The 56,635-nt window shown below is 71.3% G+C and carries 51 protein-coding genes and 1 riboswitch (1 of these 52 cut by a window edge); of the genes, 28 read left to right on the top strand and 23 right to left on the bottom strand.

Annotated elements, in window-relative coordinates:
- Together cbiE and cobM are read left to right on the top strand one after the other, a co-directional pair.
- Window positions 1–1,112 carry the 3' portion of a precorrin-6y C5,15-methyltransferase (decarboxylating) subunit CbiE gene (gene cbiE, locus IQ251_RS02650; RefSeq protein WP_193926794.1) on the top strand. 91 nt of this gene lie to the left of the window's left edge, so only the last 1,112 of its 1,203 coding nucleotides appear in the window; its start codon lies off the left edge, out of view; the stop codon is at window positions 1,110–1,112.
- Window positions 1,109–1,852 carry a precorrin-4 C(11)-methyltransferase gene (cobM, locus tag IQ251_RS02645; RefSeq protein WP_193926793.1) on the top strand — a complete coding sequence of 248 codons (744 nt, stop codon included), beginning with the start codon at window positions 1,109–1,111 and terminating at the stop codon, window positions 1,850–1,852. Before cbiE ends, cobM begins: the two co-directional genes overlap by 4 nt.
- On the opposite strand, the gene IQ251_RS02640 is transcribed toward cobM, so the two are convergent.
- Window positions 1,853–2,923: a cobalt-precorrin-5B (C(1))-methyltransferase gene (locus tag IQ251_RS02640; protein WP_193926792.1), complete on the bottom strand. Its 1,071-nt coding sequence runs from the start codon at window positions 2,921–2,923 to the stop codon at window positions 1,853–1,855.
- Window positions 2,924–2,946: 23 nt separating this feature from the next.
- Here IQ251_RS02640 and IQ251_RS02635 point away from each other — a divergent pair, with 23 nt between their 5' ends.
- A complete protein-coding gene (locus IQ251_RS02635) occupies window positions 2,947–3,684 on the top strand; it encodes a cobalt-precorrin-6A reductase (protein ID WP_370591179.1) in 738 nt (245 codons plus the stop codon).
- Here IQ251_RS02635 and IQ251_RS02630 read toward each other — a convergent pair.
- The 3 genes from IQ251_RS02630 to IQ251_RS02620 are packed head-to-tail and all read right to left on the bottom strand — an operon-like array spanning window position 3,672 to window position 7,080.
- Entirely contained in the window at window positions 3,672–5,213 is a 1,542-nt protein-coding gene (locus tag IQ251_RS02630) for a precorrin-2 C(20)-methyltransferase (RefSeq protein ID WP_193926790.1), read from the bottom strand. The two genes, IQ251_RS02635 and IQ251_RS02630, sit on opposite strands and share 13 nt — an antisense overlap.
- On the bottom strand, window positions 5,210–5,836 hold the full coding sequence (locus tag IQ251_RS02625) for a precorrin-8X methylmutase (protein ID WP_193926789.1): 627 nt from the start codon (window positions 5,834–5,836) through the stop codon (window positions 5,210–5,212). The genes IQ251_RS02630 and IQ251_RS02625 overlap by 4 nt, the downstream gene beginning before the upstream one ends.
- Window positions 5,833–7,080, bottom strand: coding sequence for a ferredoxin-like domain-containing protein (locus IQ251_RS02620; protein WP_193926788.1), 1,248 nt, complete (start codon window positions 7,078–7,080; stop codon window positions 5,833–5,835). Before IQ251_RS02620 ends, IQ251_RS02625 begins: the two co-directional genes overlap by 4 nt.
- 33 nt (window positions 7,081–7,113) lie before the next feature.
- Window positions 7,114–7,293, top strand: a riboswitch (cobalamin riboswitch).
- Between the two features lie 123 nt (window positions 7,294–7,416).
- Between IQ251_RS02620 and cobN the strand changes: the two genes are divergently transcribed.
- Both cobN and IQ251_RS02610 read left to right on the top strand, forming a co-directional pair.
- Window positions 7,417–11,034, top strand: a complete 3,618-nt coding sequence (gene cobN / locus IQ251_RS02615) for a cobaltochelatase subunit CobN (protein WP_193926787.1) — start codon at window positions 7,417–7,419, stop codon at window positions 11,032–11,034.
- A gap of 151 nt (window positions 11,035–11,185) precedes the next feature.
- Window positions 11,186–11,854 (top strand): TetR/AcrR family transcriptional regulator, encoded by a 669-nt coding sequence (locus IQ251_RS02610; protein WP_193926786.1) that lies wholly within the window; start codon window positions 11,186–11,188, stop codon window positions 11,852–11,854.
- A 33-nt stretch (window positions 11,855–11,887) separates the two neighbouring features.
- On the opposite strand, the gene IQ251_RS02605 is transcribed toward IQ251_RS02610, so the two are convergent.
- Entirely contained in the window at window positions 11,888–12,928 is a 1,041-nt protein-coding gene (locus IQ251_RS02605) for a methyltransferase (protein ID WP_193926785.1), read from the bottom strand.
- A 403-nt stretch (window positions 12,929–13,331) separates the two neighbouring features.
- On the opposite strand from IQ251_RS02605, the gene IQ251_RS02600 reads away from it, so the two are divergent.
- Entirely contained in the window at window positions 13,332–14,357 is a 1,026-nt protein-coding gene (locus tag IQ251_RS02600; protein ID WP_193926784.1) for an esterase/lipase family protein, read from the top strand.
- A 220-nt stretch (window positions 14,358–14,577) separates the two neighbouring features.
- On the opposite strand, the gene IQ251_RS02595 is transcribed toward IQ251_RS02600, so the two are convergent.
- Entirely contained in the window at window positions 14,578–15,582 is a 1,005-nt protein-coding gene (locus tag IQ251_RS02595) for a glucosyl-3-phosphoglycerate synthase (protein ID WP_370591164.1), read from the bottom strand.
- Between the two features lie 267 nt (window positions 15,583–15,849).
- On the opposite strand from IQ251_RS02595, the gene IQ251_RS20200 reads away from it, so the two are divergent.
- Window positions 15,850–17,055: a cytochrome P450 gene (locus IQ251_RS20200; RefSeq protein WP_193926782.1), complete on the top strand. Its 1,206-nt coding sequence runs from the start codon at window positions 15,850–15,852 to the stop codon at window positions 17,053–17,055.
- A gap of 52 nt (window positions 17,056–17,107) precedes the next feature.
- Here the strand turns inward: IQ251_RS20200 and IQ251_RS02585 are convergent, their stop codons facing one another.
- A complete protein-coding gene (locus IQ251_RS02585) occupies window positions 17,108–17,734 on the bottom strand; it encodes a TetR/AcrR family transcriptional regulator (RefSeq protein ID WP_193926781.1) in 627 nt (208 codons plus the stop codon).
- A gap of 328 nt (window positions 17,735–18,062) precedes the next feature.
- Between IQ251_RS02585 and IQ251_RS02580 the strand changes: the two genes are divergently transcribed.
- From IQ251_RS02580 to IQ251_RS02525, 12 genes are read left to right on the top strand one after another with little or no spacing between them, the layout of a single operon-like run.
- Window positions 18,063–18,896, top strand: coding sequence for an MlaE family ABC transporter permease (locus IQ251_RS02580; protein WP_193926780.1), 834 nt, complete (start codon window positions 18,063–18,065; stop codon window positions 18,894–18,896).
- Between the two features lie 6 nt (window positions 18,897–18,902).
- Window positions 18,903–20,087, top strand: coding sequence for an MCE family protein (locus IQ251_RS02575; protein WP_193926779.1), 1,185 nt, complete (start codon window positions 18,903–18,905; stop codon window positions 20,085–20,087).
- Window positions 20,084–21,091: an MCE family protein gene (locus IQ251_RS02570; protein WP_193926778.1), complete on the top strand. Its 1,008-nt coding sequence runs from the start codon at window positions 20,084–20,086 to the stop codon at window positions 21,089–21,091. Before IQ251_RS02575 ends, IQ251_RS02570 begins: the two co-directional genes overlap by 4 nt.
- A gap of 2 nt (window positions 21,092–21,093) precedes the next feature.
- Window positions 21,094–22,092, top strand: coding sequence for an MCE family protein (locus IQ251_RS02565; protein ID WP_193926777.1), 999 nt, complete (start codon window positions 21,094–21,096; stop codon window positions 22,090–22,092).
- On the top strand, window positions 22,089–23,099 hold the full coding sequence (locus tag IQ251_RS02560) for an MCE family protein (protein ID WP_193926776.1): 1,011 nt from the start codon (window positions 22,089–22,091) through the stop codon (window positions 23,097–23,099). The genes IQ251_RS02565 and IQ251_RS02560 overlap by 4 nt, the downstream gene beginning before the upstream one ends.
- Entirely contained in the window at window positions 23,071–24,099 is a 1,029-nt protein-coding gene (locus IQ251_RS02555) for an MCE family protein (protein ID WP_193926775.1), read from the top strand. Before IQ251_RS02560 ends, IQ251_RS02555 begins: the two co-directional genes overlap by 29 nt.
- Entirely contained in the window at window positions 24,099–25,616 is a 1,518-nt protein-coding gene (locus tag IQ251_RS02550; protein WP_193926774.1) for an MCE family protein, read from the top strand. The genes IQ251_RS02555 and IQ251_RS02550 overlap by 1 nt, the downstream gene beginning before the upstream one ends.
- A gap of 40 nt (window positions 25,617–25,656) precedes the next feature.
- A complete protein-coding gene (locus tag IQ251_RS02545) occupies window positions 25,657–26,253 on the top strand; it encodes an Rv1363c family protein (RefSeq protein ID WP_193926773.1) in 597 nt (198 codons plus the stop codon).
- A 15-nt stretch (window positions 26,254–26,268) separates the two neighbouring features.
- Window positions 26,269–27,042, top strand: a complete 774-nt coding sequence (locus IQ251_RS02540) for an MlaE family ABC transporter permease (protein ID WP_370591163.1) — start codon at window positions 26,269–26,271, stop codon at window positions 27,040–27,042.
- Window positions 27,043–27,055: 13 nt separating this feature from the next.
- The gene (locus IQ251_RS02535; RefSeq protein ID WP_193926772.1) at window positions 27,056–27,604 is read left to right on the top strand and encodes a hypothetical protein; all 549 of its coding nucleotides are present in this window, start codon (window positions 27,056–27,058) and stop codon (window positions 27,602–27,604) included.
- A 33-nt stretch (window positions 27,605–27,637) separates the two neighbouring features.
- Entirely contained in the window at window positions 27,638–28,201 is a 564-nt protein-coding gene (locus IQ251_RS02530; RefSeq protein WP_193926771.1) for an Rv1363c family protein, read from the top strand.
- A 25-nt stretch (window positions 28,202–28,226) separates the two neighbouring features.
- A complete protein-coding gene (locus IQ251_RS02525) occupies window positions 28,227–28,802 on the top strand; it encodes a hypothetical protein (protein ID WP_193926770.1) in 576 nt (191 codons plus the stop codon).
- 51 nt (window positions 28,803–28,853) lie between these two features.
- Here the strand turns inward: IQ251_RS02525 and IQ251_RS02520 are convergent, their stop codons facing one another.
- From IQ251_RS02520 to IQ251_RS02500, 5 genes are all read right to left on the bottom strand, one after another.
- Window positions 28,854–29,690 carry a mycofactocin-coupled SDR family oxidoreductase gene (locus tag IQ251_RS02520; protein ID WP_193926769.1) on the bottom strand — a complete coding sequence of 279 codons (837 nt, stop codon included), beginning with the start codon at window positions 29,688–29,690 and terminating at the stop codon, window positions 28,854–28,856.
- A 7-nt stretch (window positions 29,691–29,697) separates the two neighbouring features.
- A complete protein-coding gene (locus tag IQ251_RS02515) occupies window positions 29,698–30,165 on the bottom strand; it encodes a (2Fe-2S)-binding protein (RefSeq protein WP_193926768.1) in 468 nt (155 codons plus the stop codon).
- A complete protein-coding gene (locus IQ251_RS02510; protein WP_193926767.1) occupies window positions 30,158–31,033 on the bottom strand; it encodes an FAD binding domain-containing protein in 876 nt (291 codons plus the stop codon). The genes IQ251_RS02515 and IQ251_RS02510 overlap by 8 nt, the downstream gene beginning before the upstream one ends.
- Entirely contained in the window at window positions 31,030–33,366 is a 2,337-nt protein-coding gene (locus IQ251_RS02505; protein ID WP_193926766.1) for a xanthine dehydrogenase family protein molybdopterin-binding subunit, read from the bottom strand. Before IQ251_RS02505 ends, IQ251_RS02510 begins: the two co-directional genes overlap by 4 nt.
- 341 nt (window positions 33,367–33,707) lie before the next feature.
- Entirely contained in the window at window positions 33,708–34,892 is a 1,185-nt protein-coding gene (locus IQ251_RS02500) for an acyl-CoA dehydrogenase family protein (protein ID WP_193926765.1), read from the bottom strand.
- A gap of 158 nt (window positions 34,893–35,050) precedes the next feature.
- Here IQ251_RS02500 and IQ251_RS02495 point away from each other — a divergent pair, with 158 nt between their 5' ends.
- From IQ251_RS02495 to IQ251_RS02485, 3 genes are all read left to right on the top strand, one after another.
- Window positions 35,051–36,175, top strand: coding sequence for an acyl-CoA dehydrogenase family protein (locus tag IQ251_RS02495; RefSeq protein WP_193926764.1), 1,125 nt, complete (start codon window positions 35,051–35,053; stop codon window positions 36,173–36,175).
- Window positions 36,176–36,201: 26 nt separating this feature from the next.
- Entirely contained in the window at window positions 36,202–36,972 is a 771-nt protein-coding gene (locus IQ251_RS02490; RefSeq protein WP_193926763.1) for an SDR family NAD(P)-dependent oxidoreductase, read from the top strand.
- A 124-nt stretch (window positions 36,973–37,096) separates the two neighbouring features.
- The gene (locus IQ251_RS02485; protein WP_193926762.1) at window positions 37,097–38,593 is read left to right on the top strand and encodes a FadR/GntR family transcriptional regulator; all 1,497 of its coding nucleotides are present in this window, start codon (window positions 37,097–37,099) and stop codon (window positions 38,591–38,593) included.
- A gap of 57 nt (window positions 38,594–38,650) precedes the next feature.
- Here the strand turns inward: IQ251_RS02485 and IQ251_RS02480 are convergent, their stop codons facing one another.
- Genes IQ251_RS02480 through IQ251_RS02440 form a run of 9 tightly spaced genes read right to left on the bottom strand, consistent with a single transcriptional unit; the run spans window position 38,651 to window position 47,215 of the window.
- Window positions 38,651–39,904 carry an FAS1-like dehydratase domain-containing protein gene (locus IQ251_RS02480; RefSeq protein WP_193926761.1) on the bottom strand — a complete coding sequence of 418 codons (1,254 nt, stop codon included), beginning with the start codon at window positions 39,902–39,904 and terminating at the stop codon, window positions 38,651–38,653.
- Entirely contained in the window at window positions 39,904–41,118 is a 1,215-nt protein-coding gene (locus tag IQ251_RS02475; protein ID WP_193926760.1) for an acyl-CoA dehydrogenase family protein, read from the bottom strand. The genes IQ251_RS02480 and IQ251_RS02475 overlap by 1 nt, the downstream gene beginning before the upstream one ends.
- A complete protein-coding gene (locus tag IQ251_RS02470; RefSeq protein WP_193926759.1) occupies window positions 41,115–42,275 on the bottom strand; it encodes an acyl-CoA dehydrogenase family protein in 1,161 nt (386 codons plus the stop codon). The genes IQ251_RS02475 and IQ251_RS02470 overlap by 4 nt, the downstream gene beginning before the upstream one ends.
- Window positions 42,269–43,468 carry a cytochrome P450 gene (locus tag IQ251_RS02465; RefSeq protein WP_193926758.1) on the bottom strand — a complete coding sequence of 400 codons (1,200 nt, stop codon included), beginning with the start codon at window positions 43,466–43,468 and terminating at the stop codon, window positions 42,269–42,271. Before IQ251_RS02465 ends, IQ251_RS02470 begins: the two co-directional genes overlap by 7 nt.
- A gap of 44 nt (window positions 43,469–43,512) precedes the next feature.
- A complete protein-coding gene (locus tag IQ251_RS02460) occupies window positions 43,513–44,784 on the bottom strand; it encodes a CaiB/BaiF CoA transferase family protein (protein WP_370591162.1) in 1,272 nt (423 codons plus the stop codon).
- A complete protein-coding gene (locus IQ251_RS02455) occupies window positions 44,781–44,990 on the bottom strand; it encodes a ferredoxin (RefSeq protein WP_193926757.1) in 210 nt (69 codons plus the stop codon). Before IQ251_RS02455 ends, IQ251_RS02460 begins: the two co-directional genes overlap by 4 nt.
- Window positions 44,987–45,868, bottom strand: coding sequence for an NAD(P)-dependent oxidoreductase (locus IQ251_RS02450; RefSeq protein ID WP_228046016.1), 882 nt, complete (start codon window positions 45,866–45,868; stop codon window positions 44,987–44,989). The genes IQ251_RS02455 and IQ251_RS02450 overlap by 4 nt, the downstream gene beginning before the upstream one ends.
- On the bottom strand, window positions 45,849–46,073 hold the full coding sequence (locus tag IQ251_RS02445; protein WP_193926756.1) for a hypothetical protein: 225 nt from the start codon (window positions 46,071–46,073) through the stop codon (window positions 45,849–45,851). The genes IQ251_RS02450 and IQ251_RS02445 overlap by 20 nt, the downstream gene beginning before the upstream one ends.
- Window positions 46,070–47,215, bottom strand: coding sequence for an amidohydrolase family protein (locus tag IQ251_RS02440; protein ID WP_193926755.1), 1,146 nt, complete (start codon window positions 47,213–47,215; stop codon window positions 46,070–46,072). Before IQ251_RS02440 ends, IQ251_RS02445 begins: the two co-directional genes overlap by 4 nt.
- A 279-nt stretch (window positions 47,216–47,494) precedes the next feature.
- On the opposite strand from IQ251_RS02440, the gene IQ251_RS02435 reads away from it, so the two are divergent.
- Window positions 47,495–49,150 carry a thiolase C-terminal domain-containing protein gene (locus IQ251_RS02435; protein WP_193926754.1) on the top strand — a complete coding sequence of 552 codons (1,656 nt, stop codon included), beginning with the start codon at window positions 47,495–47,497 and terminating at the stop codon, window positions 49,148–49,150.
- An 85-nt stretch (window positions 49,151–49,235) separates the two neighbouring features.
- Here the strand turns inward: IQ251_RS02435 and IQ251_RS02430 are convergent, their stop codons facing one another.
- Together IQ251_RS02430 and IQ251_RS02425 are read right to left on the bottom strand one after the other, a co-directional pair.
- Window positions 49,236–49,973, bottom strand: coding sequence for a hypothetical protein (locus IQ251_RS02430; protein ID WP_370591161.1), 738 nt, complete (start codon window positions 49,971–49,973; stop codon window positions 49,236–49,238).
- A 30-nt stretch (window positions 49,974–50,003) separates the two neighbouring features.
- Entirely contained in the window at window positions 50,004–51,617 is a 1,614-nt protein-coding gene (locus IQ251_RS02425) for an FAD-dependent oxidoreductase (protein WP_193926753.1), read from the bottom strand.
- A 322-nt stretch (window positions 51,618–51,939) separates the two neighbouring features.
- Between IQ251_RS02425 and IQ251_RS02420 the strand changes: the two genes are divergently transcribed.
- Genes IQ251_RS02420 through IQ251_RS02400 form a run of 5 tightly spaced genes read left to right on the top strand, consistent with a single transcriptional unit; the run spans window position 51,940 to window position 56,476 of the window.
- A complete protein-coding gene (locus IQ251_RS02420; RefSeq protein WP_193926752.1) occupies window positions 51,940–52,938 on the top strand; it encodes a VOC family protein in 999 nt (332 codons plus the stop codon).
- Window positions 52,935–53,837: an alpha/beta fold hydrolase gene (locus IQ251_RS02415; protein ID WP_370591160.1), complete on the top strand. Its 903-nt coding sequence runs from the start codon at window positions 52,935–52,937 to the stop codon at window positions 53,835–53,837. Before IQ251_RS02420 ends, IQ251_RS02415 begins: the two co-directional genes overlap by 4 nt.
- On the top strand, window positions 53,834–55,015 hold the full coding sequence (locus tag IQ251_RS02410; protein ID WP_193926751.1) for an acyl-CoA dehydrogenase family protein: 1,182 nt from the start codon (window positions 53,834–53,836) through the stop codon (window positions 55,013–55,015). Before IQ251_RS02415 ends, IQ251_RS02410 begins: the two co-directional genes overlap by 4 nt.
- Before the next feature lie 32 nt (window positions 55,016–55,047).
- On the top strand, window positions 55,048–55,569 hold the full coding sequence (locus IQ251_RS02405) for a flavin reductase family protein (RefSeq protein WP_193926750.1): 522 nt from the start codon (window positions 55,048–55,050) through the stop codon (window positions 55,567–55,569).
- 49 nt (window positions 55,570–55,618) lie between these two features.
- Window positions 55,619–56,476 carry a mycofactocin-coupled SDR family oxidoreductase gene (locus IQ251_RS02400; RefSeq protein WP_193926749.1) on the top strand — a complete coding sequence of 286 codons (858 nt, stop codon included), beginning with the start codon at window positions 55,619–55,621 and terminating at the stop codon, window positions 56,474–56,476.
- Window positions 56,477–56,635: the final 159 nt, after the last annotated feature.

Here is a 56,635-nt window from a genome sequence, read left to right as displayed (position 1 = left end):
GCAGCACCCGCCAGCTCGCCCAACTGCGGGACGTCGCGGCCGAGCGCGTGCCGTGGCCGTCACCGATGCTGCCTGCCCTGCAGTCGCTGCTCGACGAACACGCCGGACGCGCGGTGTGCGTGCTGGCCAGCGGCGATCCGATGTTCTTCGGAGTGGGCAGCACGCTGGTGCGCATGCTGGGCGCCGGGCAGGTGCGGGTGTTCCCGCAAGCCTCGTCCCTGTCGCTGGCGTGCGCGCGGATGGGCTGGGCGCTGGACCGCGTCGAGGTGGTGAGCCTGGTGGGGCGCCCGGTCGAGCAGCTGCACCCGGCGCTGCAGCCGGACCAGCGGGTCCTCGTGCTCAGCGCCGACGGCAGCACTCCCGCGGCGATCGCGGAGCTGCTGACGGCCCGCGGCTACCCGGACAGCAGGATGACCGTGCTGGAGCGGTTGGGCGCGACCGAGGAACGCGAGCGCACCGGAAAGGCCCGCGAATGGGCCGGTTCCGCCGCGGACGCGCTGAACATCGTGGCGATCGAGGTGCGGGCGGACGAGCAGGCGCCGCTGCTGCCGCGCACCCCCGGCCTACCGGACGAGGCCTTCGAGCACGACGGCCAGCTCACCAAGCGCGAAGTCCGCGCGATCACCCTCGCCCACCTCGCGCCGGTGCCCGGGCAACTGCTGTGGGACGTCGGTTCGGGCGCGGCGAGCGTGGCCATCGAATGGATGCGCGCGCATCCGTCCTGCCGGGCGGTCGCGTTCGAGCAGCGCGCGGACCGCGCGGACCGCTCGCAGCGCAACGCCGGCGCGTTGGGCGTCCCCGCGCTGGAAGTGGTGCGCGGCAGCGCCCCGGAAGCGCTGCAGGAGCGGCCGGAGCACCCGGCCGCGGTTTTCGTCGGCGGCGGCGTGACCCGGCCGGGGGTGCTCGACGCCTGCTGGGACGCGCTGGCCCCCGGCGGCCGGCTCGTCGCCAATGCCGTGACGGTCGAAGCGGAGGCGGTGCTGGCCCAGTGGCAGGGCCGGCTCGGCGGCGACCTGGTGCGCACCCAGATCTCCCGCGGGTCGCCGGTGGGCTCGTTCACCGGGTGGCGCGCGATGATGCCAGTGACGACGTGGAAGGTGACCAAGCCATGACCGTGCACTTCATCGGGGCGGGCCCCGGTGCCGCCGACCTCATCACGGTGCGGGGCCGCGAGCTCATCGAGCGGTCCCCGGTGTGCCTGTACGCGGGGGCGCTGGTGCCGCCGGAGATGCTGGACAACTGCCCGCCCGGGGCCCGCCGGATCGACACGGCGAAGATGACGCTCGACGAGATCCTCGACGAGCTGGTCGCGGCGCACCGCGACGGGCGGGACGTCGCGCGGTTGCACTCCGGGGATCCCTCGGTGATGAGCGCGATGGCCGAGCAGATGCGCCGGCTGGACGAGCTCGGCGTGCCTTACGACGTCGTCCCCGGAGTACCGGCCTTCGCGGCGGCGGCGGCTTCGCTGAACCGGGAACTCACGGTCCCGGGCGTGGGCCAGACGGTGATCCTCACCCGCACGGCCGCACGGGCCACGCCGATGCCGGAGGGCGAGGACCTGGCCACGCTCGGCCGGTCGGGGTCGACGATGGTCCTGCACCTGTCCACGCAACGGGTCGACGAGCTGGTCGAGGAGCTGACGCCGAACTACGGCGCCGACTGCCCGGTGGCCGTGGTCGCCCGGGCCAGTCGCGCGGACGAGGTGGTGCTGCGCGGAACGCTGGGCGACATCGCCGAGCAGGTGCACGCCGCCGGGATCAAGCGCACCGCGGTGTTCGTGGTCGGCGAGGTGCTCACCGCGACGCAGTTCCCGGACAGCGCCCTGTATTCGCCGCAGCGGCAGCGGGACTGATCAGTGGGCGCGGCCGACGATCGTGCCGCCGCGGTCGATGACGACGACGTCCACGGCGACCGCTGCGTCGCGCAGGACTTCCCCGGCGGTGCGCCGGGACTGCTCGGCGATGACATCACCCAGCGGCACGTCCCGGTCCCGGCAGTGCCCGAGCGCTTCCAGCGCGGTGTTGGAGCCGCCGACCAGTTCGGCGAGCTCGTCGCCGGCTCCGGCCCGGCGAGCCATGTCCGCCAGCGCGCTGAAATCGACCTGGCTGCGCCCGGAGTGCAGGTCGAGGTGACCGGTGGCGAGCTTGGCCAGCTTGCCGATGCCACCGCCGATCGTCAGCCGTGGAACCGGGTGCTGCCGCAGGTATTTGAGCACCGCGCCCGCGAAATCGCCCATGTCCAGCAGCGCGTCCTCGGCCAGCCCGTGCAGCTCGGTGACCACGCGCTCGGAGGTGCTGCCGGTGCAGCCCGCGACGTGCCGGTGCCCGATGGAGCGGGCGACGTCGACACCGCGGCGGATACTGGCGATCCACGCCGAGCAGGAGTACGGCACCACGACGCCGGTAGTGCCCAGGATGGACAGTCCCCCGACGATGCCCAGCCGCGGATTCCAGGTCTGGCGGGCGATTTCGGCGCCGTTCTCCACGGAGACCTCGACGACGACGTCAGCGGTGCCGCCGTGCTCAGCGGCGACCTCGGCGACCACGCCGGTCATGAGCTCGCGCGGGACCGGGTTGATCGCGGGTTCGCCGACCGGCAGCGGCAACCCGGGTTTGCTGATCGTGCCCACGCCGGGGCCCGCGCGGAACGTCACGCCCGAACCCGGTTCTCCCGCGGACACCGTGACGCTGATCAGCGCACCGTGCGTGACGTCGGGATCATCGCCTGCATCCTTGACCACGGCGGCGGTGGCCCGGTCGGCGCGCAGCTCCTCGTGCGCCAGGGCGAAGGCGGGTTCGTGCCCCTTGGGCAGCGTGATGGACACCGGATCCGGGAAGTCGCCGGTGAGCAGGGCGGTGCAGGCGGCTTTGGTGGCCGCCGTGGCGCACGCCCCGGTGGTCCAGCCGTAGCGCAGCTCGCTCATCGCGGATCCCGGGACGCGCCGTGATCTCGGTGCTGGTGCTGGGCGGAACCGGCGAGGCGCGCGAACTCGCGGGACTGCTGGCGGCTCATCCGCGGTTCGAAGCCGTGTCCTCGCTGGCCGGGCGAGTCAGCGAGGTCCGGGTGCCGGACGGCGAGGTGCGCATCGGCGGCTTCGGCGGTCCGGCGGGGCTGGCGCGCTGGATGCGCGAACGCGGCACCGACGTGCTCGTGGACGCCACGCACCCGTTCGCGCAGCGCATGAGTACCTCGGCGGCCGAGGCGGCTCGGATGACCGGCGTGCCGCTGCTGATGTTGCGCCGCCCCGGCTGGCGTGCGGGCCCCGGCGACGACTGGCGCCGGGTGCCCTCGATGCCCGCAGCGGTCGAAGCGCTGCGCGGCCTCGGCCCGCGGGTGTTCCTCACCACGGGACGCCAGGACGCGTCGGCGTTCGCCGAACTGGACGATCATCGATTCCTTCTGCGCTGCGTCGATCCTCCGGAACCACCGCTGCCCCGGCACCTGCGGGTGCTGCTCGACCGCGGGCCCTTCACCGTCGACGGCGAGCTGGAGCTGCTGCGCGGCCACGATATCGACGTGCTGGTGACCAAGGACAGCGGCGGGGAGATGACCGCGGCGAAGCTGCGCGCAGCCCGCCACCTCGGGATACCGGTGGTCGTGGTGTCCCGGCCCGAGCCGCCCGAGGGCCCGGTCGTGCGGACACCTCGGGCGGCGGTCGCGTGGCTGGAGAATCACTCCGGGTAGCGGCGCGGGGTGTACACGGCGGTGTCCTCGCCGCGCTGCACCACCCGGGTGGTCGAGGAACCGATGATGAGCAGGCAGCGCATGTCCACCTGCTCCGGATCGAGGTCGGCCAGCCGCGCGGTGCTGATCCGCTCGTCGGGACGTCCGACGTCGCGCGCGATGATCACCGGGGTGTCCGGGGAGCGGTGCTCGAGCAGCAGATCGCGGGCCGCTTCGACCTGCCAGCGGCGGCTACGCGAGGCCGGGTTGTAGACGGCGATGGCCAGATCGGCGGCCGCGGCGGCGGTCAGGCGCTGCGCGATCGCCTCCCAGGGCTTGAGCCGGTCGGACAGCGACAGCACGCAGTAGTCGTGCCCGAGCGGCGCACCGGCGCGGCTGGCCGCGGCATGGGCTGCGCTGAGGCCCGGCAGCACCCGCACCGGAACGTCCGCGTACTGCGGATCGCTCGCGATCTCCAGCACGGCGGTGGCCATCCCGAACACCCCCGGGTCGCCGGAGGACACGACAGCGACCCGCGAACCGGCCCGGGCCAACTGCAGCGCGTGCTCGGCGCGCTGGGACTCCACCTGGTTGTCCGAGGCGTGCCGGACCTGCCGCGGGTTGTGCGGGACGCGGTCCAGGTAGGGGCCGTAGCCCACCAGTTCGTCCGCGGTGGCCAACGCGTCCTGCACCTCTGGGGTCTGCCACGGCCGACCGGCCGGGCCGAGGCCGACGACGACCACCTCGCCGCCCCGCACCGCGATGTGCCCCGCGCCGTCCTCGGCGGCGGGTTCCGGAGTGGGCAGCGAGACCTTGCTGGGCAGCAGCGCCAGCGAGAAGTACGGCACCGTGCTCGGGTCGACATCACCGAGCGGCTGGATGCGTTCGCGGTCGGTGGTGGCCCGTTCGACGTACCACGCCTCGTCGAGGCGCCCGACCGATTCCAGCGCGTCCCGCACGTGCCCGAAGGTGCGGCCCAGTTTGAGCACCGCGGCGGAGTCCGTCTGGGCCAGCCGTCGGGCCAGCTCCTCCTGCGGCAGCGTTCCCGGCAACATGGTCAGCGTCTCGTCCCGTTCGACCAGCGGGCGCCCGAGCATCGCCGAGGCAGCGCTCACCGAGGTCACCGCGGGCACGACCTCGGTCGGGTAGCGGTGCGCCAGGCGTTTGTGCATGTGCATGTAGGAGCCGTAGAACAGCGGATCACCCTCGGCGAGCACCACCACGTCCCGCCCCGCGTCCAGGTGCTTGGCCAGCCGCTCGGCGGACTCGGCGTAGAACTCGTCGATCGCGCCCTGGTAGCCACCGGGGTGGTCGGTGGTCTCGGTGGTCACCGGGTAGATCAGCGGCTCCTCGACCTGCTCCCCGGAGAGGTAGCCGGACGCCAGGGCGTAGGCGACGCTGCGACCGTGCCGCGCGCTGTGGTACGCGATCACGTCTGCCTCGCCGAGGATGCGGGCGGCCTTGACGGTCATCAGCTCCGGATCACCCGGCCCGAGGCCCACACCCCGCAACCGGCCGACGGGGCGTTCGCTGCTTGCCTGGTTGCTCATTCTTCCTCACTCGCAATCGCGTTGATCGCCGCCGCCGTGAGCGCGCTGCCGCCGCGACGACCGTGCACGACCAGGTGTTCCACACCGTGCGGGCTGTCCACCAAAGCCTGCTTGGACTCGACCGCACCGATGAACCCGACCGGGATGCCCAGCACCGCCGCCGGACGACCGGCCCCTTCGGCGATCAGCTCCAGCAGCCGGTACAGCGCGGTGGGGGCGTTGCCGATCGCGACGACCGCCCCGTCGAGGTGGGCGCGCCAGTGCTCCATGGCCGCTGCGCTGCGCGTGGTGCCCAGCTGCGCGGCCAGGCCGGCGACATCGGGCTCGTCCAGGGTGCACAGCACGCGGTTGTCGGCGGGCAGCCTGCGCCGGGTCACGCCCGCGGCGACCATCTTCGCGTCGCACAGGATCGGGGCGCCGCGGTCGAGGGCGCCGCGGGCGGCCGCGACCACGCCCGGCGAGTAGCCGAGGTCCTCGACGAGGTCGACCATCCCGCAGGAGTGGATCATCCGGACCGCGACCCGACCGAGGTCGCCGGGGAGCCCGGACAGGTCGGCCTCCGCCCGGATCGTGGCGAAGGACTGGCGGTAGATCTCCGCTCCGTCCCGGACGTACTCGTTCACTCTTCCCTCCGCAAAGCCGCGATCGCGGCCGTCGTACCCGTCCCGTCGGCGACGGTGCGGGCGTCCTCGTTGCCGGTACCCCTGCTCACCTCGTAGCCGTGCTCGCCGGCGACGACGTCGACCACCTCCCCGCGCGGCCTGCCGCAGCGGCGCGCGCAGCCGGAGAAGTGCACCGCTGCGCCGGCGGGCAGCAGGGGCAGCGCGCGGCGCGCGTCACCGCGCACGTCCGTCAAGGATTTCGCGCAGCCGGGACGTCCCGCGCAGGCCGTGACCCCGTTCCACGGGGAGGCCGCGTCGACGACCATGCCCGCACCGTCCAACCAGGACTGTGCTGCGTCCGGATCGGCGACCTGCGGCAGCACGACGCCGCGCCACGGGGTGAGCCGGACCGAACCCGACATGGCACCCGCGACCGCCGCCAGCTGCTCGCCGGTGAGCCGGCCGAACGGCGCCGCGGCGGACAGCGTCGCACACCCCCGGCCGTCCGGGAGGACCCCGATCGGACCGCGCTGACGGGGCGGCGGGACCGGCACGGGCTCGCCGAGCTCGGCCGGAACCGCGGCCCGCAGGAGCCGCGTGATCTCGGACACCGCGCCCGGCAGTTCGGCGATCCGCCACGCAGCGGAACCCGCGTCGGCTTGCACCACCTGGAACGCGCGCGCAGCACCCAGCAACGCCTCCACCGCCGACGCGACCGGCACGCGCAGCCCGCTGTCGACCCCGCCCAGCAGCAGCGCGACCGAGTCGGCCGAAACCGGCAGGGCCGTCACGTCCCCGCCCAGCCCGGCCACGTCACCGCGGCCGTCGTCGAGCACGAACAGGAACCGCCCGGACAGCCCGGCCAGCCCGGGATCGGCGCACAGGGCGCGGTCCACCGCGCGCACCTGGTCGGCGACGTCGAGCACGCTGCCCGCATCACAACCGCTCAGCGGCGAAGCGATGATGTTGCGCACCTTCTCGTGCTCGCCCGAGGGAAGCAGGCCGACGTCGGACAACCGGACCGCGAGCTCCGGGAGAGCGTCCTCGTCCAGGCCGCGCAGCTGGACGTTGCCCCGCGACGTGAGGTCCAGGAATCCGGCCCCGAATTCGACGGCGACCTGCGACAACACCTGGAACTGCCGCGCATCGAGCAGCCCGCCGGGCACCCGGATCCGCACCAGGCCGCCGTCCGCAGCGGGATGCGGCCGCAGCACGCCCGGGCAGGCGTCCCCGCGTCGGCGGGCGCGGTCAGCGGAGGAGGACATGCGTGCGCATCGTAGTTGCCGGGTTTTTGTTTCAGCTCGAACTGTCGGTAGGGTCACCACGAACGGAGGCAGGGGGAGGAAGCCGGTTCGAGTCCGGCGCGGTCCCGCCACTGTCACCGGGTACACCCTCCGCGCCGGGCCGTGACCACCGCGTCACCGGCAGCTCGCGGAACCGCCCGGCAGCCAGACACTCGCCCTGCCGCTCCCACGGACCACACCGGGGCGAGGACCCCGAGAGAGGTTGCCTCTGATGCGATCCGCCGCGGCGGCGCTCGTCATGACCCGCCATCGACCGTCCCTGCCGAGCTCGACGACCCGGGCGGGGAGGCGGTCCGCATGATCCTCCTGCTCTCCACTTCGGACACCGACCTGCTCAGCGCCCGTTCCAGCGGCGTCGACTACCGCCTCGCCAACCCCGCCCGGGTCAACGCGGGCGAGGAACTCGACGAGCTGCTCGCGGGCACCGACCTCGTGGTCGTGCGCATCCTCGGCGGGCGCCGGGCCTGGGAAGAAGGCCTCGACCAGCTGCTGGCCGGACCGCGGCCCGTCGTGGTCCTGGGCGGCGAGCAGCAGCCCGATGCCGAACTCATGCAGCACTCCACGGTTCCCGGCGGCGTCTGCGCCGAGGCGCACGCCTACCTGGCGCACGGCGGTCCGGACAACCTGGCGCAGCTGCACAACTTCCTCAGCGACACGCTGCTGCTGACCGGCCACGGTTTCGCCGCACCGGCACCGGCACCGGAATGGGGCCGGCTGCAGCGCGAACGTCGCCGCGAGGAGGGTCCCGTCGTGGCGGTGCTCTACTACCGCGCGCACCACATGGCGGGCAACACGCACTTCGTGGACACCCTGTGCTCGGCCATCGAAGACGCGGGCGGCGTGCCCGATCCGCTGTTCTCCGGCTCGCTGCGCAGCCCCTCCCCCGACCTGCTGGAAGCGCTGGAAGGCGCCGACGCGCTGGTGGTGACCATGCTCGCCGCGGGCGGTTCGCGCCCGGCGAGCGCTGCGGCCGGCGGTGACGACGAGGCCTGGGACATCGGCAAGCTCGCCGAGCTGGACGTGCCGATCCTGCAGGGCCTGTGCCTGACCAGCAGCCGCGAGCAGTGGCTGGACAACGACGACGGCCTGTCCCCGATGGACGCCGCCACGCAGATCGCGGTCCCGGAGTTCGACGGCCGGCTGATCACCGTGCCGTTCTCGTTCAAGGAGAACGACTCCGAAGGCCTGCCGGTCTACGTGCCGGACGCCGAGCGCGCGGCCCGGGTGGCCGGAATCGCGGTGAGCCACGCCCGCCTCGGGCACACCCCGGTCGAGCAGCGGCGGCTGGTGCTGATGCTGTCCGCGTACCCCACCAAGCACTCCCGGGTCGGCAACGCGGTCGGCCTGGACACCCCGGCCAGCGCGGTGCGGCTGCTGCAGCGGCTGCGCGAGCAGGGCTACGACGTCGGCCCCGAGCAGGGCGAGGACGCGCTGCCGGGCGTGGCCGAGCAGGACGGCGACGCGCTCATCCACGCGCTGATCGCCGCCGGCGGTCAGGATCCCGAGTGGCTCACCGAGGAGCAGCTGTCCGGCAACCCGGTCCGCGTGCCCGCCAGCCGCTACCGCGAGTGGTTCGCGACGCTGCCGCAGGAGCTGCGCGAGTCCGTCGAGCAGCACTGGGGCCCGCCTCCCGGCGAGCAGTTCGTCGACTACACGCACAGCTCCGAGGGCGAGATCGTGCTCGCCGGGCTGCGCGCCGGCAACGTCATGCTCATGGTGCAGCCGCCGCGCGGGTTCGGCGAGAACCCGATCGCGATCTACCACGATCCGGACCTGCCGCCGAGCCACCACTACCTGGCCGCCTACCGCTGGCTGGCCGAGGACTTCGGCGCGCACGCGATGGTGCACCTGGGCAAGCACGGGAACCTGGAGTGGCTGCCCGGCAAGGGAGCCGGGATGTCGGCCTCGTGCGCCCCGGACGCGGCGCTGGGCGACCTCCCGCTGATCTACCCGTTCCTGGTCAACGACCCGGGCGAGGGCACGCAGGCCAAGCGGCGGGTGCACGCCACGCTCGTCGACCACCTGGTGCCGCCGATGGCCCGTGCCGAGAGCTACGGCGACATCGCGCGCTTGGAGCAGCTGCTCGACGAGCACGCCAACATCGCCGCGATGGACCCGGCCAAGCTCCCGGCCAGCCGCAGCCAGATCTGGACGCTCATCCAGGCCGCCCAGCTCGACCACGACCTCGGTCTGGACGAGCGCCCGCACGACGCGGAGTTCGACGACTTCCTGCTGGAGGTCGACGGTTGGCTCTGCGAGGTCAAGGACGCCCAGATCCGCGACGGGCTGCACGTGTTCGGCGACCCGCCGACCGGTGAGGCCCGGGTGAACCTGGTGCTGGCGATGCTGCGCGCACGCCAGATGTGGGGCGGGCGCCAGGACGCCCTCCCCGGGCTGCGCGAGGCGCTGGGCCTGGCCGAGGACGGCTCGGCGACGCGGGAGAACACCGACGACACCGAAGCCAAGGCGCACGCGCTGGTCGAGGCCATGGAGCAGCGCGGCTGGAGCGCCGAGGCGGCCGGGGAGGTCTGCGCCGAGCTGCTGGACACCGGGGCCGACCCGGAACCGGTCCGGCAGGTGCTGGAGTTCGCCGCGCGGGAGGTCGTCCCGCGGCTGGAGTCCACCACGGACGAGATCACCGCGACGCTGCACGCGCTCGACGGCGGCTTCGTTCCCGCCGGACCGAGCGGGTCCCCGCTGCGCGGGCTGATCAACGTGCTGCCGACCGGCCGGAACTTCTACGCGGTCGACCCGAAGGCCGTGCCGAGCCGGCTGGCCTGGGAGACCGGGTGGGCGATGGCCGACTCGCTGCTGGAGCGCTACCGCGGCGACAACGGCGAGTGGCCCGCTTCGGTGGGCCTGTCGGTGTGGGGCACCTCGGCCATGCGCACCGCGGGCGACGACATCGCCGAGGTGCTCGCGCTGCTGGGCGTGCGCCCCACCTGGGACGAGCAGTCCCGGCGGGTCAACGGTCTGGAGCCGATCTCGCTGGAGGAGCTGGGCCGTCCACGCGTGGACGTGACGGTGCGCATCAGCGGGTTCTTCCGGGACGCGTTCCCGCACGTCGTCGAGATGCTCGACGACGCGGTGCGCATGGTCGCCGCGCTGGACGAGCCGCACGACCAGAACTTCGTGCGCGCGCACACCACCGACGACGTCCAGCGGCACGGCGATGACCGGCGCGCCACCATGCGCATCTTCGGTTCGAAGCCGGGTACCTACGGCGCCGGCGTCCTTCCGCTCATCGACAGCCAGGACTGGCGCGGCGATGCCGATCTCGCCGAGGTCTACACGGTCTGGGGCGGCTACGCCTACGGCCGCGAGATGGACGGCGCCCCGGCCCGGGAGGACATGGAGAACTCCTTCCGGCGGATCGCGGTGGCCGCGAAGAACACGGACACCCGCGAGCACGACATCGCCGACTCCGACGACTACTTCCAGTACCACGGCGGGATGGTCGCCACAGTCCGGGCGCTGACCGGGAAGTCCCCGGAGGCCTACATCGGGGACAGCACCCGACCGGACTCGGTGCGCACGCGGACCCTGCATGAGGAGACCTCCCGGGTCTTCCGCGCACGGGTGGTCAATCCGCGGTGGCTGTCCGCGATGCGCCGGCACGGCTACAAGGGCGCTTTCGAGCTCGCGGCCACTGTGGACTACTTGTTCGGCTACGACGCCACGACCGGGGTCGTGGCCGACTGGATGTACGAGAAGATCGCGGAGAGCTACGTGCTCGACCCGGAGAACCAGGAGTTCCTGTCCGAGTCGAACCCGTGGGCGCTGCACGGGATCACCGCGCGACTGCTGGAGGCCGCCGGGCGCGAGCTCTGGCAGGAGCCGGACCCGGAGACGATGCAGAAGCTGCAGGAGGTCTACCTGCAGGCCGAGGGCGATCTGGAAGACGGCGGCAAGTAGCGCGAACGCCGTGCGGGGCGGTCGAACCCGCTCCGCACGGCGTCTCGCGGGAACGCCCGCCCAGCGGCACCGCCGCGGCCCCGCTGGGCGGGCGTTCCCGGCCCGCGCTGCGCGGCTTCGGCACCGCGGCGGTGTTGCTAGCATTCCCCGCATGAGCGGTGGTCACGCGGAACGCGGCGCCGGGCGGCCGCTGCGCCGGGACGCCGAGCGCAACCGCCGGCGGATCCTCACCGCGGCGCGCGAGGTGTTCGCCGCGCGGGGGCTCGGCGCCACCCTCGACGACGTCGCGCAGCGCGCGGGTCTCGGGGTCGGCACGGTCTATCGGCGCTTCTCGGACAAGGCGTCCCTGGTGGATGCGTTGTTCCACGACCGGATCGACGATCTCGTCGCGCTGGCCGAGACCGCACTGTCCGAACCGGACTCGTGGCGGGGTTTCACCACGTTCATGGAACGTTCCAGCGAGCTGCTGACCGACGACATCGGTTTGCGCGATGTCGTGCTGGGTAGCACCGCCGGCGGCAAGAGCGTCGCCAACGCGCGGGAACGGCTCGACCCGGTCCTGCTGCGGTTGCTGCGCCGGGCGCAGGACGACGGGCACCTGCGCCCGGACGTGCGACCGGTGGACGTGTTGATGCTCAACCTGATGATCGGTTCGGTGGTGGACTACACCGACCACGTCCGCTCGGGGGCTTGGCGCCGCTACCTGGCCGTACTCATCGACGGCCTTCGCGCGGGCGCGCGAACGAGCCCGCTACCGGATGCGCTCGCGGATGCCGACGTCGAGGCGGCCATGCGGACCTGGAGCACGAAACGCCCCTGACCCGCACGGCCCTGCTGTCCGCGGGTGCGCTGTTCAGCGCACCGCGGCCTCGACGATGCTGAACTGCGAGGAAGTCGGGAAGACGCCCACGTGTTCGAGACCGGCCCGCTCGAACAGCGCCGCGTACTCGGCCTCGGTGCGCTCGGCGGCACCGAACGTCGCGAACATCATCATGTCGAACATCGCCTCCAGCACGGAGACCTGCCCGTTCTCCGGTAGCACCAGTTCGACGACGAGCACTCGCGCACCCGGTTTCGCGTCGCGCGCGATGGCGCGGAGCATCTGCGCGCAGCTCTCGTCGTCCCAGTTGTGCAGGATCGTGCGCAACACGTAGACATCCGCGCCCGTCGGCACCGCCATCCGGGCGTCACCTTCCACGATCTCGCAGCGGTCGGCGAGCGCACCGGATCGCAGCTCCAAGTCCACATCGGACAGAGCGTGCTCGATATCGAAAAGCCGTCCGTGCAGGTGCGGATTGGCCTGCAAGAGGTCGCGCAGCAGCGTGCCCTGCCCCCCGCCGACATCGACCAGATCGGTCGACGAACTCAAGTCCAGCGCCTCGACCACGGCACCGTTGGTCGAACCGATGTTGTTCGTCATCGCCGCGTTGAACGATTCGGCCAGCGCGGGGTCGTCCTGGTTGATGTAGTCGTAGAACGGCTTGCCCGCGGCCTTGCCGAAGGCGGACTCCCCGGACCGCAGCGCGGCGGGCAGCTGCTCCCACATCCGCGCCACCTGTTCGTTGCGGACGAATGCGTTCATCATGCTGTCCGTCGCGGACGTGGAACGCAGCGCTGCGGAACCCGGTGTGTGCGCGAAGGTGTCACTCGCCCCGGCCTGGAAGATGCCGATGGCCGACAGCATCCGCAGCAACCGGCGGACCGCCGCGGGATCGGCCCCCGCCCGCTCGGCGATCTCGGCGACCGTGCTACCCGACTCGGCGACCTGGTCCGGCAGGCCCAGCTCCACCGCGGCGTGCACGAAGTACTGGGAGTTCAGGTGGATCAGCGCCGAGGCCGCTTCGGGCCCCAGGATCCCGTCCGCTTCGGACGTCGCGCCAGCAGTGTCGGTCATGTAACGCGTCCTTTCCGATTCCCGCACCGATGTGCCCTGCCCCGCAGGTGGATGCTCCACCGAGCAGAAATCTGGAGTAGGTACCTCCGCTTCAGGCCGCACGGTAACAAACCGGAGGAGGCATCTCCAGAACGCATCCGGGAACACCTCGGAACACCGCTCCTGGAACTGCGGGAGCGCCCGCTGTCCCGTTGCCCGGACGATCGCCGCAGCACCGCCCGCGACGAGCGCACCGCGCCGGAAACGGTCTCGGTGTTTCCGCCGCTGCGGGCGCTCGCGTCACCCTGGTGAGTGTGCGGCGCCGACCTCATGTCGCGCGGGCCGCGCGTGTCCGGATTACCGTTTCCGAGAGCAGCGCCTTCGGCGGCGCCAGAGGGGCGCGGGGAAACGGGGGAACGGCAGCATGGACGGTCAGAAAACCACGGTCTGGTCCAGAGCAGTGGTTTTCGCGACGACCGTGCTGCTGGCGCTGGGCGGCGCGCCCGCATCGGCCCAGGCCACCTCGAACGACGAGCGCAGCGGGGTGACCGAGGACGATCCGCAACCGCCCGATTCGCGCACGAACAACACTGTCTACTTCGTGCACGGGTACGAGCCGTCCGGCGGCCTAGACTGCGCCGAGTACTGGGAGAACGCGCTGGAGGTGTTCAACACCACCGGCTGGCACGGTCAGCTCCGAACCGTGGGGTTCTACACCGACGACGTGAACTGCGATGTGGCGGTCGAGCGGGACGATCACGTCGCCACCGACGTTCGGATCACCCGGATCGCCGCCAACTTCGCGAACTTCGTCTACCAGAACCACACGAAGAAGGGGAAACCCGTCGATGTCGTCGCGCACTCCATGGGCGGGATCATCGCTCGGGTCGCGCTGCTGGGCTCCGCGAAGGGCTGGCCCGGATTCCCGCAGGGGAACATACGCGTGGGAAACGTCGTGACGCTGGGCACCCCGCACGGCGGTCTGCACTGCGATTTCACGCCGGAATGCGCGGACGATCAGCTCCGGGAGCAGTCGCCGGGCTCGGACCTCATCGAGATCCTGCACGCCCCGCAGAACCAGTTAGACCAGGACTGGTCGCGGGGTACCGACTGGCATCTCATCGGATCCGACGAGGACAGCATCGTCGACGGGGATTCCGGGACCTACGAGGGCTTTTACGCCGACGAGAAGTACCGCTACCTCAGCGGCGGGTCCGAACCCATGACGCACGAAGCGGTGCACACCGCGACCGAGGGCGAGTTCCGGCTGCGGTACTGGGACCCGCACACCGATGCGGTGCGCGTGCACGACAAGGCACCGACCCCGTTGGCACTGGCCTACCGCGCGGTGTCCCGGACGACGGCACCCCCGGACGCCTGGTCCTCCTTCGTCGCGCTGTTGAACCCGCTCGCCCAGAAGCCGCGGATCACCGAGGGCCAGGTCGGCTGACGGGTACCGGGCGAGTGGCGAAGCCGGGCGGGTACTGCCGCCCCGGGGCGCGGCCTGCGCCGAACCAGCCGATCAGGACCAGCTGCGCACGTCGTTGGCGCGGTGCGCCCCGCCGGCCCGGGTCGGCGACCGACCATCGACGAGCGGCCCCCGACGCGCTCCGCGGCCCGCTGTGGTGCCGCGACCGCCCGGGGACACATCGGCGGGACCGCGCCGGCCGTCAGCTGGTCGCGGGGTCGTGCTGCCCTGCCCAGCCGGGTTCGCCGCCGCGTCCGGCCGGGGATGGGTTCCGCAGCGCGCGCATCGGCGGGCGGTCGGCGCGCGGGACCCGATGTTCGCGGGGCAACCACTCGCCGCCGACCTGCACGAACTGGGTGAGCGAATCCGCGCCGTCCGTACCCGGTTCCGGACCGGCGCGGTCGAGCACCGCCGAGAGCACGTGCCCGGACATGACGCCGAGCTCGGGCAGGTCGCGGTTGCGATGCCTCCGGGCCCCGAGATTGACCTGCGCCAGGCCCGGCAATCCGTAGCGCTCGTGGGCGTCCAGCAGCAGCCCGATGTCCACGCCGTAGCCCGGCGCGAACGACGCCGACGCGAGGAACTCCCTGCGGGCGGCGTACTCGCCGCCGATCGGTTGGATGACACCGCCGAGTTCCGGTCGCAACTGCGCCAGCAAGGGACGGACGAGGATCTCGGTCACCCGTCCCCCACCGTCCCCGTCGGCCGTACCGGTATCCGGTCCCAGCGGCCGGCGGTAGAAGCCCTTCACCAGCATCGGGTCCGCCTCCGTGAGCAGCGGTCCGAGCAGGGCGGGCACGAAGTCCGCCTCGAAGCCGATCAGGTCCGCGTCGATGAAGACGACGACGTCACCGGTGGTCGCCGCCAGCGAGCGCCACAGGACCTCGCCCTTGCCGGGTCGCACGTCGACGGTCGGCAGCACGTCGTCGCGCCGGAACACCCGCGCTCCCGCCTCCGCGGCCGCCGCGCACGTCCGATCAGTGGATCCCGAGTCCATCACCACGATCTCGTCGACGAGCCGCCCGCACGCCGATGTCGTCAGCGGACGGATGGCGGTCACGATCCCGCCCACCGTCGCCGCTTCGTTCAACGCCGGGAGCACCACGCTGACCGACCTCGCCCGCTTCGCGGACACCAGCTCGGCGACCGACCACGTCGGCTGCTGCCAGGTTCGGCAGGCGAACCACCGTGCGGTCTCCGGCCTCACCGGAGGCCCCCGCGCGTTGGGAGTCCGCTGTCCGGTTCCTGCGGTCCTGCACCCATGTTCGACACACCCCCAGCGTGCCGGACCACCGGGTCGGCGTTCACCCGGCACGGGCGGTCCGCCGGGAGCGGGGCGCGAACGTTCGCCGCAGTGCATCGGCGGAGCGCTCCGGGGTTGACAGCCACCACGGCACGGTGCCAGGTTTGAGTATACTGATATCAGATCGAGGGACAGGGAGCGACGGCGCTCCCGACGAGAGGGGATCGTCCCGTGTCGGTCACCGCTACCGCCGGCGAGGTCAACTACGACCCGTACGACGTCGAGATCAACAAGGATCCGTACCCGACGTTCCGCCGCCTCCGAGAGGATGTACCGCTCTACTACAACGAGCAGCACGACTTCTACGCGTTGAGCCGGTTCGAGGACGTCCGGCACGGGCTGACCGATCGCGACACCTTCATCTCCGGGCGGGGCGCCATCCTCGAACTGATCAAGGCGGGCATCGACATCCCGCCCGGCGTGGTCATCTTCGAGGACCCGCCGATCCACACGATTCACCGCAACCTGCTGTCCCGCATGTTCACCCCCAGGAAGATCAAGAACCTCGAACCCGAGATCCGCGAGCTCTGCGTGCGCAGCCTCGACCCGCACGTCGGCACCGGTCGGTTCGACTTCGTCAACGATCTCGGCAAGCAGATGCCCATGCGGGTGATCAGCAAGCTCCTGGGAATCCCCGAAGAGGATCAGGAAGCGGTGCGCGACTCGGTCGACGCCGAGCTGCGCACCGAGGCGGGAAAACCCATGCCGAAGTACTCCGAGGACGGCGAGTTCTCCACCGGGGAGATCTTCGAGCAATACATCGACTGGCGCACCGAGAACCCGTCCGACGACATCATGACCGAACTCCTCAACGTCGATTTCGAAGACGAGACGGGCACGACGAGGAAACTCACCCGCGAGGAGCTCCTCACGTACCTCAACGTGGTCGCCGGGGCGGGAAACGAGACGACCACCCGGCTCATCGGGTGGGCCGGAAAGGTGCTCGCGGACCACCCGGAGCAGCGGCAGCAGCTTGTCGAGAACCCGGCGCTGATCCCCCAGGCGGTCGAGGAGCTGCTCCGGTTCGAGGCCCCGGCCCCGCACGTGGCCAGGTACATGACCCGCGACGTCACGTACTTCGGGCAGACGGTTCCGGAGGGCAACGTGATGATGATGCTCATCGGCTCGGCGAACCGGGACGACCGGCAGTTCCCCGACGGAGATCGCTTCGACATCCACCGCGAAGCGCGTCAGCACCTCACCTTCGGCCTGGGCGGGCACTTCTGCCTGGGGTCCGCCCTGGCACGGCTCGAAGGGCGCATCGCGCTGGAGGAAGTGCTCAAGCGGTTCCCCGAGTGGGACGTGGACACCGACAACGCCACCCTGTCGCCGACGTCCACGGTGCGCGGCTGGGAGACGCTCCCCGTGCTGACCTGAACATCCCGCGCGGCGGGCGCACGTCGAGCTGACGTTCGGCGTGCGCGGCCGCTCACCGGGTCTTGCGCGCGCGGCGCCGGGCCGCCGGTTCGGCGTCCGCGTAGCTCTCCAGCTCGTCGAGGTAGTTCTCGATGTGTTCGACCGCCTCCGCGTGCCCGGTCGACAGCTCCAGGCTGCTCTCCATCGCCATGACGCGGGCGACGGCCGTCATCCGCACGACCAGTTCCATGGGCACGCACACCTCGGGTGGGATCCGGTAGCGCCGCACGAACGCGTCCACGACTTCCAGCTGCGTGGTGCGGAACAGCTCGGAGTACCGCGCGACCTCGGCGCGAATCGCTCCGCGCCGATTGCACAACGCGCCGAACTCCAGGAAGAACGCCGTCGCGGTCGGGTCGGAGTTGAACTCCCACAACGCGCGCAGCGGTCGGTCCGAGGCGGCCAGCTCCTGCTGCTGCACCAGCCCTTCCTCCGCGCGGCGCCGGAACACCTCGAGGAACAGGTCGTCCATCGTCTGGAAGTAGTAGTGCACCAGCTGGGACTTCAATCCCGCTTCGGCCGCCACCTTCCGCGACGTCACCGCCGGATACCCCTCGTTCAGCAGGATCCGCTCCGCGGCATCGAGCAGCACCGCGCGGTTCTTCGCGTCCGGGGCACCAATCCGCCGTTCCGATGCCATCCTCGACTACCTCCTCGGCTTGTCGCACGCATCGCCGGCGCGACCGGACTCGATCCTACCGCCGGACCCCTGGACGTATTCCCGCGCGTGCAGCGGCAATTCGCACGAGGACCGAATTGAGTACACCTTGACCGGGTCCCACCCGGATGTTAAGCATGTGCTCAGCACTTTGTTGCGTACGACACATCTCCGCCGCACCGAGCCAGAGCTGTCCGCCACCGGCAACCGGAAGTGAGGCGACGATGCCCGCACCAGAGCCACCATCGCGCGATCTCGCACCGGTTCCGGACGACATCCCGGTCGCCCCAGCGGATTCCCAGTGGTCCCGATGAGCCGGGGTCGCGCCCGCCGCGCCGTGGCCGCGCTCGGCTCGGCGCTCGATGCCGTCGGGTACCAAGTCGCCTTCTACGGCAAGGCTTTCGGCTGGTCGGCGCCCGCGTTCCGCCGTTACCGCGCGGAGGTCCTGCGCCAGCTCGCCTCGGTGAGCTTCGGCCGGGGAGCGCTGGCTGTGGTCGGTGGCACCGCCATGATCGTGGCGTTCCTGACCGGGACCACGGGCATCGAGCTGGCGATCCAGGGTTACGCGCAGCTGGCGAGCATCGGCATCGACGCGTTGCTCGGCTTCGTCTCCGCCTACGTCAATACCCGCATCGCCGCACCGCTGGTGACCGGAATCGCGCTGGTCGCCACGGTCGGTGCCGGATTCACGGCCGAACTCGGGGCGATGCGCATCAGCGAGGAGATCGACGCGCTCGAAGTGATGGCGATCCCCTCGATCCCCTACCTGGTCACGACGCGGATGATCGCCGGATTCATCGCGGTGACCCCGCTTTACACGATCTCGCTGGTGATGTCCTACGGCCTGACCCGCGCGACCACGACCTTGCTCTACGGTCAGTCCCCCGGGACCTACGACCACTACTTCGACACCTTCCTGGTGCCCAGCGACATCGTGAGCTCGTTCCTCGTGGTCCTGGTGATGGCGGTCGTGGTCATTTCAGTGCACTGCTATTACGGCTACACCGCCTCCGGGGGGCCGGTCGGTGTGGGGCACGCGGTGGGCCGCGCCGTTCGGCTGTCGCTCGTGGGCGTCATGTTCGTGGCGCTCGGCATGAGCCTGATCCTGTACGGCAACTCCGACACCCTGCACATATCGAGGTGAGGTGCCGTGGTCACCCCTGCGCGCCCGCTGCGCCACAGAATTCTCGGACTCATCGGTGTCGGCCTGATCGGGCTTTCGCTGGTCGTCGTCTTCGCGAGCTACAACCGGATCTTCGTCCCGGTCGTCCCGGCGACGGTGATCGCCGATCGCAGCGGACTGCTGCTCGATCCCAAGTCGGACGTCACCTTGCACGGCGTCACCATCGGCGAGGCGCGCACGGTCGAGTCCGCGGGCGGTAAGGCCGTCATCCGGATCGCGATCGACCGCGAGCACGCCGGTTTGGTGCCCGAGGACGTCAGCGCGCGGATCGTCGCGCCCACGGTCTTCGGGACGAAGTTCATCGAGCTGGTGCCACCGCCGGCGCCGAGCCGGCAGGTGATCGCCGCGGAGAGCACGATCCGCACCGAGAACGTGGGCACGGAGACCAATTCCGTCTTCCAGGGCCTGATCGGGCTGCTGACCGCGGTCAAACCGGCGAAGATGAACGCCACGCTGGGGGCCATGGCCACCGCGTTGCGCGGCCAGGGGGAACGTCTCGGCACTCTCGTCAGCGATCTCAACACCTACCTGACCCGGTTCACGCCGACGCTGCCCGCGCTCGACGAGGATCTCCGCGCCCTGCCGGAGGTGGCCGAGACCTACGCCGACGTGGCACCGGATCTCACGCGCATCACCGGCAACACCACCACGTTGAGCCGAACCGTTCAGGACGAGGAAGTCGGTCTGGGCGCGCTGCTGCTGAGCCTGCGGCGCACCTCCGACGACGGGCGAGCGGTGCTCAACGACCACGGTCAGCAGCTGGTCGACCTGCTCGACACGATGCGCCCGACCTCGCAGCTGCTGTCGTACTACTCGCCGACGTTCCCCTGCGCGCTGGCCAACTCGAACGCGCTGCGGCTGGCCAGCGCGCAGTCCGTCGGCGGGCAGTACAACGGGATCCACGGCGTGATCACGCTCATGCCCGGGCAGGAGGGCTACCAGAAGGGGGCCGACGACCCGGTGATGGTCCCGCCCGGCGCACCACCGCGGTGCTACCCCGGCCTGGTCCCCTACGGACCGCACTACGAATTCCCCGACGGGACCACGACACCGGACTTCTACCGGCAGAAGACCGAGGTCGTCAGTCCGCTGCAGCTGGCGAAGCAGATGCTGGGACCGGCCATCGAGCCCTACGTGGACGGTGGCCGATGAGGTGGGCGGGCCTGTCGATCAAGGTAACGGCCTTCGTGACCGCGGCGGTCGTCTTGACGGGCGCGCTCGTCGTGGTATTCGGCGGTTTCCGCTTCCACCCCACCACGAGCTACCACGCGGTCTTCGACGACATCTCCGGCATGGAACCCGGCAGCGAGGTCCGGGCAGCCGGGGTCGGCGTGGGACGGGTCGAAAGCACGGAACGCCTGCCGGACAACACGATCCGCGTCACCTTCTCCCTGGACACCGCGGTCGCGATCACCACCGGCAGCAACGCGGTGATCCGGTACAAGAACCTGGTCGGCGATCGATTCCTGCAGATCGGGCCGGGCCCGGGCGACGCGCTGCCGTCCGGCGGCACGATCCCGGTGCCGCAGACCAGACCGGCGCTGGATCTCGACGAGGTCTACAACGGCTTCACGCCGCTGTTCCAGGGACTGCAGCCGGACCAGGTCAACCGCCTCTCCGCGGCGCTGATCTCGGTGTTGCAGGGCCAGGGCAGCTCGGTGGAAGCGCTGTTGTCCGATCTCGGCTCGGTCACCACGACCCTCGCCGACCGAAGCGTCCTGATCAGCGATCTCGTCGACCACCTCAACGCGGTGCTGGAGACGCTCATCCGCCGCGCGCCGGAACTCAGCGACACCATCGTCAACCTGCAGGCGCTGGTCAGCGGTCTCGCCGAGGACCGCGGGCAGATCGGCGGCTCGCTGGAGCACATCAACGGTCTCACCACCTCGATGAGCGGCCTGCTCCGCCAGGAGCGGCCCGAGATCCGGGGCACGGTGACCCAGCTGGACCGGCTCGCCCAGACCATCAACAACGACCAAGCGGCGCTGGACAACCTGATCCGGCGACTGCCCGGGTACTACGTCTCGCTCGGCAGGCTCGGCGCCAACCAGAGCGCCTTCCAGTTCTACGTGTGCGGCGTGCAGCTCCGGGTCTCCACCCCGCAGGGGAAGATCGACACCCCCTTCATCAACAGCGGAAACGTGAAGCGGTGCTAACGATGAAGACGAGATTTCGGGAGCGCGACCCGCGCTTGGTCGGCGTCATCGGTGTGCTGGTCGTCGCGGTGCTGCTCGCGACGGCACTGAGTTCCGGCTCGCTCTACCGGTCCCTGACCAGCGCGTCGTACTCGGCGGTGTTCACCGATGCGGGCGGGCTCACCCCCGGGGCGGAGGTCCGCATCGGCGGACTGGCCGTCGGCGAGGTGACCAGCGTCGATCTGGAGCGCGGCAAGGTCAGGGTCGGCTTCTCCGTGCAGGGGCCCGGCAATCTCGGCGACCTGACCAGGGCGGGGATCAGGACCGCCACTCCACTCGGCGTCAAGTTCCTGGCGGTGCAGCCCTCCGGCCGGGGGCAACTGGACTCCGGCGCCGAGATACCGCTCAGCCGGACGAGTTCGCCGTACGACCTCGCGCAGGTCCTGGGGCAGCTGACCCAGCAGAGCTCGCAGCTCGACACCCGGCAACTGGGCCAGGCATTGGACACCGTCTCGACGACCCTGCAGAACACGCCGGACGAACTGCGCACGACCCTCGACGGCCTCAACCGGCTGACCAAGACGGTGTCCGAGCAGGATCAGGCCCTGCTGGACCTGCTCGACCGGGCCAACACCGTGACGGGCGTCCTCGCGCAGCGGAACCGGGACCTGTCCCGGCTTTTCGACGACGGGAACCTGTTGTTGGCCGAGCTCAACAGCCGCCGCGAGCTCGTCGAGCAGCTCCTGGTCACGACCACCTCGATGCTCGACGAGCTCACCGGCCTCGTGCACGACAACCAGCAGCAGCTGCGGCCGGCGCTGGACCGGCTCCGCAAGGTCCTCGACATGCTCAACGCGGACAACGAGCTGCTGGGCACGACCATCCAGGGCCTGAACATCTACTCGGGCTCGCTCGGCGAGTCGGTCGGCGGTGGCCCGTGGTTCTACGGGTTCATCCCGGACCTGCCACCGACCAACATCGCACCGCTGCTCCCCGACGTGCTCAAGGCGGTCCACCCATGACCAGACCCCGGCGTCCGAAGCTGTTGATCGCGCTGGTGCTCGTGCTGGCCGCGGTCACCACCGCCGCTCTCGTGGTGCCGATCCGCGGGGAGAAGACCATCACCGCGTACTTCCCCGAAGCGCCCAGCATCTACCCCGGCGATCCGGTTCGGGTGCTCGGCGTCGACGTCGGGAAGATCGACTCGATCACCGCCGAGCCCGGCAGGGCCAAGGTCGTGCTGAGCTACCGCGCCGACGTCGAGGTCCCGGCCGACGCGACCGTGGCGATCGTCGCCCCGACGTTGGTCACCACCAGGTTCATCCAGCTCAGCCCCGCGCACGTCGACGGCGCGGTGCTCCCCGACGACGCGACCGTCCCGGAGTCCCGCACGGCCACCCCGGTCGAATGGGATGCCACGGTCGACGAGCTGACCGAACTGGCCGACGCGCTCGGGCCCCGCTCCGGGGACGTCACCGGTCCGCTGGGCCGGGTGCTGCGCACGACGCGGGAGAACATCGGCGGGCAGGGCGACCAGGTGCGCGACACCATCCGCAACGCCTCCACCGCCATGACGACGCTGGCCGCCGGTGGCGAGGACCTGTTCGGTACGGTGCGCAACCTCCAGTCGGTGGTCAGCAACCTGGAGCGCAACGACGACGCGGTGCAGGCGTTCAGCGGCCAGCTGACGCAGGCTTCCGACCTGCTGGCGAGCAACCGTGGGCAGCTGGTGGAAGCGGTCCGCACCCTCGACCAGGTCGCGGTGCTGCTGGAGGAGTTCGTCCGGGAGCACAAGGACCCGCTGCGTGCCGATCTCGAGGGCGTCGCCGGGGTCGCCCGGCAACTCGCGTCCAATCGGCAGGCGCTCGGCGACTTCCTGCAACGCGCGCCGACCGCGGTGTCCAACTTCAACAACTCCTACGACCCGACCGGCAGCCTCATGGCCGGGGCGTTCGCCATCAACAACCTCAGCGATCCGGCGACGTTCACCTGCTCGCCTCGTGCCCAACGCCGAGGTGAAGGTCGGTGACATCACCGTCGGAACGGTCACCGGCGTCGCCTTCGACGACTGGACAGCCGAGCTGACCGTCAGCCTGCGGCGTTCGGTCACCCTGCCCGCCAACGCCGAGGCCCGGGTCGCGCAGAAGAGCCTGCTGGGCGCGGAATACCTGGAGTTGGCCCCGCCCGAGCACGACCGGCCGGTCGGCACGATGCGGGCCGGCGACGACATCCCGGTGCCCCGGACCGGGCAGTACCCGGAGACGGAGGAACTCCTGGCCGCCCTCTCCGCGCTGCTCAACCAGGGCGGGCTCTCCCAGCTGAAGACCGTCACCACCGAACTCAACGACGCGCTCGCCGGCCGCGAGGGCGATGCCCGCGGCCTCGTCCGCAACGTCGAGGCCCTCGCGTCCACATTGGACCGGCGCAAGGGCGACATCGTGCGCGCGGTGGAGAACCTGGACCGGCTCAGCGCGACCCTGGCCGAGCAGGACCGGGTCATCGACGACGCCCTCCGCACGATCCCGCCCGGACTGGCCGCCCTGGAACGGCAACGCTCCAGCCTGGTCCAGACGCTGGATTCGGTGTCGTCGTTCGGCGAAGTCGCGTCGAACGTGCTCAACACCAGCCGGAACGACCTGCACGCGAACCTCACGGCACTCCAACCCGTGCTGCAGAAGCTGGCCGACTCGGGCAAGGACCTCACCGAATCGGCGGGCATGCTGCCGACCTTCCCGTTCGCGACGAACAACGCCTTCCCGGCCGTCATCAACGGCGACTACGGGAACCTCTACATCACGGTCGACCTCGACGCGAAGACGCTCAGCGACAACTTCACCCGCGGCCTCACCGTCGCCGGGATACCGCTGCTGGGCGGTTCGTCGCTCTCCGAGGGGATCCCCGGTGCCAACCCGCTCGCCAGCGGGCAGCCCGGGCTGCTCCCGCTCCCGCCGGAACCGCCGGGGGAAGCGCCACCGGAGGGCGGCCTGCTCGACCGACCGCTCGACGCGCTCGTCCCGGGAGGCACCTGATGCAGACCAGGTTCGTCCGGGGGCAACTCATCGCCTTCGCCGTGGTCACCGTGATCGGCGTGCTGATCGCGACCGTGCAGTACGTCCAGCTCCCCCGCCTGCTGGGGATCGGGACCTATTCCGTCGAGCTCGACCTGCCCAGGTCCGGCAACCTCTACGAGAACGCGGTGGTCACGCTGCGCGGCATCAAGGTCGGCAAGGTGGACCGGATGGAGCTCGAACGGGGCGGCGTGCGCGCGGTGCTCGGCATCGAGAACGGCGTGCGGATCCCGGCCGATTCCCCGGTCACGATCCGCAGCACCTCGGCGATCGGTGAGCAATACGTCAACTTCGAGCCCCGCGGCGCGTCGGACGCACTGCGCGACGGCCAGGTCATCCCGGCACGGCAGGTGGGATTCCCGACGCCGATCGGCGACATGTTGTCCTCGGTGGACCGGCTCGCCGCGACGCTGCCGCTGAACGAGCTCAACGCCACCGTCGACGAGCTCTACCGGGCCGTCAACGGGACCGGCGGCGATCTGGAGCGGTTCCTGCGCTCGGCCGCCGAGTTGCAGGGCGTGGCGGAGGCCAACCTGGACCCGACCATCAAACTCGTCAACGACCTGGTCCCGGTTCTCGGCACCCAGCGGGAGATCGGACCGCAGGTCAACTCGTTCACCGGCGACCTGGCCGCGGCCACGGAGAGCCTGCGGTCGGCCGACCCGAGCATCCGCGGCGCGATCGAGCACACCGGGCCGATGGCCGACGAGTTCGACTCCCTGCTGCGCGAGGTCCGACCGACGCTCCCCCAACTGCTCACGGACCTGAACTCGACCAGCCAGGTGCTGCGGGTCTACGAGCCCAACATCCGGCACACGCTGGTCGTGTTCCCCGCGGCGGTGGCCAGCATGACGAGCACGTCGGCGTGGGGGATCCAGGACTCCGGGGAGAACCCCGCACCGTACTCGGCGATGGGCTTCAAGCTCACCTTCAACCAGCCGGCGCCGTGCGTGACCGGGTACGACCCCGACCGGATCGCGCCGTCCGACCTGTCCAACTCCCGGCCCCCGCCCACCGACGCCTACTGCAAGGAGCCGAAGGACTCGCCGATCGCGGTCCGCGGCTACCGCAACGCGCCCTGCCCGCCGGGCAGTCCCGCGGGACCGGGGTCGACCGGCGCGACGGCCGCCGCGTGCGGGTGGAACTTCCAGCGCCCCGACGAGGCCAAGGCCGCCACCGATGCCGCGGTCCGGCACATGCTGGAGGTGGCCGCGCAGAACCCGAAGACGCGCGCCGAGAACGAGGCCTTCATCGGCGAGGACGACTTCTCCGGGCCGGAGAAGGAGCAGCCGCCGCCGGCGATCAACGGGCCCGGGAACTCTTCGCACACCGGTCCGAGCGGGCTCTTCTCCGCCGGGGGGCGGACGTTCCTCAACGGGTCCGGGCACCCGCTGCCGAAGGTCGAGACGGAGGCGGGACGACTTCCCGGGCTGGGGCAGTACCTGCTCTCGCCGCTGCTGACCCCGACCCGACCGTGACCACCGCCCGCATCGGAAGTCCAGAAGGGACGGCGATCGCATGTCCGTCAACGACAGCGCCACCGAGGCGATCCCCGAGGAGGGCCGCGCGCTCACCGGCCCCGGCGGGAGCCCGGCGCAACAGGACGACGAGGCACCGCGATGGAGCGCGCGGCACGCCAGGGGCCTCGCCGCGGTGGTCGTGGTGTGCGCGACGCTGATCGCGCTGCTCGGCACCGCGAGCGCGGGCCTGTACTACGCGCGCTGGCAGCACGACCAGCAGCAGCGCGACGACGCCATCACGGTCGCGGCGCGATCGCAGGTACTCGCCCTGCTCTCGCTCGACCCGGCCGACGTCCAGGGCTCGCTCGACCGCGTCATCGCGGGTTCGACCGGGGGCTGGCGAGACCAGTTCGCGCAGAACGCCGACCAGTTCGGGCAGGTGGTCCGCGGCGGAGAGGTCCGCTCACGGGCCAAGATCACCGCATCGGCCCTCCAGCAGGCCGACGACTCGCACGCCACCGTCCTGGTGTCGGCCAGCGCGATGATCGCCAACGCCGAGTCACCGCAGGGCTATCCCGCCGAGTACCGCACCGTGATGGAGCTGGAGAACCAGGGCGGGCGCTGGCTCGTCTCCGACCTGCAGTTCGTCGCGTGAGCGCCGGGGGTACCAGTGCCGCTCAAGCCATCGACCGCGATCAGCCTCATCGGCGGTTTCGTCGCGATGAGCCTGGACACGATCCGCGCCGTGTTCCGGCGGCCCTTCCAGCTCAGGGAGTTCCTGGAACAGACGGTCTTCCTGGCCCGGGTCACGATCCTGCCGTGCATCTTCCTGGCCGTCCCGTTCCTCGGCGTCACCATCTTCTTCGTCAACCAGCTCCTCGCGCAGATCGGCGCGATCGATCTTTCCGGGGCCGGCACCGCGCTGGCCGTCGTGCGGGAGATCGGGTCGATGGCCAGCGTGCTCGTGCTCGCCGGTGCCGGGTCGACCGCGATCTGCGCCGATCTGGCGTCCCGGACGATCCGGGACGAGATCAACGCGATGGCGGTGCTCGGCGTCGACGCGATCCACCGCCTCGTCGTGCCGAGGGTGCTCGCGACGACGCTGCTGGCGGTCGGTCTCAACGCCGTGGTGTGCGTGGTGGGGATCAGCACCGGGTACGTGTTCTCCGTCCTGCTGCAGGGCGCCAGCGCCGGCCAGTTCGTCGCCAACCTGCCGCTGCTGGTCGGGCTCGCCGACGTGGTCGTCGGGGTCATCAAGGCGGTCATCTTCGGCCTGGCGGCGGGGCTGGTCGGCTGCTACCGGGGACTGACGGTGGGGTCGGGCGCCAAGGGCGTCGGCGAGGCGGTCAACGAGACCGTCGTGCTCGTGGTCTCCATCCTCTTCGTGGTCAACACGATCATCACCTTGATCTACATGGAGTTGGGCGGCAGAAGCGGTTTCTGACCAAGGAGGTTCGATGAAGCTGATCCGTACCGGTGCACGGTTGCCCCGCAGGGCGATCGATCGCGCGGATCGCTCGCTGCCGAGCGGAAGATCGCGCTCCCTGCTGGCGGCGTTCACCGCGCTGCTCGCGGCCGGCGCGGTCGTCGCGACGAGCGCGCTCACCTTCTCCGCGGTCGACGCGGTGCGCACCGAGCGGGCGAAGCGGGAGGCCGTGCCCAGCGTCCAGGAGCTCACCCCCCGGCTGCTCAACTTCGACTTCCGCACGATCGATGCCGATCTGGACCGCGCGAAATCGGTCACCACGGGCGACTACTGGGGGCAGAACGAGCTCGGCGACACGCTCAAACCGGCTGTGCTGGCCGAGGAGGCGAGCACGCGGACGGTCGTCCGGTCGGCCGGGGTCGAGCGGGCACGACCGGACCGGGTGGTCGTGCTGGTGTACCTGAACCAGACCACCGAGGGGAAGAGCCTCTCGGCGCCGCGGGTGGACAGCCGCGTCGCGCGGGTCACCGCGGCGAAGACCGGCGACCGGTGGCTGTTGGCCGCCTTCGAGCCGCTGTGACCACCTCCGAGCGACCGTGACAGGGAGTCCGTGATGGTTCCGAAGAACTCCGCATCCGCCGAGGGCGACCGCGAGACCGAGGGCACCGCCGAAGCGCCGCCGGAGCGCACCAGGCCGATCCGGTGGGTCGTCGGGATGGGCGCTCTCGTCATCGTGCTGTCGTCCTCCCTGGTCGCGGGCGGCATGCTGCTGACATCCGTCCTCGACTACCGTGCCGCCGCCGACCGGCGCGCGGAGATCACCTCCGTCGCGCGCGACATGGCCCAGCTGTCGTACTCGCTGGACCACCAGACCTTCCCGAAGCAGGTCGACCAGCTCGCGTCGATGACCACGGGCGAATACCGCCAGGGCCTCATCGACGGCAGGGACGGGCTCCGCTACATCCTGGAGCAGGGGAAGGTGAAGTCCTCCAGCGACATCAGCGCCGTCGGCGTCGAGCGCAATGACGCCAACAGCGCCACGGTCCTGCTCTCGGTGACCACGCACATCACCAACACCGAGCTCAAGACGCCGCAGACGAGGCACTACCGGGTCGCGATCGGCCTGGTCCGACAAGGGCCCCGGTGGCTCGTCAAGTCCAACGACGTCATCGCCTGACCACCCCATCCCGAGAGGAACGACGATGCGACTTGCAGCACGAGCTCTGGCCGCGGTGGGGCGGTTACGCCGCGCCCCGGCGGCGATGCTGGCTCGCGTGGGCCGTGTTCCCGCGCGACGACGCCGGGTCGTCCTGCTCGCCACGGCCGCGCTGACCCTCGTGTCGGTGCTGGCCGCGGCGGTGCTGGTCGTCGCCGGACATCGCGCGCAGGCGATCACCGAAGCCCGGTCGGAGGCGGTCGCCCAGGCCCGGCTCCGGGTCGCCGAAGTCCTGTCCTACCGCGCCGACACCATCGACGGCGACATCGACCGGGCGCGCAAGCACACGGCGGGCTCGTTCGCGCAGTACTACGTGCCGTTCGCCCAGCGGACGATCGCGCCGGCCGTGCGCAAGCAGGGCACCTCGTCGGTCGCGGTGGTCAGCCGGGCGGCTCCGGTCAGCACCACGCCCGACTCGGTCGTCGTCCTGGTGTTCATCGACCAGCAGACCTCCAGCGAACAGGCACCGCAGGCGCGCGGCACGTCCAGCACCGCCCGGGTGACGATGACCCGGATCGCCGGCCAGTGGCTGATCAGCGAGCTGACCCCGACGTCGACATGACCCCCGGGCACGTCGACGTCGGGATCGTCGCCCGCAGCCGTCCCGGCGCGGTTACTTCAGCAGGCCGCCCGCGTCGACGGGCAGCGTCAGGCCGGTCACGTAACGGGATTCCTCCGAGGCCAGGAACAGCACCGCGTTGCTGATGTCCTCCGGCTCGACCCACGGCACCGGCAACGTGTGCATCATCTGCGAGATCGGCGCGAAGTCGTCCTGTGTCGGGTTCTCCAGGTCGGGGCGGAACATCGCGAAGGTGGCGTCGTTCATCACCATCGGGGTGTTGACCTGCGTCGGGTGCACGCTGTTGACCCGGATGTTGTCCTGCGCGAGCTCAACGGCCAGCGTGCGCATCACCCCGACGACGCCGTGCTTGGCCGCGACGTAGTGGCCGGTGAACGGGTACGCCTTGAGCCCGCCGACGGAGCTGGTGAGCACGATCGACCCGCCCCGGCCACCGGCGGTGATGTGCGGGATCGCCGCCTTCGCGGTGAGCCACACGCTCTTGAGGTTCACGTCGATCATGTCGGTCCACGTCTTGTCGTCCATGTCGGCGAGAGTGCTGCCGCCGGTGCCGATCCCGGCGTTGGCGACGGCGATGTCCAACCGGCCGAACGCATCGACGCCGCGGGACACCACCTCGTGCACCGCGTCGTAGTCGCGCACGTCGCCCTGGGCCGTGACCATGCGACGGCCTTCCTTCTCGACGAGGGCGACCGTCTCGGCCAGGTCGTCCGGTGTGGACATCGGGAACGGCACGCCGTCGAGCTGGTCGCACACGTCGATGCCGATGATGTCGGCGCCTTCCTGCGCGAGCCGCACGGCATGGCTGCGGCCCTGACCGCGCGCCGCGCCGGTGACGAAGGCGACCTTGCCTGCTACGCGTCCGGACATCGTAACCTCATTCCTGATCGGTTTCCGCCGCCGCGCGGACGGCTTTGAGAATGCCCTGGTACCCGGTGCACCGGCAGAGATTCGCGCTCAGGGCTTCCCGGATCTCCTCGTCGGTCGGATCGGGGTTGTCCCGCAGGAAAGCCGTCACCGACACCACGAACCCGGGCGTGCAGAAGCCGCACTGCACACCGTGGTGGCGGCGGAACGCCTCCTGGACCGGGGAGAGCTCACCATCGGAGGCGAAGTCCTCCACGGTCGTGATCTCGCTGCCGTCGGCCTGGATCGCGAACATCAGGCACGCGCGGACGGGCTGCCCGTCGAGCAGCACCGTGCAGGCGCCGCACACCCCGTGTTCGCAGCCCAGGTGGGTTCCGGTGAGACCGCAGCGCTCGCGCAGGAAGTCGGCGAGCGTCAACCTCGGCTCGACCGCCTCGTGGCGCGGAGTCTCATTCACCCGGATCTCGATGTCAGCCATGCGCGGCCTCCTCGCTCGCTCGGCGCCACGCGCGCGCCACCACGGCGGCTCCGACCCGCTTGCGGTAGGCCGAGGACCCGTGCAGGTCGGAAGGCACGGTTTCCAGGTCGGTCGTCGCCTGCCGCCCGATCTCCTCGGCGTCGACGTCGGTGATCCGGTTGCCGATCGCCCCGGCTTCCGCCGCCGAGGCCCGCTGCGGCGCCGGGCCGAGCCCGAACAGCCCGATGGCACAGCGCACGACGTGGTCGGTGTCGTCGAGCTCCACGGCGGCGGTGGCCCCGGCAACGGCGAAGTCGTGCTTGCGCCGGGCGAATTCCTCGACCGCGAACCCGGTTCGGCCGGACCACACCGGGAAGCGAACACCGGTGAGGACCTCGTCGTCGGCCAGCTCGGTGGTCCACACCCCGGTGAAGAACCGCCCGGCCGGGATGCTCCGCTTCCCCCGCACCGAGGCCGCTTGGAGTTCCGCGTCGAGCGCGAGCGCGACGGCGGGGTATTCGGCGGCGGCGTCGGCGTGCGCGAGGGATCCGCCGAGCGTGCCCCGGTTGCGAATCGGGACGTGGGCGATCAACGGGGTCGCGCGGGCGAGCAGCGGCACCGCCCCGGCGATGTCGGCGGAGTGCTCGATGGTGGCCTGCGTCGTGCCCGCACCGACCCACGTGCTCCCGCCCTCGCGCCGGATCCCGCGCAGTTCCGGGATGCGACCCAGATCCACCAGGTGGTCGAACACCGCGATCCGCAGCGCGAGCATGGGAACCAGGCTCTGTCCGCCGGCGATCACCTTCGCGTCGTCGCCGAACTCGGCGAGCAGCGACACCGATTCGTCCACGGTGGAGGGTCGGTGGTAGTCGAACGCGGCAGGTTTCACCGGTCCTCCTCCGACCGCTCGATGGCCTCGACCAGCGCGGCCGGGGTCAGCGGCAGGGTGGTGATCTCCACCCCGAACGGCGCGAGCGCATCGGCCACCGCGTTGATCACCGCCGGTGGAGCGCCGATCGCACCGCCCTCGCCGACGCCCTTGTAGCCGCCGGGGCCCGGGCCCGGCGTCTCGACGTGGCCGTACTCGATGTCGGGGACCTCCATGCTGCTCGGCAGCAGGTAGTCCATGAACGTCGTGGACACCGGTGTCCCCTCCTCGTCGTAGGCCAGGTGCTCGTACAGCGCTCCGCCGATCCCCTGGACCGTGCCGCCCGCGATCTGGCCCTCGACGACGTCGGGGTTGATCATCGGGCCGCAGTCCTCGCTGACGATGTGCCGCAGCAGCCGCACGGCTCCGGTCGCCACATCCACCTCGCACACGCTGACGTGGGTGGCGTTCGCCCAGATGATCGTGCTCTCACCCCGGTACCGCGCGCTGGCCTCAAGGCCGGGCGGCACTCCGGGCGGCAGGGATTCGACGCCGAAGTAGGCCGTTTCCGCGATCTCGGACAGGGCCAGGCCGCCGGCGGAGGTCCCGCGGACGAAGGCGCGGCTACCGTCGAGCACGACGTCCTCGGCGGCGGCCTCCATGCGGTGCGCGGCGATGGCGACGATGCGCTCGCGCAGCTGCGATGCCGTCGCCTCCACCGCGCCCGCGATCATCGACCCGGACCGGCTTCCCCCGGTTCCACCGCCGAACGGCGTGACGGCGGTGTCGCCCTGGATCGTGTGCACGTCGGCGATGTCCGCGCCGAGGGCGTCGGCGGTGAGCTGCACCGCGGTCGTCTCCAGGCTGTTCCCCGAGGAACCACCCGAGAGGTAGACGTTGACCGCGCCCGAGGGCTCGACCCGGATGGTCGCGCCTTCGGTGGCCTGCGGGCCCATCGCCGTGGTCGTGGGCTCCACGTAGGTGCAGGTCCCGACGCCGAGATAGCGGCCCTCGGCGCGGGCCCGCCGTTGTTCGCGCCGGAAGTCCTCGTAGTCCAGGATCTCCAGCGCGTGCTCGAAGGTCTCCAGCGGAGTGACGTCGCTGTAGGGCATGCCGTTGGGGTTGACGAACGGCAGCTCGTCGGCGCGCAGCAGGGTCCGCCGCCGCAGCTCGACGGGGTCGATGCCCATCGCGCGCGCCGCCCGGTCCAGCAGCACTTCCCGCGCCACCGACTCGAACTGCCACGGCCCCCGGTAGGCGGTGCGGCCGCTGGTGTTGGAGAACACCGACCGGCAGGCGAACGTCGCGCGGCCGACGCGGTACGGACCGGGCAGCAGCATGCCCGCCGCGACGGCGTTCTGCACCGGCCACGGCGTCGGGTAGGCCCCGACGTCCTGCGCGTAATCGACCTGCGCGGCGAGAATCTCGCCCTCGTCGTCGAACGCCATCCGCACGTCGGCGTGTTCGTGCCGGGACTGACCGGCCGAGAGCAGATTCTCCCTGCGGTCCTCGATCCACTTCACCGGAGCGGGCAGCTTGCGCGCGGCGAGCATGACGCACATGTCCTCGCGCAGCGGCATCATCTTCTGCCCGAAACCACCTCCGGTGTCCCGCACGATCACCCGCACCCGGTGTTCGGGCAGACCCAGCAGCCGGGAACAGAACAGCCGCACCTCGTGCGGCGCCTGGGTGGATGCCCAGAGGGTCAGCTCACCGTCCGGTGCCGACCACTCGGCGACGAGGCCGCGGGTCTCCATCGGCACCGGGGCGTAGGACTGCTGGTAGATCGTCGCGGACTCCACGTGCGCGGCGCCGTCGAAGACCTCCGCCAACTCCTCCGGCGGTGGCCCGGCCAGCTCGCCCGCCACGTTGCCCGGGTAGTCCGGGTGCACGAGCTCGTCGGTGTCCAGCGCGGTCAGGTAGTCGGCGATCGGCGGCAACGGGTCGTAGTCGACGGCGACCAGATCGGCGGCGTCCTCGGCCACGTACCGGTCGGTGGCCACCACCATCGCCACCGGGTCGCCCACGAACCGGACCTCGCCCTCGGCCAGCGGCGGCCGCGGGGTGTCCGGCACGTCCTTGCCGATCAGGGTGTACCACTGCTCCCGGACGTCCGGGTTGAGGTCCGCGGCGAGGAAGACGGCGCGGACGCCGTCGAGCGCGCGAGCGTCCGCCGCGTCGATCCCGGTGATGCGCGCTCTCGCGTGCGGACTGCGCACGAACGCGACGTGCAACATCCCGTTCCGCACGACGTCGTCCACAAAGGACCCGTGACCGGTGAGTAGCCGCGGATCCTCGACCCGGGGAACCCGGTTGCTGACGTAGCGGGCCGCCGCCGGGTGCAGCGCGGTCATCGGAACACCACCCGGGCGCCGCGAGCGTTCGGCAGCGCCACCCGGGGTCGTTGTCGTGGAAGAGAAGATCCGTTCAAGGCACTCACACGAATTCTCCTTTGAATCGTGCCGACACCCTGGCGATCGTGCACGAGTGCTGAGCACCCGCTTAACATTGTTGGTCACTTGCTTAGCACAGCTCGATCACCGGGACAAGGGATCATCGCGGGAGAACGATCCACACCCGGGCGGGATTCCGGCCACCCCAAAGCATCGATGGCCAGCTTCGCTTCGGGTAACTATTTCGTCCACAATGGATCCTCCTGTCCGCGCGGGATCCGATGCCGCGGCGCCCCGCGTTCTCACGACCCGCGCGGAAGTCCCAGTTCCCGTTCTGCGATCTGCGTGCGCAGCACTTCGTTCGCCCCGCCCGCGATGGTGAAGGCGCGCGAGTACAGGTCGGCGTCCTGCCACCAGCCGTCGGCCACCGCGGCGTGGTCCTCCTCGGTGAGCAGCCCGTCGGCGCCCTGCAACCGGACGCCGAACGCCGCGAGGTCGTGGTTGAGCTCGCTGAAGAAGATCTTGCCGAACGGGCCATCACCGGGCCGGTCGGTGCCGTGCGCCATGCGCGACTGCGCCATGCCGACCATCGCGGCGTTGACGTGCACCCGCGTCGCGAGCTCCCCGATCTCCTGCCGGGTCGCGGAATCCTCCAGGGCGGCCCCGCCGCCGGCGGACGCACCTTCCGCCAGGCCCAGCAGGTCGTCGAGCATCGCGAACAGCTCGACCCCCCGGGCCGCGACGCCGGACCGCTCCCGCCCGAGGCTGCTCATCGCCACCCGCCAGCCGTCGTCGACCTCGCCGATCACGTCGGCCGCCGGCACCCGGACGCCGTCGAGGAAGACCTCGTTGAAGTCGGTGGTCCCGGTGATCTCCCGCAGCGGGCGGACGTCCACGCCGGGGCTGCGCATGTCCACCGCGAACGCCGTGATGCCGCGGTGCTTGCGCGCATCGGGGTCGGTCCGGGCCAGCAGCAGGCCCATGTCCGCGTGCTGGCCGTTGGTCGTCCAGACCTTCTGGCCGTCGACGACGAACTCCTCGCCCTCGCGGCGCGCTCGGGTCCGCAACGCCGCGAGATCGCTCCCGGCGTTCGGTTCGCTGAAGAGCTGGCACCACACGTCCGCGCAGGAGCGGATCCGGGGCAGCAGCCGCGCGCGCTGCTCGGCACGACCGAACTCGATCAGCGCCGCAGCGGCCAACGCCGCGGCACCGATCGGCGGCCACGTGCGGGCCCGGGCGATCTCCTCGGCCACGACGAACGCCTCCCGGGGATCGGCGTCCGGACGCCCCCCGTACTCCTCCGGCCAGTCGATCCCGAGGAAGCCCGCGTCGAAGAGCTTCGCGGTCCATTCCCTGATCGCGGGCAGGAGATCCGCGTCCGGCGCGCGCACCCCCGCACGGGTCTTCTTCCCCGGCGCGTGCCGGGCGACGAACGCCCGCACCTCGTCCCGGAACGCCGTGAGCTCCGGCGTGGACTCCAGCCGCATCGCTTCCCCTCGTCGTCGTCGGGCGTCCCGCAGCGGATCGCGACACTCTCCGGAGCACCCCGGAGAATCGTCGGCATCTCGACCGCGGCCGAAAAAGAGTATACTTTGTTGACGTCGCGCCGTCATCGGTGCGACCGCCGGCGACGGGGTGGAGGATCGTGGACTTCGAGCTCACCGACGAGCAGGCGATGCTGCGTGCGGCATCGCGGCGACTGCTGTCCGACCACGCACCGATCGAGGCCGTCCGAGCCCGCGCGGCCTCCGACGACGACGTCGATCCGACGCTGTGGGAGCTGGCGGGCGAGTTCGGGTGGCCCGGCCTGGCCCTGCCCCCGGAGCACGGCGGCGACGGCCAGGGACTCACCGAGCTGGCACTGGTCGCCGAAGAGCTCGGCCGTGCCGCCGCGAGCGTGCCGATCCTGCCCGCCGCGCTGGCCGGGCTCGCGCTGTCCCGGCACGGGACCACGGCTCTGCGCTCGGAGGTCCTGCCCGCGCTCGCCGACGGAACCGACTGGATGACCTGGGCTTTCGCCGAACCGGGCGCGCCGTGGACTCTCGACGGCGTGCGCACCGCGGCCCGCACCGACCGCGGCTCGGTAGTCCTGGACGGAGTCAAGACCGCGGTCCAGGACGCGGGCGGAGCGCGGTGGCTGCTGGTGACGGCGCGCCACGACGACGGTCTCGCTTCGTTCGTGGTCGACCGCGACGCTCCGGGAGTCGCCCTGCGGCGCCAGCGGACGCTGGACCTGACCCGCTCGTTCTACGAAGTCCGGTTCGACGGCGTGCGGATCCCACCGGACCGCCGGCTGCACGACGGTCCCGTCGCCGTCCAGCGGCTGCTCGACGACGCGTGCGTGCTGGCCTCGGCCGAGATCCTCGGCGTGACGAGCCGGATGGTGGAGATGACCGTCGACTACATGTCGGAACGCGTGCAGTTCGGACGGCAGCTCGGCACGTTCCAGGCGGTCAAGCACACGTGCGCCACGATGGCGATGCTGGTGCACGGCACCAGGGCCGCGACCTACTACGCGGCGATGGCCGCCGACGCCGGAGCCCCCGACGCCGCGCGCGCCGCGTGCGTGGCCGCGTCGCATTCCAGCTCCGCGAGCACCGAGGTGGCGGGCGGGTCGTTGCAGCTGCACGGCGGCATCGGGTTCACCTGGGAACACGATCTGCACCTCTACCTGCGCCGCGCGAAGGCCGACAGCGCGTTGCACGGCGGGCCCGCCATCCACCGCGAACGCCTGTGCCGCTTGAGCCTGCGGCAGCCCGCGCCGACCTGATCCCGGTCACCGACGAGAGGACATCGATGGAGACGAAGGGCAAGAAGGCCGCCGTGTTCGGCGGGGCCTCCGGCATGGGCCGCGCCAGCGCCGAACTGCTCGCCGCCCGCGGCGCGGACGTGGCGGTGCTCGACCGCCCGGACTCCGACGGCGAGGTGGTGGCCACCGCGTGCGGCGGCAGTTTCCACCCGGTCGACGTCACCGATTTCGCGGGCACCGAACGGGCGCTGGCCACGGCCGCCGACGATCTCGGGGGGCTGCACATCACCGTCACCACCGCCGGTGGCGGCATCGCGCAACGCACGCTCACCAAGCGGGGGCCGCACGATCTCGACACCTTCCGCCGCGTGCTCGACCTCAACGCGGTCGCCACGTTCAACATCAGCCGGCTCGCGGCCGCGCGGATGAGCGGCAACGAACCCGAGGATCCCGAGGGCACCGGCGAACGCGGCGTCATCGTCAACACCGCGTCCATCGCCGCGTTCGAGGGCCAGGTCGGCCAAGTTGCCTACACCGCGGCGAAAGCCGCCATCGCCGGCATGTCCCTGACGATGGCGCGCGACCTGGGCTCGCTCGGCATCCGCGTGCTGGCGATCGCGCCGAGCCTGTTCGAAACGGGGGCGGTGCGCAAGCTCCCGGACGAGGCCAAGTCCGCGCTGGTCAAGGACGCCGCGTTCCCCCGGCGGATGGGCCGCCCGGAGGAGTACGCCAAGCTCGTCCTGGCGATCGTCGACAACCCGATGCTCAACGGGCAGTGCCTCCGGCTGGACGCGGGGCAGCGGTTCGCACCGCGGTGAACCGGCGGTAAACAGTGGCCCGAATCGGGCCCGACCACCACGCTGAAACAGGCATCTGTACGGTTTTGCTCCGCATGCGCGTAGACTGAGGATACGCAAACGACCGTTCAGAGGAGTTGGCCGGATGGTGACCGCCGCTGACCAGGAGCACGCGGACGCCGCGTGGCAGCCGATCGCGGACACCGACGATACCGACGTTCCCATCGCCAAGCTCGCAGCCCAGGTCGCGCACCGGATCGAGGCCGACGTCATGCGGTGGGGCTGGCCCGTCGATGAGCCCCTCGGCTCGGAGCAGGAGCTGCGCGAGCGCTACGGGATCAGCCGCGCGGTCCTGCGCGAGGCGGTGCGCCTGGTCGAGCACCACCGGGTCGCGCGGATGCGCCGCGGGCCGGGTGGCGGGCTGATCATCTGCGCACCGGACGCGGGCCCCGCCACCCGATCCCTGGTCATCTACCTGGAGTACCTCGGCACGAGCGTCACCGACCTGCTGCAGGCGCGGCTGCTGCTCGAACCGATCGCCGTGGGCCTGGCCGCCGAACGCATCACCGAGGACGGCATCGACACGTTGCGCGCCGCTCTCGACGAGGAAGAGGCGCACCGCGACGACCGGGCCAACCGGTCCTACGAGCGGCTGCACCCGCTGCTCGGCGAGCTGTCCGGCAATCCGGCGCTGCACCTGTTCATTGACGTCCTCACCCGGCTCACCGCCCGGTACTCGCACACGTCACGACGGCTGTCCAAGGCGACAGTGCGGGAGGCGAAGGAAACCGCGCACGAGGCGCACCGAGCCATCGCGGACTCCGTCATCGCGGGCGACGGGGCCCGCGCGCAGACGACGCTGGCCGGACACCTGGAGCGGGTGGCCTCGTGGATCGAGGAGCACCGGGTGCGCCGGGCGCGGGTCGCGGGCGCCGTGATCGAACCCGAGGTGGCGGACGGCTCGCGGGCCAAGCTCGCCGAGGTGGTCGCGGCCAGGATCCACGACGACATCGCCGCGCGCGGCTGGCAGATCGGGTCCGCGCTCGGCTCGGAGGCCGACCTGCTCGCCCGCTACGGCATCAGCAGGGCGGTGCTGCGCGAAGCCGTGCGGCTGCTGGAGTACCACTCGGTCGCGCGGATGCGGCGCGGCCCCGGTGGCGGGCTGATCGTCACCGAACCCGAGCCGCAAGCCAGCATCGACACGATGGCGCTCTACCTCGAGTACCAGTCGGTGACCGCGGACGACCTGCGCGTCGTGCGCGACGCCATCGAACTCGGCACCGTCGCGCGGGTGACCCAGCGGCACCTCGACGGCGACGCCGAAGTGGCCGAGCGGCTGTCCTCGGCGGTCCGCTGGCCCGGCGAGGGCCCGGCCGACCAGCCGCGCAAGGCCGACCTGTTCCACTCCGAACTGGCCGAGTTGGCGGGCAACCCGGTGCTGTCGCTGTTCCTCGACGTCATCACCGACCTGTTCCGCCGGCACGCCTCGGGCCAAGACCGAACGCTGCCGGGGGACGCGGCGGCCGAGGAGGTCCAGCACGTGCACCAGCGCATCCTGGACGCGATCACCGACGGCGACACCGGTGTGGCCCGGCACCGGATGCGCAGGCATCTGGACGCCCTCAGCCCCTGGTGGCACTGAGCGCGGTCCTCGGGCCGCCGCCGAGTTTCCGCACCTCGCCGGCCACGGCCGCGCTGATCAGCCCCCGACGTCGAACCTGGCCAGTTCGCTGGCCACCGCGCCGTCGAGGTCCGCGGCCGGCGGCTGCGGGAGCTCGACGGCCCGGTCCCGGCTCGGCAGCAGCACCACGGCCGTGCCCGGCGTGGTGACCTCACCGCGCTGGTTCTCGCAGCGCACCGCGATGTGCACCTCGTTGCGCCCCTCGGTCCGCCGCTTGTCCACGACCTCGCCGCGCACCCAGGTGGTGTCGCCGAGGTAGTTGAACCGGCGGTGTTCGCAGCGCAGCCGCCACAGCCAGCCGTCGTCGCCGATCCAGTCGGTGAGCAGGTGGCACAGCCAGGTCTCGCGCATCCCGCCGTAGTCGTAGGAGTTCGGCAGCCCCAGTTCCGTGGCGCGCGCCGGCTCCCAGTGCAGCCGCTGCACCGTGTCCGGGATGTTGCGCTCGTTGGGCGGGTAGAGCCCCGGCGCCTTGCGCCGGACGTTCGCCGCGATCTTGAACGCGCCGGGCGGGGTGAGCTGCATGCCCCACCCCAGGTGCCAGACGATCACGTCGGTGACGGTCAGCGGGCCCTTCACCTTGGGTTGCAGGACATCGCCGATCTCGACGTCCTCCCAGCGGCGCGGCTCGGCGCCGGCCCTCGTCTCGGCCGCGTAGGCCGCGTCGATCTCGGCCAACTGCTCGGGCGCGTAGGGCGGCTGTTCCAGCGTCTCCTTGGCCCGCTCCTTCGAGGCGCGCCGCTCGGCGTTGATCCAGGTGCCGCGCCGGACCGCGTGCAGCTCGCCGTGCCCGTTGGTGTAGAGGTAGTCGTTGGTGACGTGCGCGGTGCGCCCGCCGAAGGAGCTGCGCTTGGGCCGCACGCCCACCTGCGTCTGCAGCACCCGGCACCGGTCGCCCAGCCGCAGCGGCCGCCACCACTCGAACTCCATCACCGCCTGGTACGAGCCGAGCCCGGCGAACGGGTCCCCCTTGAGCAGTGCTCTGGTCTCCGCGTCCGGCTTCGGCGCGGCGTCCTCGCCCATCGTGTAGAGGAACGTCGGCGGTGCGATCAGCGCCCCCCAGCAGGTGCTCCGGCCGTGCTCGGGATCGCAGTAGAGCGGGTTGTCGTCGCCGTAGCCATAGGCGAAGTGCCGGACCCCGTCCCAGGTCACCTCGTAGTTGTGCGGCGGGTTGCGCTGCGGGACCGGCACGCCGAGGCGGCGCCGGGACTGCTCGATCGCCTCGTCGGTCAGCACCCCGAACTCCGACTCCCGCTCTCGCCCGGTCGCCGTCATCACGCACCTCCCGCTGGTCGGGGGGAACCTGCCACCGGGTCGCGGGGCAGACCCAGGATCCGTTCGGCGATCGTGTTGCGCTGCATCTCCGCGGTACCCGTGCCGATCGTCGACGCGCGGGTGCGCAGGAATCCCCACACCCACCGGCCGCGCTGCACCGCGTGCGGATCGCTGCGGCCGAGCGTCCCGTGGGCGCCGAGCAGCTCGACGGCGAACTCGTGCAGCTCCTGCTCGAAGGCGGCGACGAACAGCCGCGAGGTCGACGACGCCGGCCCCGGCTCGCCGGTGGCGATGATGTCGGCGATGACGCGCGTGGCCGTGTAGCGCATGATCCGCACCCGCGCTTCGAAGTCGGTGAGCCGGTCGCGCACCAGCGGATCGGACGTGGCGCCGCGTTCGCGGGCGAGCGCGACGAGCTCGTCGAGCACCCGGCGGTACCGAGCGGCCTGGGTCATCGCCCCGGCGGCGCGTTCGTGGCCGAGACTGGTGCGCACCAGCGGCCATCCGCCGTTCTCCGCACCGATCCGGTCGATGACCGGCACGCGCACCTCGTCGAAGAAGATCTCGCAGAAGTTCGCGTCTCCGGTCAGGTCGCGCAGCGGTCGCACGGTGATCCCGGGCGCGTTCGCGTCGACCACCAGGTAGCTGATGCCCTCGTGCCGATCCTCGGGCGTGCCGGTGCGGACCAGGGTGAACAGCACGTCGGCGATGTCGGCGGAGCTGGTCCACACCTTCTGCCCGGTGACCACGTATTCGTCGCCGTCCCGGCGGGCGGTGGTGCGCAGCGCGGCCAGGTCGGAACCGGCCTCCGGCTCGGAGTAGCCCTGCGCCCACACCACGTCACCGCGCAGCATCGGCCGCAGGAAGCGCTCCCCCTGCGCGGGCGTGCCGTGGGTGATGATGGTCGGCGCGGCGATGCCGACGCCGGTGCCCAGCGGTCCCGGCACCCGCGCGCGGGCGTGCTCCTCGTGGTAGATGACCTGCCGGGCGAATCCCAGCCCCATCCCGCCGTGTTCGCGCGGCCAGCTCGGGCCCGCGTACCCGGCGTCGAAAAGCGCGGCCAACCAACGCTTCTGCCAGGCCAGCCGTTCCGCGGGTCGCTCCGGACGGCGGCCGGGGTGGTGCTCGGTGAAGAACGCCCGCAGGCGGGCCCGGAACTCGTCGTCGGTCTCCCCGGCGTGCGCGCCGTCCTCCCGCGCGGGTGTCGATGTCACCGGTCCTCCTCGGCACCGCTCCCGATTCCGACCAGGTCGGCCAGTCGGGCGCGGTGCGTCGTGGGTGCGCCGAACAGCAGCTCGGACGACTTGGCCCGCTTGAGGTGCAGGTGCGCGTCGTGCTCCCAGGTGTATCCGACGCCGCCGTGGATCTGGATGTTCTCCTTGGCCACGTGCGTGTACGCCCGCGAGCAGTACGCCGCCGCCAGCGCCGCGGCCACCGGTCGCTCGGCCGGATCCGTCGCGACGGACGCGGCGTAGGCGACCGCCGACCGCGCGGCCTCGACCTCGACGAGCAGGTCGGCGCAGCGGTGCTTGATCGCCTGGAACGCGCCGATCGGCCGCCCGAACTGCTCGCGGACCTGCGCGTGGTCGACCGCGCTGCGCAGGCACGCCTGCGCTCCGCCGACCTGTTCGGCCGCCAGGGCCACCACCGCCAGATCGAGCACCTGCCGCAGCAGTGGTGCCGCGTCGTCGTCCGATCCGATCCGCACCGCCGGGACGCCGTCGAGATCGATCCTGGCCAGGCGCCGGGTCGGGTCGAGCGCATCGAGCCGGGTCCGCTGCACCCCGGTGTCGCCGGTGACGGCGAACAACGCAGGGCCCGTGTCGGTGCGGGCGACCACCAGCAGCAAAGCGGCCGAATCACCGTCGACGACGAACATCTTCGTGCCGGACAGGGACCAGCCGTCGCCGGACGGGCTCGCGACGGTCGCGATGTCCGCCGGCCGCCACGAGCCGCTGCCCTCCGCCACGGCGAGGGTCGCGGTCAGCGAACCGGCCGCCACGGCCGGGAGCCAGCTCGCCCCGTCCCCGGAAGCGGTCAGGGCCTGCCCGGCCAGAGCCGCGGTCGCGAAGAACGGCGAGGGCACCAACGCCCGCCCCATCTCTTCGAGCACGATCCCCAGCTCGACCGGACCGCCGCCCGCGCCGCCGAACCGCTCGGGCACCGCCACGCCCGCGAGACCGAGCTGTCCGGTCAGCTGCCGCCACAACGCCGGGTCGTGCCCCTGGGCGGAGTCCATCCAGCGGCGCACCGACCCGCTCGGCGACCGCTCGGCCAAGAACCGCCGCGTGACGGTCCGCAGCTCGGCCTGCTCGTCGGTGGACGCGCTCGCACCGGTGCTCGGCGCGGTGCCCACGGTTGCGGTCACCATTCCAGGCGCAGCGACGTGAGGCCGTACATGTTCCCGGTTTGCTCCAGGTCCTGGCCCTCGGCGATCCGGTAGTCCGGGATCCGCCGGTGCCACTCCTGCATCGCCACGTTGAGCTCCAACCGCGCGAGGTGCGAACCCAGGCAGCGGTGCGGTCCCGAGCCGAACGCGATGTGGTTGCTCGTCGTCCGGTCCAGGTCCACCTCGGTCGGGTTCGCGTACCGCTCCGGGTCGCGGTTGCTCACCACCAGCGGGAGCATCACCATCTCGTCCGCCTTCACCGGGCACCCGCCGACCTCGACGTCACGGGTGGCCTTGCGCGCCGGGACGACGAACGAGTAGACGCGCAGGATCTCCTCCACCGCCGTCGGGATCAGCGACGGGTCGGCGACGATCGCCGCGCGCTGCCCGGGATGGCTCGCGAAGTGGTACAGGGCCCAGCCGACCGCGATCGGGACGGTGTCGAGACCGGCGTTGAACATCAGCACGCAGAACGCGTGCAGGTCCCGATCGCTGATGGGTTCCCCGTCGATCTCCCAGGTCATCACCCTGGAGAGCAGGTCGTCCTTCGGAGCTGTGCGGCGCAGCGCGATCTGCTCCTGGAAGTAGTCCGACACCGCGGTGATCGCGGCCAGCTGCCTGCTGCGGTCCGGGTCCTGCTCGTAGGACAGGTGCAGGATCTCGTGCACCCACTCCAGGAACACGTCCAGTTCCTCCTCCGGCAGGCCCATCAGCCGCAGGAAGATCTGCGTCGGGAACCGCCGGGCGAACGTATCGAGCACGTCGGCCCCGCCGCTGCCGGAGAGCCGGTCGATCATCCCGGTGGCGACCGCCCGGATCTCCGCCTCCCGCGCGGCGACCGCGTTCGGCGAGAACTCGCGCCCGAGCAGCCGGCGCCACCGGCTGTGCAGCGGCGGATCGAGCATCTCCGGGATCCACAGGAACTTCGGGTCCGGATCCAGCGCCGTCACGGACTTGCTGGAGAACGCCTCCCAGTCCTGCAGGGCCCGCTGGATCTCCGGGCCGTTGGTGATCACCCAGAAGCCGTGGGAGACGCTGCTGCGGAACCCGTCGTGCGTGGCGGCCAGCTCGTCCCAGCGCCGGTGATGGCTGAGCACCGATCCGCCCGTGGTGTTGTCGTATCGGTACGAGGGCACGCCGTCGTAGTCGCCCTCCGGTTCGAGCGTCGTGCTCATCACCGTTCCTCCCGTCGATGGCTTTCGCGTCGATCCGCGACCGCTCAGGTCGCCGCCCCGTCGATCTTGAGCTGGATCAGCTCGTCGTCGTCGACGCCGGACTCGCGCAGGATCTCGTCGGTGTGCTCGGCGAACTGCGGCGCGCGGGTGAGCTCCGCCGGTGTCTGGTCGAACTGGACCGGGTTGGTGACCAGTTCGCGCCCGCGCCCGTCGGCGTCGACGACCGGCGCGATCAGGCCGTTGGCGCGCAGCGACGGGTCCTGGCCGACCTCCCACGCGTCCTGGACGGCCGACCACTGCCCCTCGCCCTGCGCCAGGATCTCGATCCATTCGGCGAACGTCCGGGAGGCGATGATCTCGGCGACGAGTTCGGCGGCGGTAGCGGCGTTCTCCATCAGCGCCTCGACGTCGCCGAAGCGCTCGTCGGTGGCGAGCTCCTCCCGTCCGGACAGCCGGCAGAACTCCGGCCAATACCGGCCGGGCTGCAGCATCGCGAGCTCCAGCCAGCGACCGTCCGCCGTCCGGTACGCGCCGACCAGCGGGTTGGTCCGCGAACCGTGCCTCGGCTGTTCCCGGACGGGCAGCGGCCCACCCACCATGAGCGCCTGGTTCACCGTGTATTGGGTGGTCCACGCGCCGACGCCGAGCAACGACACGTCGACGACCGAGGGCTCGCCGGTGACCTGCCGCGAGTACAGCGCGGCGGCGATCCCGCCCGCGATCGTCATGCCGCCCATCGAGTCCCCGTAGGCGCCCGCGGGCATCCGCATCATCCGGTCCGCCCCCGGCGGGGTCACCCCCGCCGCGCTGCCCCCGCGCGCCCAGAACGCCGTGCTGTCGTAGCCGCCCTTGTCCGATTCCGGACCGCGGGCGCCGAAACCGCTCCCCCGCACGTAGACGATGTCCGGGTTGATCGCCCTGACGTCGTCGAGATCGATGTTGAGCTTGGCCCGGGCCTCGGGCAGGAAGTTGGTGAGGAGCACGTCGCTGGCGGCCACCAACTTCTCGAACACCGCGCGCGCGGCCGGTTTCTCCAGCGCCAGACCGATGCTGCGCTTCCCGCGGTTGGGACCCTCCATGATCGGCGAGAACGTCGAATCCTCGCCCGCTGTGGGCAGTCCCAGCACGCGGGTGAGTCCGCGCTGGGCGTCGCCGCGTTCCGCGTGCTCGATCTTGATCACGTCGGCGCCCCAGTCCGCGAGCACCGCGCCCGCGGCAGGGACGAAAGTGAACTGCGCGACCTCCAGGACGCGCACACCCTCCATCGGTCGGTGCACTTCGATGACCTCCTCGATGCCGTGACCCGCGCGGGTCACGCCCCCTTCCGCCCGGATTCCTCCACCCGGATCGCCCGCTCCGGGCACGCCATCGCGCCTTCGCGGGCCTCGTCCGCGAGGGCGTCCGGGACGGCGTCGTCGATGGGCAGGGCGAACCCGCTCTCGTCGAGCTCGTACACCTCCGGCGCCGTCGCCGCGCACCGCGCGTGCCCGGAGCACGTCGCCGTGTCGATGGTGATCTTCATCGAACTGCTCCCTTCTCCAGCAGACCGGCATCGCCGAGCCCCAACGGCCCGTCGCACGCCGCGGCGAGCAGCGCCGACAGGTCGATACCGAGCGCGGCCGCGAAGTCCCGGCACGCCGCCAGGTCCTTGCGGAGGAACGGCCGGACGGCGTCGATGTAGGGCCCGGATCCACCGTGCGCGGCGATGTGGCGGGCCGCCGCACTGCCCCCGCTGCCGACCGACAGCGCTTCGAGAACCGCGCTCTCCTCGATCCCCATCGCGCGGCCCGCTTCCAGGCCGCGCAACGTGACCTGCGTGATCGCGGCGAAGATCAGGTTGTTCAGCAGCTTCACCCGCAACGCCGAGCCGAGCGCCCCCGTGGTGACCACCGGGTCGGCGTAAGCGCCGACGACCCCGGCGGCCGTCGCGACGTGCTCGGCCCGCCCACCGAGGAACACGGTGAGCCGCCCCGCCGCCACGTCGGCGGCCGTGCCGCTGAACGCCGCGTCGACGAACGCGGCGTCCCCGGCCGGGCAGCGCTCAGCCAGCCGGCTCAGCGTCTCGACCCTGCCGGTGGTGTGCGAGACCAGCACCGTCGCCGGGCCCAGGTCCGCGACGAGGCCGGGCAGCACGTCGAGCACCTGCTCGTCGCTGTAGAGGCAACTGACGACGACGTCGCAGCCGGCGAGATCCCGCGGCCGCTCGACGTTCTCGGCGCCGAGGGCGGCGAGCCGATCCCGCACCTCGGGCCGCCGCGCGTACAGGCGAACGCGGTGACCGGCGGCCAGCAGCCGCTCCACCATCCGACCGCCGATCTTTCCCGCGCCGACGAAACCGACGGTCGCGATGCCCGGTGCGCCGCCCGTTCCGGTCCGGTGGTCAGGGTTCGGACGTGCCATCGGGCACCGCCAGATCGTCGTGAACCGCGCGCAGGGCTCCCAGCCGCGCTTCCAGCAGCGCGCGCTCGGCGTCGTCGGCGGGGAGTTCGGCCAGGCGCGGTTCGATCTCGGCGATCTCCTCGCGCAGCCGCTCCGCGGCTTCGTCCCGGGTGAGCAGGTCCAGGTCCGTCCAGTCGGACCGCTCCGATTCCGGCCGCCGGTTCATGCGGGGAAGTTGTAGAGACGGCGGGTGTTGGTTTCCACGATCCGGTGGACCTCCTCGTCGGGCACCTCGGCGAGCACCTCGGCCGCGTAGGCGCGGCTCTTCGGCCAGTACGAGTCCGAATGCGGGTAGTCGCATTCCCAGGTGATGCGCTCGACCCCGATGTGGTCCCGGACCTCCACGCCGAACCGGTCGTCGATGAAGCACCCGTGGATGTGCTTGAAGAACAGCTCGGAGGGCCGCACCTCCTGGTTGACGTTCTGGTAGAAGCGGTGGCGCTCCCAGGTGAAGTCGATCCGTTCGAGCAGGTACGGCATCCAGCCGATGCCGCCTTCGGACAACCCCACCTTCAACTTGGGGTGCTTGTGGAACACCGGGGAGAACAGCAGGTCGGCCGTGGCGTACATCGAGTTGCAGCCGAACAGCGCGATGGTGACCGCGAACGGGGCTTCGGGGGCGGTCTTCGGAGCGTTGCCCGAGGTGCCGAAGTGCAGGCACAGCGGCATGTCGGTCTCCTCGGCCGCGGAGAACACCGGGTCCCAGTGGTCGGTGTGGAACGACGGCAGCCCGAGCGGCACCGGGTTCTCCGTGAACGCGATCCCCTTCGCGCCGCGGGCCGCGGTGCGGTGGATCTCGGCCACGCATTCCGCCACGTCCCACAACGGCAGGATGACCAGGGGGATCAGGCGGTCCGGGGCCGCGGCGCACCACTCGTCGAGCACGAAGTCGTTCCAGGCCCGCACGCACAGCAGCGCGAGATCGCGGTCTTCCCCCTCCAGGAACACCGTTCCCGCGAACCGCGGGAACGACGGGAAGCTCATCGCGCCCCACACGCCGTCGAGGTCCATGTCCCGGATCCGAGCCTTCGGGTCGTAGCAGCCCGGGATCATCTCGTCGAAGCGGGTCGGCTCCATGCCGAATTCCTCGGGCTTCTTGCCCGCCACCGCGTTGAGCCCGATGTAGGGGTAGATCCGGCCTTCGTAGGTCCATACCTCGGCAGGCGCGACGCCCTCGCCCCGGGACTGCTCGACGATCCGCGGTGCTTGTTCCTGGTACTTCTTCGGCAGCCGGTCCGACCACAGGCTCGGCGGTTCGATCAGGTGGTCGTCGGTCGACAACAACTTCATCCATGGCTGCAACGGCATCGTGGCGCTCCCTGGTCGCGATCGCGGCACCCGCGTTGTCCACAGCCTCGGAGCACCCCGTTGGTGCCCGGACGCGCGCACCGTCGGGGAACGGGCTGTGTTCAGCCGCGAACTCTACCCGCACCCGGATATTGTGTATACCCTTTTTCGATCGACGGCCGTTTTTCCAGCGTTCTACCGGTGCTTTTCCCCGGCGTGGACGGCCCTGTCACGTATTGAGTTCACCTAACTATCCGGGGCATCATGCTCCGGGACGACGGACGTGACGGAAGGGTTCCCATGACCAGCTCTCCGCCGGAGCGCCCCCTGCCGCAGCCCACGCTCGGCAGCGACGAGTTCTGGCAGTCCGGCGCCGACGGCGTCCTGCGGATCTCCCGGTGCACCGACTGCGGCCGCTACTTCCACCCCCCGATGCCGGTGTGCCCGTCGTGCCGTGGCCGCTCGGTGGCGCTGTCGGCGACCTCGGGCCGGGCGGTGGTCGTCGGGTTCAGCGTCAACCACCAGAGCTGGTTGCCGTCGTTCCCGCCCCCCTACGTGGTGGCCGTGGTCGCGATCGCCGAGGACGACCGGGCGCGGCTGACGACCAACATCGTCGGCTGCGAACCGGACGAGGTCCACGTCGGCATGCGGGTGCGGGTGCGCTTCGAGCGGCACGACGACCTGTTCCTGCCGCTGTTCGAGCCGGATCCGGACGACAGCACGCCGGGCCCGCTGCCCGAGCCGCGCGAGATCCTCCCCGACCTGCGTCCCGCGCCCTCCACCGAGAAGTACGAGGACCGGGTCGCGCTGACCGGTGTCGGCCGGTCCCGGATCGGCAGGCGGCTGATGGTCGATCCGGTCGCGCTCACCGTCGAAGCCTCGCTGGCCGCGGTGGCCGACGCGGGGCTGGAGCTCGACGACATCGACGGGCTAGCCACGTATCCGGGCCCGGATCCGGGCGGGCTCAGCGAGGGCGGCGTGACGGCGCTGACCGAGGCGCTGCAGTTGCGACCCACCTGGGTCAACGGCGCGCGGGAGACACCGGGGCAGATCGGCTCGATCACCTCGGCCATGCTCGCGGTCGCCGCCGGCCTGTGCAGGCACGTGCTGTGCTTCCGCACCGTGTGGGAGTCCTCGCACACCGCGCTCGTCCGGGCGGGGCGGTGGCAGCAGCCCGACAACTCCCGCGCCACGGGCATGTTCGAATGGCGCGCCCCGTTCGGCGCCGTCTCGCCCGCGCAGTGGATCGGCTGCAACGCCGCGCACTACCTGCACCGCTACGGAGTCGGGCGCGAAGCGCTCGGGGCCATCGCCGTCACCGCCAGGCAGGGCGCTGAACGCAATCCCGAAGCGCTCCACCGCGATCCGCTGACCCTCGACGAGTACTTCGACGCCCGCGTGATCACCACCCCGTTCGGGCTCTACGACTGCGACGTGCCCTGCGACGGCGCGATCGCGGTCATCGTCTCCGCGATCGAGACCGCGGCCGACCGCCCGAAACCACCGGTGCTGGTGGAGGCGGTCGGCAGCGCGATCCTGGAGCGCATCAGCTGGGACCAGGACACCCTGGCGCACACCCCGCAGTCGCGCGGCCCGTCCGCCCACGTGTGGGCGCGCACCGACCGCACCCCGTCCGACGTCGACGTGGCACTGCTCTACGACGGATTCACCTTCAACGCGCTGTCCTGGCTCGAAGGGCTCGGCTTCTGCGGTCGCGGCGAGGCGACCGATTTCATCGACGGCGGCGCGACCATCGCCCTCGGCGGTGCGCTGCCGCTCAACCCGCACGGCGGCCAGCTCTCGGCAGGCCGGCTGCACGGGTTCGGTTTCGTTCGCGAGGCGATGCTGCAGTTGCGCGACGAGGCTTCCGGCCGGCAGGTGGACGGTGCCGGGTTGGCCGCCGTCACCGCCGGCGGCGGGGTGCCGTCCGGAGCGATGCTGCTGCGCCGCGCGTAGTGCACCGGTCGGGAAACGGGCTCGCCCGGTGGGTCCCGGCGGCCCCGCACCGGGACGCCCTCGCGGGCACCGCGCGACCGGCCGCTCAGGTCGTCGTCGGTACCGCCGCGCGGTGCTGACCGGCTTCGGCCTCCTCCGCGGAGACCGCGCGCAGCAGCACGACGATCAGGATGACCTTCCAGATGAGGAACGCCACGGCGGGCACCAGCATCGCGAACATCCCGTCCCAGGCCAGGGCCCCGCCGGTGGACACGTAGACGAAGACGCCGGGAAGCAGCAGCAGCGCCAGCACGAAGTTCAGGGGCCCGAACCAGCGGGGGAACACCGGCCGATCCCGCCGGTCGACCAGCGCCGACAGACCGATCACGGCGACGTTGACCACGAAGATCGCGGCGACCCCGACGTAGGTGAGCCAGAATTGGTCGCTGAGCAGCAGCATCAGCTGCGGGTCCCGCTCCGGGCGGTACGCGGCGGTCGCGAGCACCGCGAGCGGGTAGAGCCAGCCGGTCGGGGCGACCACGGCGGTCGTCAGCTGCACCATGGACAGCAGTCCCCAGCCGCCTTCGATCCGCCGCATCTGCAGGCTCGTGACCACGGCGAACGGGTAGAACAGCGGCGCGAACACGCCCATGATCACCACGGCCCAGAGGATCCCGGTCCGGTTCTGCACCAGGAACGCCGCGATCTCCTCCGCCCCCGCCTCCGGGGGCGGCGGGGGCGTCAGCTTGCCCACGATCGTGAACGCGACGATGAACGCGACCAGCACGATCACCCCGCACCAGACCGAGAACCGGTAGAGCCGGAACTTCACCGCGTCGTCCACAACCGCCTCCTTTGGCCGATGTCCGGTCTTTCAGCCCGCGGCACCCGCGGCGTCGAGCACCGCGAGGTAGCCGAAGGCGAGGCTCGATCCGATCGGGGTCCCGGCGCCCGGGTAGGCCCGCCCCGACATCGCGGCCGCGGTGTTGCCCGTCGCGTAGAGGCCGGCGATCGGACCGCCGTCCGCGCGCAGCACCCGCGCGCGTTCGTCGATCTTCAGGCCGCCCTTCGTCCCGATGTCGGAGAGCACGATCTCCGCGACGTAGAACGGTGGGCTGTCCAACGGGAGCAGCAGCGGGTTCGGGAAGTCGGGCGTCGGGCTCGCCGGGCAGTTCATCTCGGGGCGGAACGGGAACGGGACCACGTGGTGGAAGATCTGGTCCCACGGCGTCTCGCCGCGGTGGAACCGGGTGTCGACGCCCACTTCCGCGTCGGAGTTGAACTTCTCGACCGTGGCGCGCAGCGCGTCGGGCGGCACGCCGATCAGCGTCGCCAGCTCGTCCAGCGAGTCAGCCCGGCGCAGCGCACCCGAGGAGAACCACGCCGGATCGACGGGCTGGTCCGGCGGGCCGCCGAACCCGTCTCGGTCGATCTGGCGCTGGTCGAGGATCCAGTGCGCGGGGATGTGCGGAACACCGGTCGCCACGTGCCGGGCGGCGATCTCGTGCCCGGCCTGGTCGTAGGGGCGGGCCTCGTTCACGAAGCGCTCGCCGTCGGCGTTCACCCAGATCCCGCCGCGCAGTCCGCTTTGGAACACCGGGAGCCCGTCGGGCTGCACAAGCCCGGGGACGTACCACGCCTCGTCGAGCAGGTCGGTCGTGGCCCCGGCGTCGATCCCGGCCAGCAGCGCGTCGCCGGTGTTGGCCGGGGCGCCGTTGGACCACTCGCCGGTGAGCGCGATGGGTTGGTACTTCGCGCGCAGCGCGGCATTACGCTCGAACCCGCCCGCGGCGAGGAGCACGCCCCGGGTGGCACGGATCGTGGTCTCCGCCCCGTCGTGGATCGCGGTGACCCCGGTGACCCGCCCGTCCTCGACGACCAGGCGGTGCAGCGCGGTTTCCAGCCGGAGTGCGCCGTTCCCGGTCTCCAGGAACGCCCCCAGCGCTCTGCCGATCAACGCCCGACCGCCGTGCAGCACCGGTCCCTCCGCCTGTCCCCACCGCTCCTCGGGAATGCACGGCCGCACGATCGCGGCGTGCTCGCCGAGGACGTCGGCGGCGATCTCCGGCGGGAAGATGGTGCGCCCCATCGGGCTCGAACCGGGGTTCGCCGCGAAGTAGTCGGGCACCGGATCGTGCCGGAAGGACTGGAACCACGGGTTGCGCTCCAGCTCGTCGACCAGTCGCGGTCCCGCGTCGAGGTAGGCGTCCTGCAGCCCTTCCCGGGACTCGTCGTCGACGACGCTGCGCAGGTAGGTGCGCGCGGTTTCGACGTCGTCGGGCACCCCGGCGCGCTCGATCGGGGCCGAACCCGGGAACCACAACCCGGCGCCGGAGTAGGAGGTCGTGCCGCCGACCCGGTCGGTCTTCTCGACGAGCAGCGTGCGCAGCCCGCGCGAGGCCGCGATGTACGCGCCGATCAGGCCTCCACCGCCGGAACCCACGACGACGATGTCGTAGGTGTCCTCGGCGCGTTCACCGGACGTCATCACCATCACCCCTCGCGTTCTCCACGGTCGACCCGGATGACCGGAGTGCCCATCAAGAGTGTTCTGAATTTTCGAACCGTTCGTTCTGACGTCCGGCGCGGAGTGCGCCACCAACGCTGCGTCCCTCGCTCAGGTTGGAGCATGACCTCCGGGCAAAACCCGTGTCAATGTCGTTTTCCACGTCCTGAACCGCAGACGCCGACGTCGGAGCGGAGTCCGCGATCCGCGAGACCGGCATGACCCTCGCGAATATTCGGTGTACTCTTTATCGTGGGCCGACCGGCGCGTCCGGCGCGGGACACGACTCGAGGGAGAGGCGCACATGACCCAGCCCGAATACGACCCGGGGCCGCAGATCGCCCACGCCGCCAGCATCGACCTGGGTACGCCGGACCTCGAACGCTCGATCCGGTTCTTCCGCGATCTGCTCGGGATGGAGGTCGTCGACCAGGTCGGCGGAGTGGCCTACCTGCGCGCCTACCAGGAGTTCGCGCACCACTCGCTGGTGCTGACCCAGCAGGACGAGGCCCGGGTCAACTCCTACGGCTTCCGCGTCAAGCGCAAGCAGGACGTCGAGCTCTTCCACAAGCGGTTCCAGGAGCAGGGAGTCCAGGCGGTCGAGCTGCCCGCCGGGCACGAGCTCGGCCGCGGCGAAGCCGTGCGCTTCCTGGTTCCGGGTAGCGACCACCCGTTCGAGTTCTTCCACGACATCGACAAGCCGCTCGCCGAGGAATCGATCCGGTCGAAGGTGCTGAGCAACAGCTCCCGGCGCCGCGGTCTCGGCGTGCGCCGCCTGGACCACATCAACCTGCAGACCAGCGCGGGCACCGTCAACGAGGCCGAGGCGTGGCTGCAGGACTCCCTGGGCTTCAAGCGCCGCGAGTTCGCCCGGCTGCCCGACGCACCGGACATCATCCTGGCGTCCTGGCTGTCGGTCACGCCGCAGGTGCACGACGTCGCGATCGGCGTCGCGGCCGAGGAGAAGACCGGCCAGTTCCACCACGTGGCGTTCAACGTCGAGAACTTCCACGACATCCTCACCGCCGCCGACGAGATCCGCGATCTCGACATCGCCTACGGCGCCGGGCCGGGCAAGCACGGGATCGGGCAGGCCATGTACCTCTACGTGCACGACCCTGGATCCGGCCACCGGATCGAGCTCTACTCGGGTGGCTACCTCATCTTCGACCCGACGTGGGAAGCGCTGGAGTGGAAGCTCCCCGAGCTCGCGTACGGGCAGACCTGGTACGGCGACGTCCTCGACGTCGGGCCCGGCGGCTCGTTCCTGCCCACCTCGCCGTCCGCCGGCCTCCTCCCGTGACCGGCGGCGGGGACGCGCCGGTGGTCACCCGCGCGTCGACGCACAAGACCACCGAGGTCGACGGCCTCACCGTCGCGTACCACGAGGCGGGCGCGGGCGAACCGCTGCTCATGCTGCACGGATCCGGGCCCGGCGTGTCCGCGTGGTCGAACTTCCGCGACAACCTGCCGGTGTTCGCCGAGCGGTTCCGCACGATCATGCCGGACCTGCCCGGCTTCGGCGGCAGCGACCTGCCCGAGCTCGCCGAGATCTACCCGGTGGTCGCCGCCCGCTGGACGGCCCGGTTCCTGGACCGGCTGGGCATCGAGTCGGCGGTGTTCGTCGGCAATTCGATGGGCGGAGCGGTCGCGGCCGAGCTCGCGCGGCTCGCCCCGCGGCGGGTGCGGCGGATGGCGCTGATGGGCTCCGGCGGGCTGTCGGTCGGGGCGTTCGCCCCCGAACCGAGCGAGGGATTCCTGCGGCTGTCGGAGTTCCTCGGCGAGCCGAGCCGAGACCGGATGATCGCGTGGCTCACGACGATGGTCCACGACCACGGCCGGATCACCGAGGACCTCGTCGACGAGCGCATGCGCAACGCCACGGCCGACGGCGTGCTGGACGCGACGATGGCGATCTTCGGGTCGATGGTCGACCCGGGCACCCGCGCGAAGTACACGCCGCTGTGGACCCAGGCCGCGACCGTGACGACCCCGACCCTGCTCGTCTGGGGCCGCGATGACCGCATGCTCCCCTACGACCAGGCCCACTTCGCGAACCGGTGGATGCCCGACGTCGAACTGCACACCTTCGCCCGGTGCGGGCACTGGGCCCAGATCGAGCGGAAATCCGACTTCGAGCGCGTCGTGCTCGAATTCCTCACCCGAGAAGCGGCCGACCAGGCAGGAGGCGATCCGGCATGACGCACCAGGTGGTCCGCCGAGTCCACGAACTCGGACCCGACATCGCGGCGCTCGCCGAGGAGAACGAACAGCTGGGCAGGCTCAGCGGCGAGACCGTGGCGCTGACCCGTTCGGCGGGCGTGATGCGGATGCTGCAGCCCGCGAAGTTCGGCGGTCACGCCGCGCATCCGCGCGATTTCGCCGAAGCGGTCATGGCCCTGGCCTCGTACGACAGCGCCGCGGGCTGGGTGTGCGGGGTGGCGGGGGTGCATCCGTGGGAAGTCGCGCAACTCCACCCCCGGCTCGGCGAGGAGATCTGGGGCGAGGACCAGGACACCTGGATCGCTTCGCCCTACATGCCCAACGGCGTCGCCGAACCCGTCGACGGAGGTTACTCGCTCAGCGGGCGGTGGCCGTTCTCCTCCGGCGCGGACCACTGCGAGTGGGACTTCCTGGGTGCGCTGGTCGGCGACGGCGCGGGAAGCCCGGCCGCACCGCCGACCGTGCTGCACGTGATCCTGCCCCGCTCCGACTACGAGATCATCGACGACTCCTGGGACGTGATCGGCCTGTCCGGCACCGGGAGCAAGGACGTCGTGGTCCAGGACGCGTTCGTTCCCACCTACCGGGCGGTCGACCAGACCGACATCATGGAAGGCCAATCCGCCGATCGCCACGGAGTCACCGACACCCTGTACCAGCTGCCGTTCACCGCGATGTTCCCGCTGGGCATCACCGCGGCCGTGATCGGCATCTGCGAGAACGCGTTGGCCACGCACGTGGCCCAGCAGAAGGACCGGGTCGCGGTCACCGGGGTCCAGGTCCGGGACGACCCCTACGTGCTCTACGCGACCGGGGAGGCTTCGGCGGAGATCCAGGCGTCCCGGGTCCAGCTCATCGACGGGATCAGCAGGCTCTACGACCAGATCGACGCGGGCCGCCCGGTGAGCCTCCAAGACCGCTCCGATGTGCGGCGCAACCAGGTCCGCTGCGCGTGGCGAGCGGTCACCGCGCTCGACGGGATCTTCGCGCGCTCCGGCGGCAACGTCATCCGGCGGAGCAATCCGCTGCAACGGCTGTGGCGCGACGCGCACGCCGGGCTGGCGCACATGATCCACGTTCCCGGATCGACCTACCACGGCAACGCGCTCACGCAGATGGGGTTCGAACTGCCGCCGCAGATGCGCGTCCTGATCTGACCCAGCACGCCGAGACGCCCGAGGAGCCGGGGATGGGCAACGGGATCGACGACCGATACTTCCGCGACGTGCTGGGCAACGTGCCGACCAGCGTCGTCGCCGTCACCGCGCCGGGACCCGACGAGCTGCCCGCCGGCATGATCGTCGGCTCGTTCACCTCCGTGTCGCTGGACCCGCCGCTGGTCTCGTTCCTCGCGGACCGGTCGTCGTCCACGCTGCCGAAGATCCTCGACGGCGGGCAGTTCTGCGCGAACGCGCTGGCCTCGGACCAGGAGCCGCTCAGCAGGCGGCTGGCGGTCCGCGGCCCGCACAAGTTCGACGGCGTCGCCTGGCAGCGGTCCCCGCTGGGCAATCCGGTGCTCGACGGCGTCCTCGCCTGGATCGACTGCACGATCGACCGGGCCGTCGACATCGGCGATCACGTGCTGGTCGTCGGTGCCGTGCAGGATCTCCGCGCCTTCCCGCCGAGGAACCCGCTGCTGTTCTTCCGCGGCGGGTACGGCGACTACTTCTCCACCACAGCACAGCTGCTGGACCGGCTCGTCGACTGGTGACGCACGTGATCGGCGCCGACCCGCAGCACAATTCCACGAGGAGGCCGGTATGGGCCGGGTACAGGACAAGGTCGTCTGCATCACGGGCGCGGCGCGCGGGCAGGGACGCGCGCACGCGATCCGGCTCGCCGAGGAGGGTGCCGACATCATCGCGATCGACGGCTGCGCGCCGATCGACACGGTCGGCTATCCCCTGGCGGGCAGCACCGATCTCGACGAGACCGTGCGCGAGGTGGAGAAGCGGGACCGGCGGATCGTGGCGCGCACCGCCGACGTCCGCGATCCCGCCGCGGTGCGCGCCGCGGTCGATGACGGCGTCGCGGAACTGGGCGGCCTCGACGCGGTGCTCGCGCAGGCCGGGATCGCTCCCATCGACAACCCCGACGCGCAGGCGTTCCTCGATGCGGTGACCGTCGACTTCAACGGCGTGGTGCACGCGGTCGACGCCGCGCTCGCGCATCTGCCGGACGGCGGCTCCATCGTCGCGACCGGTTCGGCCGCGGCGCTTATGCCGCCGTCGGCCGGCGACACGACGGACTGCGGCAAGCTCGGGTACTCGTTCGCGAAGCGGTCGGTGGCGGGGTTCGTCAACGACCTCTCGCTGGCGCTGGCCCCGCGGCGGATCCGGGTGAACGCGGTGCACCCGACCAACACCAACACCGACATGCTCAACAGCGACCCGATGTACCGGGTCTTCCGTCCGGACCTGGCCGAGCCGACGCGCGACGACGCCCTCGGGCCGTTCCACTCCATGACCGCGATGGGCCTGCCCTACGTCGAGCCACAGGACGTGGCCGAGCTCGTGGTGTTCCTGGTGGCCGACGAGTCCCGGTACGTCACGGGGATGCAGATGCGCGTCGACGCGGGCGCGATCGTCCGGCGCCGCCCGGCGCAGCCCCCGTTCTGACCCCGGAGTGGGGCGAAGCGGCACGGGCGGCACGTCGGCGGATGCCGTTCCCGCCGTGCGCCCTGGAAACTCCGAAAGCCGTCCCGGGCGTGCGGTTCCCGCGGGAACCGCACGCCCGGGACGGCTTTCGGAGTTTCCAGGGCGCACGGCGGGAACGGC

Source organism: Saccharopolyspora montiporae (assembly GCF_015209505.1).
In the GTDB taxonomy this organism is placed as follows: domain Bacteria; phylum Actinomycetota; class Actinomycetes; order Mycobacteriales; family Pseudonocardiaceae; genus Saccharopolyspora; species Saccharopolyspora montiporae.
This window is presented reverse-complemented; position numbering and strand designations above follow the sequence as displayed.

Bases quoted from the DNA above. Each gene is read 5' to 3' on its own strand.
- cobM (WP_193926793.1), top strand. From the start codon at position 1,109: ATGACCGTGCACTTCATCGGGGCGGGCCCCGGTGCCGCCGACCTCATC.
- IQ251_RS02640 (WP_193926792.1), bottom strand. From the start codon at position 2,923: ATGAGCGAGCTGCGCTACGGCTGGACCACCGGGGCGTGCGCCACGGCG.
- IQ251_RS02630 (WP_193926790.1), bottom strand. From the start codon at position 5,213: ATGAGCAACCAGGCAAGCAGCGAACGCCCCGTCGGCCGGTTGCGGGGT.
- IQ251_RS02620 (WP_193926788.1), bottom strand. From the start codon at position 7,080: ATGTCCTCCTCCGCTGACCGCGCCCGCCGACGCGGGGACGCCTGCCCG.
- cobN (WP_193926787.1), top strand. From the start codon at position 7,417: ATGATCCTCCTGCTCTCCACTTCGGACACCGACCTGCTCAGCGCCCGT.
- IQ251_RS02610 (WP_193926786.1), top strand. From the start codon at position 11,186: ATGAGCGGTGGTCACGCGGAACGCGGCGCCGGGCGGCCGCTGCGCCGG.
- IQ251_RS02605 (WP_193926785.1), bottom strand. From the start codon at position 12,928: ATGACCGACACTGCTGGCGCGACGTCCGAAGCGGACGGGATCCTGGGG.
- IQ251_RS02600 (WP_193926784.1), top strand. From the start codon at position 13,332: ATGGACGGTCAGAAAACCACGGTCTGGTCCAGAGCAGTGGTTTTCGCG.
- IQ251_RS02585 (WP_193926781.1), bottom strand. From the start codon at position 17,734: ATGGCATCGGAACGGCGGATTGGTGCCCCGGACGCGAAGAACCGCGCG.
- IQ251_RS02580 (WP_193926780.1), top strand. From the start codon at position 18,063: ATGAGCCGGGGTCGCGCCCGCCGCGCCGTGGCCGCGCTCGGCTCGGCG.
- IQ251_RS02570 (WP_193926778.1), top strand. From the start codon at position 20,084: ATGAGGTGGGCGGGCCTGTCGATCAAGGTAACGGCCTTCGTGACCGCG.
- IQ251_RS02565 (WP_193926777.1), top strand. From the start codon at position 21,094: ATGAAGACGAGATTTCGGGAGCGCGACCCGCGCTTGGTCGGCGTCATC.
- IQ251_RS02560 (WP_193926776.1), top strand. From the start codon at position 22,089: ATGACCAGACCCCGGCGTCCGAAGCTGTTGATCGCGCTGGTGCTCGTG.
- IQ251_RS02550 (WP_193926774.1), top strand. From the start codon at position 24,099: ATGCAGACCAGGTTCGTCCGGGGGCAACTCATCGCCTTCGCCGTGGTC.
- IQ251_RS02545 (WP_193926773.1), top strand. From the start codon at position 25,657: ATGTCCGTCAACGACAGCGCCACCGAGGCGATCCCCGAGGAGGGCCGC.
- IQ251_RS02535 (WP_193926772.1), top strand. From the start codon at position 27,056: ATGAAGCTGATCCGTACCGGTGCACGGTTGCCCCGCAGGGCGATCGAT.
- IQ251_RS02530 (WP_193926771.1), top strand. From the start codon at position 27,638: ATGGTTCCGAAGAACTCCGCATCCGCCGAGGGCGACCGCGAGACCGAG.
- IQ251_RS02525 (WP_193926770.1), top strand. From the start codon at position 28,227: ATGCGACTTGCAGCACGAGCTCTGGCCGCGGTGGGGCGGTTACGCCGC.
- IQ251_RS02520 (WP_193926769.1), bottom strand. From the start codon at position 29,690: ATGTCCGGACGCGTAGCAGGCAAGGTCGCCTTCGTCACCGGCGCGGCG.
- IQ251_RS02515 (WP_193926768.1), bottom strand. From the start codon at position 30,165: ATGGCTGACATCGAGATCCGGGTGAATGAGACTCCGCGCCACGAGGCG.
- IQ251_RS02505 (WP_193926766.1), bottom strand. From the start codon at position 33,366: ATGACCGCGCTGCACCCGGCGGCGGCCCGCTACGTCAGCAACCGGGTT.
- IQ251_RS02500 (WP_193926765.1), bottom strand. From the start codon at position 34,892: ATGCGGCTGGAGTCCACGCCGGAGCTCACGGCGTTCCGGGACGAGGTG.
- IQ251_RS02490 (WP_193926763.1), top strand. From the start codon at position 36,202: ATGGAGACGAAGGGCAAGAAGGCCGCCGTGTTCGGCGGGGCCTCCGGC.
- IQ251_RS02485 (WP_193926762.1), top strand. From the start codon at position 37,097: ATGGTGACCGCCGCTGACCAGGAGCACGCGGACGCCGCGTGGCAGCCG.
- IQ251_RS02480 (WP_193926761.1), bottom strand. From the start codon at position 39,904: ATGACGGCGACCGGGCGAGAGCGGGAGTCGGAGTTCGGGGTGCTGACC.
- IQ251_RS02470 (WP_193926759.1), bottom strand. From the start codon at position 42,275: ATGGTGACCGCAACCGTGGGCACCGCGCCGAGCACCGGTGCGAGCGCG.
- IQ251_RS02465 (WP_193926758.1), bottom strand. From the start codon at position 43,468: ATGAGCACGACGCTCGAACCGGAGGGCGACTACGACGGCGTGCCCTCG.
- IQ251_RS02455 (WP_193926757.1), bottom strand. From the start codon at position 44,990: ATGAAGATCACCATCGACACGGCGACGTGCTCCGGGCACGCGCGGTGC.
- IQ251_RS02450 (WP_228046016.1), bottom strand. From the start codon at position 45,868: ATGGCACGTCCGAACCCTGACCACCGGACCGGAACGGGCGGCGCACCG.
- IQ251_RS02445 (WP_193926756.1), bottom strand. From the start codon at position 46,073: ATGAACCGGCGGCCGGAATCGGAGCGGTCCGACTGGACGGACCTGGAC.
- IQ251_RS02440 (WP_193926755.1), bottom strand. From the start codon at position 47,215: ATGCCGTTGCAGCCATGGATGAAGTTGTTGTCGACCGACGACCACCTG.
- IQ251_RS02435 (WP_193926754.1), top strand. From the start codon at position 47,495: ATGACCAGCTCTCCGCCGGAGCGCCCCCTGCCGCAGCCCACGCTCGGC.
- IQ251_RS02425 (WP_193926753.1), bottom strand. From the start codon at position 51,617: ATGACGTCCGGTGAACGCGCCGAGGACACCTACGACATCGTCGTCGTG.
- IQ251_RS02420 (WP_193926752.1), top strand. From the start codon at position 51,940: ATGACCCAGCCCGAATACGACCCGGGGCCGCAGATCGCCCACGCCGCC.
- IQ251_RS02410 (WP_193926751.1), top strand. From the start codon at position 53,834: ATGACGCACCAGGTGGTCCGCCGAGTCCACGAACTCGGACCCGACATC.
- IQ251_RS02405 (WP_193926750.1), top strand. From the start codon at position 55,048: ATGGGCAACGGGATCGACGACCGATACTTCCGCGACGTGCTGGGCAAC.
- IQ251_RS02400 (WP_193926749.1), top strand. From the start codon at position 55,619: ATGGGCCGGGTACAGGACAAGGTCGTCTGCATCACGGGCGCGGCGCGC.